This window comes from Corticimicrobacter populi (assembly GCF_003123725.1).
Lineage (GTDB): Bacteria > Pseudomonadota > Gammaproteobacteria > Burkholderiales > Burkholderiaceae_B > Corticimicrobacter > Corticimicrobacter populi.
In genome coordinates this window covers 514981-570421 of sequence record NZ_QETA01000001.1, presented here as the reverse complement: position 1 = coordinate 570421, position 55441 = coordinate 514981, and the positions used below count along the sequence as shown (strand labels likewise).

General features: G+C 58.6%; 64 protein-coding genes (2 of these 64 running past the window's edge). 23 read left to right on the top strand and 41 right to left on the bottom strand.

Annotation, left to right across the window (positions count from 1 at the left end):
* From DD235_RS02780 to DD235_RS02760, 5 genes are all read right to left on the bottom strand, one after another.
* Positions 1–493 carry the start of a glycosyltransferase family 4 protein gene (locus tag DD235_RS02780; protein WP_109060507.1) on the bottom strand. It extends 671 nt beyond the left edge of the window, so 493 of the gene's 1164 nt are visible here — the first part of the coding sequence; the start codon lies at positions 491–493; the stop codon falls past the left edge of the window.
* Positions 477–1829: a murein biosynthesis integral membrane protein MurJ gene (murJ, locus tag DD235_RS02775; RefSeq protein WP_162300397.1), complete on the bottom strand. Its 1353-nt coding sequence runs from the start codon at positions 1827–1829 to the stop codon at positions 477–479. Before murJ ends, DD235_RS02780 begins: the two co-directional genes overlap by 17 nt.
* 2 nt (positions 1830–1831) lie before the next feature.
* The gene (locus DD235_RS02770; RefSeq protein ID WP_109060985.1) at positions 1832–2854 is read right to left on the bottom strand and encodes an SDR family oxidoreductase; all 1023 of its coding nucleotides are present in this window, start codon (positions 2852–2854) and stop codon (positions 1832–1834) included.
* A gap of 22 nt (positions 2855–2876) precedes the next feature.
* The gene (gene tviB / locus DD235_RS02765; RefSeq protein ID WP_162300396.1) at positions 2877–4151 is read right to left on the bottom strand and encodes a Vi polysaccharide biosynthesis UDP-N-acetylglucosamine C-6 dehydrogenase TviB; all 1275 of its coding nucleotides are present in this window, start codon (positions 4149–4151) and stop codon (positions 2877–2879) included.
* A 72-nt stretch (positions 4152–4223) separates the two neighbouring features.
* Entirely contained in the window at positions 4224–5327 is a 1104-nt protein-coding gene (locus tag DD235_RS02760; RefSeq protein WP_109060984.1) for an MraY family glycosyltransferase, read from the bottom strand.
* A 575-nt stretch (positions 5328–5902) separates the two neighbouring features.
* On the opposite strand from DD235_RS02760, the gene DD235_RS02755 reads away from it, so the two are divergent.
* The 3 genes from DD235_RS02755 to DD235_RS02745 are packed head-to-tail and all read left to right on the top strand — an operon-like array spanning position 5903 to position 7666.
* Complete coding sequence (locus DD235_RS02755) at positions 5903–6340, top strand: OsmC family protein (RefSeq protein WP_109060505.1); 438 nt, start codon at positions 5903–5905, stop codon at positions 6338–6340.
* Between the two features lie 23 nt (positions 6341–6363).
* Positions 6364–7158, top strand: coding sequence for a thymidylate synthase (locus DD235_RS02750; protein ID WP_109060504.1), 795 nt, complete (start codon positions 6364–6366; stop codon positions 7156–7158).
* Between the two features lie 19 nt (positions 7159–7177).
* The gene (locus DD235_RS02745) at positions 7178–7666 is read left to right on the top strand and encodes a dihydrofolate reductase (RefSeq protein ID WP_109060503.1); all 489 of its coding nucleotides are present in this window, start codon (positions 7178–7180) and stop codon (positions 7664–7666) included.
* Here DD235_RS02745 and DD235_RS02740 read toward each other — a convergent pair.
* The 4 genes from DD235_RS02740 to DD235_RS02725 are packed head-to-tail and all read right to left on the bottom strand — an operon-like array spanning position 7651 to position 13371.
* Positions 7651–8766 carry a 3-deoxy-7-phosphoheptulonate synthase gene (locus tag DD235_RS02740; RefSeq protein WP_109060502.1) on the bottom strand — a complete coding sequence of 372 codons (1116 nt, stop codon included), beginning with the start codon at positions 8764–8766 and terminating at the stop codon, positions 7651–7653. The two genes, DD235_RS02745 and DD235_RS02740, sit on opposite strands and share 16 nt — an antisense overlap.
* A complete protein-coding gene (gene rsmA / locus DD235_RS02735) occupies positions 8750–9571 on the bottom strand; it encodes a 16S rRNA (adenine(1518)-N(6)/adenine(1519)-N(6))-dimethyltransferase RsmA (RefSeq protein ID WP_109060501.1) in 822 nt (273 codons plus the stop codon). The genes DD235_RS02740 and rsmA overlap by 17 nt, the downstream gene beginning before the upstream one ends.
* The gene (locus tag DD235_RS02730) at positions 9568–11037 is read right to left on the bottom strand and encodes a peptidylprolyl isomerase (RefSeq protein WP_109060500.1); all 1470 of its coding nucleotides are present in this window, start codon (positions 11035–11037) and stop codon (positions 9568–9570) included. The genes rsmA and DD235_RS02730 overlap by 4 nt, the downstream gene beginning before the upstream one ends.
* Positions 11038–13371 carry an LPS-assembly protein LptD gene (locus DD235_RS02725; RefSeq protein WP_109060499.1) on the bottom strand — a complete coding sequence of 778 codons (2334 nt, stop codon included), beginning with the start codon at positions 13369–13371 and terminating at the stop codon, positions 11038–11040.
* Positions 13372–13488: 117 nt separating this feature from the next.
* Here DD235_RS02725 and DD235_RS02720 point away from each other — a divergent pair, with 117 nt between their 5' ends.
* From DD235_RS02720 to DD235_RS02700, 5 genes are all read left to right on the top strand, one after another.
* Entirely contained in the window at positions 13489–14544 is a 1056-nt protein-coding gene (locus DD235_RS02720) for an aminoglycoside phosphotransferase family protein (RefSeq protein ID WP_109060498.1), read from the top strand.
* Positions 14544–15290 carry an N-acetylmuramate alpha-1-phosphate uridylyltransferase MurU gene (gene murU / locus DD235_RS02715; RefSeq protein ID WP_109060497.1) on the top strand — a complete coding sequence of 249 codons (747 nt, stop codon included), beginning with the start codon at positions 14544–14546 and terminating at the stop codon, positions 15288–15290. The genes DD235_RS02720 and murU overlap by 1 nt, the downstream gene beginning before the upstream one ends.
* 6 nt (positions 15291–15296) lie before the next feature.
* Positions 15297–16763, top strand: a complete 1467-nt coding sequence (locus DD235_RS02710) for a phospholipase D-like domain-containing protein (RefSeq protein ID WP_109060496.1) — start codon at positions 15297–15299, stop codon at positions 16761–16763.
* A gap of 163 nt (positions 16764–16926) precedes the next feature.
* The gene (locus DD235_RS02705) at positions 16927–17628 is read left to right on the top strand and encodes a DUF6776 family protein (RefSeq protein ID WP_109060495.1); all 702 of its coding nucleotides are present in this window, start codon (positions 16927–16929) and stop codon (positions 17626–17628) included.
* Positions 17629–17647: 19 nt separating this feature from the next.
* Positions 17648–18571 carry a DMT family transporter gene (locus DD235_RS02700; RefSeq protein ID WP_109060494.1) on the top strand — a complete coding sequence of 308 codons (924 nt, stop codon included), beginning with the start codon at positions 17648–17650 and terminating at the stop codon, positions 18569–18571.
* 136 nt (positions 18572–18707) lie between these two features.
* Here the strand turns inward: DD235_RS02700 and DD235_RS02695 are convergent, their stop codons facing one another.
* Both DD235_RS02695 and ykgO read right to left on the bottom strand, forming a co-directional pair.
* Positions 18708–19118, bottom strand: a complete 411-nt coding sequence (locus DD235_RS02695; protein ID WP_109060493.1) for a ferric uptake regulation protein — start codon at positions 19116–19118, stop codon at positions 18708–18710.
* Between the two features lie 134 nt (positions 19119–19252).
* On the bottom strand, positions 19253–19378 hold the full coding sequence (gene ykgO / locus DD235_RS02690) for a type B 50S ribosomal protein L36 (protein ID WP_109060492.1): 126 nt from the start codon (positions 19376–19378) through the stop codon (positions 19253–19255).
* A 166-nt stretch (positions 19379–19544) separates the two neighbouring features.
* Between ykgO and DD235_RS02685 the strand changes: the two genes are divergently transcribed.
* Both DD235_RS02685 and DD235_RS02680 read left to right on the top strand, forming a co-directional pair.
* Positions 19545–20561 (top strand): amino acid ABC transporter substrate-binding protein, encoded by a 1017-nt coding sequence (locus tag DD235_RS02685; RefSeq protein WP_109060491.1) that lies wholly within the window; start codon positions 19545–19547, stop codon positions 20559–20561.
* A 14-nt stretch (positions 20562–20575) separates the two neighbouring features.
* Positions 20576–21007 (top strand): DUF1841 family protein, encoded by a 432-nt coding sequence (locus DD235_RS02680; RefSeq protein ID WP_109060983.1) that lies wholly within the window; start codon positions 20576–20578, stop codon positions 21005–21007.
* A 15-nt stretch (positions 21008–21022) separates the two neighbouring features.
* Here the strand turns inward: DD235_RS02680 and recQ are convergent, their stop codons facing one another.
* Genes recQ through DD235_RS02665 form a run of 3 tightly spaced genes read right to left on the bottom strand, consistent with a single transcriptional unit; the run spans position 21023 to position 25447 of the window.
* A complete protein-coding gene (recQ, locus tag DD235_RS02675; protein ID WP_109060490.1) occupies positions 21023–22852 on the bottom strand; it encodes a DNA helicase RecQ in 1830 nt (609 codons plus the stop codon).
* A gap of 49 nt (positions 22853–22901) precedes the next feature.
* Complete coding sequence (locus DD235_RS02670) at positions 22902–23960, bottom strand: cytochrome d ubiquinol oxidase subunit II (RefSeq protein WP_109060489.1); 1059 nt, start codon at positions 23958–23960, stop codon at positions 22902–22904.
* Positions 23957–25447, bottom strand: a complete 1491-nt coding sequence (locus DD235_RS02665) for a cytochrome ubiquinol oxidase subunit I (protein ID WP_162300395.1) — start codon at positions 25445–25447, stop codon at positions 23957–23959. Before DD235_RS02665 ends, DD235_RS02670 begins: the two co-directional genes overlap by 4 nt.
* Before the next feature lie 76 nt (positions 25448–25523).
* Here DD235_RS02665 and DD235_RS02660 point away from each other — a divergent pair, with 76 nt between their 5' ends.
* The 5 genes from DD235_RS02660 (at position 25524) to DD235_RS02640 (ending at position 32210) form a co-directional block, all read left to right on the top strand.
* On the top strand, positions 25524–27302 hold the full coding sequence (locus DD235_RS02660; RefSeq protein ID WP_109060981.1) for a glutamine--tRNA ligase/YqeY domain fusion protein: 1779 nt from the start codon (positions 25524–25526) through the stop codon (positions 27300–27302).
* Positions 27299–28138, top strand: coding sequence for a septum site-determining protein MinC (minC, locus tag DD235_RS02655; RefSeq protein WP_109060488.1), 840 nt, complete (start codon positions 27299–27301; stop codon positions 28136–28138). Before DD235_RS02660 ends, minC begins: the two co-directional genes overlap by 4 nt.
* Before the next feature lie 113 nt (positions 28139–28251).
* A complete protein-coding gene (gene minD, locus DD235_RS02650) occupies positions 28252–29067 on the top strand; it encodes a septum site-determining protein MinD (protein ID WP_109060487.1) in 816 nt (271 codons plus the stop codon).
* Positions 29068–29071: 4 nt separating this feature from the next.
* Positions 29072–29347: a cell division topological specificity factor MinE gene (minE, locus tag DD235_RS02645; protein ID WP_109060486.1), complete on the top strand. Its 276-nt coding sequence runs from the start codon at positions 29072–29074 to the stop codon at positions 29345–29347.
* Positions 29348–29384: 37 nt separating this feature from the next.
* Entirely contained in the window at positions 29385–32210 is a 2826-nt protein-coding gene (locus DD235_RS02640; RefSeq protein ID WP_109060485.1) for a M16 family metallopeptidase, read from the top strand.
* A gap of 183 nt (positions 32211–32393) precedes the next feature.
* Here DD235_RS02640 and DD235_RS02635 read toward each other — a convergent pair whose 3' ends face one another.
* Genes DD235_RS02635 through DD235_RS02625 form a run of 3 tightly spaced genes read right to left on the bottom strand, consistent with a single transcriptional unit; the run spans position 32394 to position 35811 of the window.
* A complete protein-coding gene (locus DD235_RS02635; protein WP_162300394.1) occupies positions 32394–32630 on the bottom strand; it encodes a sulfurtransferase TusA family protein in 237 nt (78 codons plus the stop codon).
* Positions 32627–35251, bottom strand: coding sequence for an alanine--tRNA ligase (gene alaS / locus DD235_RS02630; RefSeq protein ID WP_109060484.1), 2625 nt, complete (start codon positions 35249–35251; stop codon positions 32627–32629). The genes DD235_RS02635 and alaS overlap by 4 nt, the downstream gene beginning before the upstream one ends.
* Positions 35252–35304: 53 nt before the next feature.
* On the bottom strand, positions 35305–35811 hold the full coding sequence (locus DD235_RS02625; protein WP_162300393.1) for a TrbG/VirB9 family P-type conjugative transfer protein: 507 nt from the start codon (positions 35809–35811) through the stop codon (positions 35305–35307).
* A 188-nt stretch (positions 35812–35999) separates the two neighbouring features.
* Here DD235_RS02625 and yczE point away from each other — a divergent pair, with 188 nt between their 5' ends.
* On the top strand, positions 36000–36608 hold the full coding sequence (yczE, locus tag DD235_RS02620) for a membrane protein YczE (RefSeq protein ID WP_109060483.1): 609 nt from the start codon (positions 36000–36002) through the stop codon (positions 36606–36608).
* Here yczE and DD235_RS02615 read toward each other — a convergent pair.
* A complete protein-coding gene (locus DD235_RS02615; protein WP_109060482.1) occupies positions 36605–36946 on the bottom strand; it encodes a DMT family protein in 342 nt (113 codons plus the stop codon). The genes yczE and DD235_RS02615 overlap by 4 nt on opposite strands.
* 374 nt (positions 36947–37320) lie before the next feature.
* On the opposite strand from DD235_RS02615, the gene DD235_RS02610 reads away from it, so the two are divergent.
* The 6 genes from DD235_RS02610 (at position 37321) to DD235_RS02590 (ending at position 39171) form a co-directional block, all read left to right on the top strand.
* Positions 37321–37536, top strand: coding sequence for a type II toxin-antitoxin system HicA family toxin (locus DD235_RS02610; RefSeq protein WP_420810436.1), 216 nt, complete (start codon positions 37321–37323; stop codon positions 37534–37536).
* A gap of 102 nt (positions 37537–37638) precedes the next feature.
* Entirely contained in the window at positions 37639–38052 is a 414-nt protein-coding gene (locus DD235_RS02605) for a type II toxin-antitoxin system HicB family antitoxin (protein ID WP_109060480.1), read from the top strand.
* Positions 38053–38103: 51 nt separating this feature from the next.
* On the top strand, positions 38104–38367 hold the full coding sequence (locus tag DD235_RS16690) for a hypothetical protein (protein WP_146193399.1): 264 nt from the start codon (positions 38104–38106) through the stop codon (positions 38365–38367).
* Between the two features lie 18 nt (positions 38368–38385).
* Positions 38386–38598, top strand: coding sequence for a helix-turn-helix domain-containing protein (locus DD235_RS17235; protein WP_109060479.1), 213 nt, complete (start codon positions 38386–38388; stop codon positions 38596–38598).
* A gap of 41 nt (positions 38599–38639) precedes the next feature.
* A complete protein-coding gene (locus tag DD235_RS02595; protein WP_109060478.1) occupies positions 38640–38828 on the top strand; it encodes a hypothetical protein in 189 nt (62 codons plus the stop codon).
* A 154-nt stretch (positions 38829–38982) separates the two neighbouring features.
* Complete coding sequence (locus DD235_RS02590; protein WP_109060477.1) at positions 38983–39171, top strand: hypothetical protein; 189 nt, start codon at positions 38983–38985, stop codon at positions 39169–39171.
* 10 nt (positions 39172–39181) lie between these two features.
* Here DD235_RS02590 and DD235_RS02585 read toward each other — a convergent pair whose 3' ends face one another.
* The 4 genes from DD235_RS02585 to DD235_RS16945 all read right to left on the bottom strand — a co-directional run bounded on the left by DD235_RS02585 (position 39182) and on the right by DD235_RS16945 (position 41017).
* Positions 39182–39682 (bottom strand): lysis system i-spanin subunit Rz, encoded by a 501-nt coding sequence (locus DD235_RS02585; RefSeq protein WP_162300391.1) that lies wholly within the window; start codon positions 39680–39682, stop codon positions 39182–39184.
* Positions 39661–40119, bottom strand: a complete 459-nt coding sequence (locus DD235_RS02580; protein ID WP_109060475.1) for a lysozyme — start codon at positions 40117–40119, stop codon at positions 39661–39663. Before DD235_RS02580 ends, DD235_RS02585 begins: the two co-directional genes overlap by 22 nt.
* Positions 40103–40324, bottom strand: a complete 222-nt coding sequence (locus DD235_RS16685) for a hypothetical protein (RefSeq protein WP_146193397.1) — start codon at positions 40322–40324, stop codon at positions 40103–40105. The genes DD235_RS02580 and DD235_RS16685 overlap by 17 nt, the downstream gene beginning before the upstream one ends.
* Before the next feature lie 510 nt (positions 40325–40834).
* The gene (locus tag DD235_RS16945; RefSeq protein WP_239990046.1) at positions 40835–41017 is read right to left on the bottom strand and encodes a hypothetical protein; all 183 of its coding nucleotides are present in this window, start codon (positions 41015–41017) and stop codon (positions 40835–40837) included.
* Between DD235_RS16945 and DD235_RS16940 the strand changes: the two genes are divergently transcribed.
* Positions 40940–41542, top strand: a complete 603-nt coding sequence (locus DD235_RS16940) for a site-specific integrase (RefSeq protein WP_239990039.1) — start codon at positions 40940–40942, stop codon at positions 41540–41542. The genes DD235_RS16945 and DD235_RS16940 overlap by 78 nt on opposite strands.
* Here DD235_RS16940 and DD235_RS16895 read toward each other — a convergent pair.
* The 19 genes from DD235_RS16895 to DD235_RS02480 all read right to left on the bottom strand — a co-directional run.
* Positions 41446–42243: a phage tail assembly chaperone gene (locus DD235_RS16895; RefSeq protein ID WP_204524176.1), complete on the bottom strand. Its 798-nt coding sequence runs from the start codon at positions 42241–42243 to the stop codon at positions 41446–41448. The genes DD235_RS16940 and DD235_RS16895 overlap by 97 nt on opposite strands.
* Before the next feature lie 710 nt (positions 42244–42953).
* A complete protein-coding gene (locus tag DD235_RS02565) occupies positions 42954–43901 on the bottom strand; it encodes a hypothetical protein (RefSeq protein ID WP_109060473.1) in 948 nt (315 codons plus the stop codon).
* The gene (locus DD235_RS02560) at positions 43902–44552 is read right to left on the bottom strand and encodes a DUF2612 domain-containing protein (RefSeq protein ID WP_109060472.1); all 651 of its coding nucleotides are present in this window, start codon (positions 44550–44552) and stop codon (positions 43902–43904) included.
* Complete coding sequence (locus DD235_RS02555; RefSeq protein ID WP_109060471.1) at positions 44549–45739, bottom strand: baseplate J/gp47 family protein; 1191 nt, start codon at positions 45737–45739, stop codon at positions 44549–44551. Before DD235_RS02555 ends, DD235_RS02560 begins: the two co-directional genes overlap by 4 nt.
* Entirely contained in the window at positions 45732–46064 is a 333-nt protein-coding gene (locus tag DD235_RS02550; RefSeq protein WP_239990006.1) for a contractile injection system sheath initiator, read from the bottom strand. Before DD235_RS02550 ends, DD235_RS02555 begins: the two co-directional genes overlap by 8 nt.
* An 8-nt stretch (positions 46065–46072) precedes the next feature.
* A complete protein-coding gene (locus DD235_RS02545; protein ID WP_239990005.1) occupies positions 46073–46720 on the bottom strand; it encodes a Gp138 family membrane-puncturing spike protein in 648 nt (215 codons plus the stop codon).
* A gap of 44 nt (positions 46721–46764) precedes the next feature.
* The gene (locus DD235_RS02540) at positions 46765–47541 is read right to left on the bottom strand and encodes a baseplate hub protein (RefSeq protein ID WP_239990004.1); all 777 of its coding nucleotides are present in this window, start codon (positions 47539–47541) and stop codon (positions 46765–46767) included.
* Positions 47542–47581: 40 nt separating this feature from the next.
* Positions 47582–47872, bottom strand: coding sequence for a phage baseplate plug family protein (locus tag DD235_RS02535; protein WP_420810435.1), 291 nt, complete (start codon positions 47870–47872; stop codon positions 47582–47584).
* Positions 47873–47886: 14 nt separating this feature from the next.
* Positions 47887–48432 carry a phage baseplate protein gene (locus DD235_RS02530; RefSeq protein ID WP_239990002.1) on the bottom strand — a complete coding sequence of 182 codons (546 nt, stop codon included), beginning with the start codon at positions 48430–48432 and terminating at the stop codon, positions 47887–47889.
* Positions 48429–50105 (bottom strand): phage tail tape measure protein, encoded by a 1677-nt coding sequence (locus DD235_RS02525; protein WP_109060466.1) that lies wholly within the window; start codon positions 50103–50105, stop codon positions 48429–48431. The genes DD235_RS02530 and DD235_RS02525 overlap by 4 nt, the downstream gene beginning before the upstream one ends.
* Positions 50106–50195: 90 nt before the next feature.
* A complete protein-coding gene (locus tag DD235_RS02520; RefSeq protein ID WP_109060465.1) occupies positions 50196–50651 on the bottom strand; it encodes a hypothetical protein in 456 nt (151 codons plus the stop codon).
* 9 nt (positions 50652–50660) lie between these two features.
* Positions 50661–51107, bottom strand: a complete 447-nt coding sequence (locus DD235_RS02515; RefSeq protein ID WP_109060464.1) for a phage tail fiber protein — start codon at positions 51105–51107, stop codon at positions 50661–50663.
* A 63-nt stretch (positions 51108–51170) separates the two neighbouring features.
* Positions 51171–52679, bottom strand: coding sequence for a DUF3383 domain-containing protein (locus DD235_RS02510; protein ID WP_109060463.1), 1509 nt, complete (start codon positions 52677–52679; stop codon positions 51171–51173).
* Between the two features lie 9 nt (positions 52680–52688).
* Positions 52689–53216: a phage gateway protein gene (locus DD235_RS02505; RefSeq protein ID WP_109060462.1), complete on the bottom strand. Its 528-nt coding sequence runs from the start codon at positions 53214–53216 to the stop codon at positions 52689–52691.
* Positions 53213–53581 carry a phage collar protein gene (locus tag DD235_RS02500; protein ID WP_109060461.1) on the bottom strand — a complete coding sequence of 123 codons (369 nt, stop codon included), beginning with the start codon at positions 53579–53581 and terminating at the stop codon, positions 53213–53215. The genes DD235_RS02505 and DD235_RS02500 overlap by 4 nt, the downstream gene beginning before the upstream one ends.
* Positions 53578–54054, bottom strand: coding sequence for a hypothetical protein (locus tag DD235_RS02495; protein WP_109060460.1), 477 nt, complete (start codon positions 54052–54054; stop codon positions 53578–53580). Before DD235_RS02495 ends, DD235_RS02500 begins: the two co-directional genes overlap by 4 nt.
* Entirely contained in the window at positions 54051–54482 is a 432-nt protein-coding gene (locus tag DD235_RS02490) for a DUF4054 domain-containing protein (protein ID WP_109060459.1), read from the bottom strand. Before DD235_RS02490 ends, DD235_RS02495 begins: the two co-directional genes overlap by 4 nt.
* A gap of 1 nt (position 54483) precedes the next feature.
* Complete coding sequence (locus DD235_RS02485) at positions 54484–54828, bottom strand: hypothetical protein (protein ID WP_109060458.1); 345 nt, start codon at positions 54826–54828, stop codon at positions 54484–54486.
* A 65-nt stretch (positions 54829–54893) separates the two neighbouring features.
* Positions 54894–55441 carry the 3' portion of a major capsid family protein gene (locus DD235_RS02480; RefSeq protein ID WP_109060457.1) on the bottom strand. 535 nt of this gene lie beyond the right edge of the window, so 548 of the gene's 1083 nt are visible here — the last part of the coding sequence; its start codon lies off the right edge, out of view — the gene reads right to left on this strand; the stop codon is at positions 54894–54896.

The window sequence follows — 55441 nt, the reverse complement described above, 5'->3', positions numbered from 1 at the left end:
AGCTTGCCGTATCCCGCGTCAAGGCCACCACTGCAGCCGCATGGGGATAGGTCTTGCGCCGCAGCCAGCGCCACAGCCGTCCCATGCGCTGGGCTGGAGGATGGGTATGCTCGGTCGCGATCACCTTGCAGGGCAGTCCACGCGCAGCGAGGATAGCCAGCATGGAAGATGTGCTCATCATGCCCAGCACGATATCCGGACATTCCTGCCGGATGATCGCCCGCAGGCGGGCAATCCGCCTGACCAGGGCCACCAGCCCATGCCATGCACCGGTTGCACGGCTTGCCGCGTCATGATCCAGGATGATGCGCTTCACGCCCGGAGCCAGTGCGTAGGCATCATGGCTGTCATCCATGCGGCTGACCAGCGTCACGCGATGTCCTGCCTGCAGCCATTCACGGCTGAGATCGACGGCCACCCGTTCGGCCCCGCCACCACGCAGCGAGTAGATGACGATCAGGATATGCAGGGAAGAATCAGGCAGTCTGGTCATGCGCACGATAAGGCCGGGAAGCCACGAAGAAATAACACAGGTAGGAGGACAGGTACATCAGACTGGTGGCCAGCATGATGCCTGCCACGCCCATCACGGGTGCCAGCAGATAGTTCATGAGCGCCTTGACGGCAAAGTTCATGACGGCAATGGTTGCCATGATGCGATAGCGCTTCTGACTGGCCAGCAATTGCACCAGCACCAGCACGCCAAAATAGAAAGGCAATTGCAGCATGCCCCAGCGCAGAACCTGCGCAACGGCCTGGGTATCCTCCGGCCCGAAGGCACCACGTTCGAAAATCAGGGCAACCCCCCACGGTGCAAGCCACCAACCCACGGCGACTGCGACAACCCCGATGCCCGCCATGGCCATCGACCATTTGAGTGCCATCTGCCGGGCCCGTGCCGGCTCACCGCGGCTCTGGACCTCGGACAGCACCGGCAACGCGGCCCGCCCCACCGACATGGCACCGATACCCAGCAGCAGCGACAGCAGACGGGCGGCATAACCCAATGTGGCGTTGGCATTGCCGGACAGTCGTGCGGCTGTGTACTGGTCAATCGGCCCTACCAGGCTCATCACCAGTTGGCCGATCATCATGATACCCAGTGCCTGCGCCATGCCATGCCAATATGGCGAACCCAGGCCCCAGGTGGGCGCTCCCCAGATGCCATTATCGGCACGCGCGGCCAGCCACTGCAGCCAGATGCACTGCACGGCAAATCCCGACACAGTGCCCCACAGCAACGGTGTGATTCCTGCATCCGGACCGGCCAGCATCACCCAGACCAGAATGACCAGAGCCGGCACGCTGTCGAGCAGCGTATTCACATGTCGCTCGCGGGCCCGCAGGCGTGCCGCACTGACTCCTGCCAATACCGTGAACAGCGCCACCGGGGCAAAACCCCAGGCCAGCTCCCGGGCATAGGCCATCGTCTCGGCATCGAGCGCCGCACCGGGCCCCTGCAGCACCCAGGGCCAAGCCAGGATGATCAAGGCCGCCAGGGCCAACCCCAACCACCAGGCGAGTGTCTGCAATTCGCCCAGAAACCGGACATTCTGGCGGTGCTCGTCCTTGCGCAGCCGAACCAGCACAGGAATCAGCACCACCGACAGCACCCCCACCAGCGTCACGGGCACCCAGGTCGCGAATGTCATGGTGAACTGGTAGGCATCCACCACATCGCTGATGCCGTAGCGATACGCCACGGCCATTTCCTTGAAGGCCCCAGCCAGCTTGCCGATGATCAGAAAAAAGGCGACCCGGGCGGCTCCCAGGGCGATCCTGCGATGATCGCCGTCAAGCCGCCCAAGCCGGTTGAGGAGACGCTTCAAGTTCAGCGCAGGAAGTCGAGATACCAGGGCATGGCCACTTCCAGCCCCTGACGCAGGGTATGGGTTGGCGCAAAGCCCAATGCTGCCGCCGCCTTGCCGATATCGGCCTGGGAGTGGCGTACATCGCCCGCCCGAAAATCACCGTGCTCGGGACGTGCTGTGACCTGCACCCCATTGAGCGCAAGGACTTCCACCAACTGCTCGTACAGGGTATTGAGCGTAGTGCGCGCATTGACCGCCACGTTATAGACCTGGTGTTCACCCTGGGCCTGCTTGACGGATGCCAGCAGATTGGCCTGCACCGCATTCTCGACGAAGCAGAAATCGCGGCTGGTTTCGCCATCGCCATTGATACGCACGACCTGACCCTGAATCATGGCCGAGATCCACTTGGGAATCACTGCAGCATAGGCACCGTCCGGATCCTGACGCTTGCCGAAGACGTTGAAATAGCGCAAGCCCGTGCTGGAAAAGCCGTAGGCACGTGCATACACGTCACCATACAGTTCGTTGACGAACTTGGTCACGGCATAAGGAGACAGCGGCCGGCCTATCGTATCCTCGACCTTGGGCAATCCGGGATGATCGCCATAGGTCGAACTCGAGGCAGCGTACACAAACGAAGCCACCTTCTCATCGCGTGCGGCCGTCAACATGTTGAGAAAGCCGGACACATTGACGTCATTGCTGGTAATCGGATCATTCAGCGAACGGGGCACCGAGCCCAGCGCAGCCTGATGCAGCACATGACGAACGCCTTTCAGGGCGTGACGGCAGGTTTCGAGATCACGGATATCACCTTCGATGAAACGAAAGCGCGCCCAACGCTCGGGCCCTACCTGCGCCTGCACCTCATCGAGGTTGTGCTGGTGCCCGGTCGCGAAGTTGTCAAGGCCAACGACCTGCTGGTCAAGACGCAGCAGGGTTTCGATCAGGTTGGAGCCGATGAAACCGGCGCAGCCGGTCACCAGCCAGGTGGCAGGCGTACGGCGCAGGGTTTCCTGGACAGTCTGGTATTCGGACATGTTCATGAGTCTCCGTAGCAAATCAAAGACGCAGATCCGACTGGTCAGTCGTCAGCAGATACTTGAGGTCGTACAGTACATGCGCCTTCTTGCCCAGTGCCCGGATGGCCGGTGCGCCCATATCCGCGAACTGGTGGTGCGCGACCGCCAGAATGACCCCATCGTAGGCACCTTGCGGCAGCTCGGAGATCGGACGGATACCGTACTCATGCACAGCCTCCTCGGGATCGACCCAGGGATCATAGACATCGATTTCCACGTTGTATTCGCGCAGTTCGTGCAGGATGTCGACAATCTTGGTATTGCGCAGATCGGGGCAGTTTTCCTTGAAGGTCAACCCCATGATCAACACGCGCGCGCCATCGACCTGGATGCGCTTGCCCAGCATGGCCTTGACCAGTTGCGACGCGACATATTGGCCCATTGAATCGTTCAGGCGACGGCCCGCCAGAATGATTTCAGGATGGTAGCCGATGGCCTGTGCCTTGTGCGTGAGGTAATAAGGATCGACGCCGATGCAGTGCCCACCGACCAGCCCGGGACGGAACGGCAGGAAATTCCATTTGGTACCCGCAGCCTTGAGAACGGCCTCGGTGTCGATGCCCATCTTGTTGAAGATCAGCGCCAGTTCGTTGATCAGGGCGATATTGACGTCGCGCTGGGTGTTCTCGATCACCTTGGCGGCCTCGGCCACCCGGATGCTGGACGCCTTGTGCGTCCCGGCTGTGATAATGCTGGCATACAGTGCATCAACCAAGTCTGCTACTTCGGGGGTCGAGCCCGAGGTCACCTTGAGAATGGTGGAAACCCGGTGCGTCTTGTCACCCGGGTTGATGCGTTCAGGGCTGTAGCCCGCGTAGAAATCCTGATTGAAGGTCAGGCCGGAGACCTGCTCCAGCACCGGCACGCAGCGTTCTTCGGTCGCTCCCGGATAGACCGTGGATTCGTAGATAACGATATCGCCCTTCTTCAGAATACCGCCTATGGTTTCGCTGGCCTTGACCAGTGGCGTCAGGTCAGGCTGCTTGTATTCGTCGATCGGCGTCGGCACGGTGACGATGAAGACATTGCACTGGGCCAGATCGCTGACTTCGTGGCTGAACGACAATTGACCAGCTTCAGCCAGTTCTTCGCTCGAAACTTCGAGGGTATGGTCACGCCCCGACTTCAGTTCGGCAATGCGCGCCTTGTTGATATCGAAACCGACGACCGAACGCTTGCGACCGAATTCGACGGCAAGCGGCAGCCCGACATAACCCAATCCGATAATAGCCAGTTTGACATCATTGATATGCAAGATTTTCTCCTGTTGCGGCGCCATGCGCCATAGGGTAATCGACAATCAGAACAAGCCCGCAGCGGCAAAGCCTCAGTCGGCGCGCCAGTTGCGAGGCAGAAGTAGCCAGTCCGGGCGACGCCACGACACAAGACGTGCATACAACCAGACGTAGCTGATGGAAAAGACCAGGATGCTGGCGCACAGCGCCCAGGCGTTGTCCCACCAGATGGTGGCCGGCACCAGACCAATCAGCGCCAGCCCCCAGAGATAGGGAGACGCCAGCGCATTACAGAGTGCCGGAATGGCATGACGCTGCCGACGGCTGAACGTCACGCGGACCAGCCGGCGAAACACCAATTGGTGCAGATGCAGGGCATCCGGCTGATCGACCGGCACACCACGCTTGAACTTGCGGCGCCAGATCGAGAAGAGCGTCTCGAATACCGGATAGAACAGCACAGCCAATGCATAGAATGGCGAAACGGAAGGGTTGCGCACCACCAGCAGCACAGCCAGTTCGGCCAGCATGAAACCGATGAAATAGGCACCACCATCCCCGAGGAATACACGGCCGAAAGGAAAATTCCAGACCAGGAAGCCCAGCGTGGCTGACGCCAGGGAAGCGGAAATCAGGAAAATAGGCGTATCACCGACCTGCCAGGCCACCAGGCTGATCGAAGCAGCCATCAACGTAGCCACCATGCCAGCCAGCCCATTCATGCCATCGACGATATTGAGCGCATGGGTGCACCCTCCCACGGCAATGACGGTAAACAACAACGATACCGGCCAGAATGCCAGCAACCAGTCTATCCATTCGAATCCCACCCGACTGACCCCGCCCAGCAGCCACCATGCAATCGCTGCCGAGGCAAAGGCAGCCAGTAAACGCTTGCCGGCACCGATGTCCTTGGTGATATCTTCCAGCAGGCCGGCAACGAATACGGGCAGCGCAGCCAGAAACAATGCCGGCCAGAGCCAAGCCAGCGTCATGTTGCTGGGCCCCAGTACCAGCAACCCGGCCATCGTGCCAGCCAGTACGGCCAGGCCGCCCACGCGAGGGGTCGCCCGGCTGTGAAAAGCCTGCGGCTTGTTCATGTCGCTGTCGCCCGTCAGTGCGCCATGCCACCGCTCGGATGCCACGATCAGGCCACCTACCATGAACGCCACTACACAGATCGTCAACCAGGTCACTCTCGCCTCACTTGCCGGAATCCCCATGCCGGGGCTGCATGCCATACATATATAGAGTGGCATGCTGTTTTTGCTAGCTCTCTATTATCTGCCCAAATTGTAACTTTGGTATATGACGCGCGTGGGCAATTGCAACAAAGCCAAAAAAAACCCCGAAACCAAACGGTTTCGGGGTAAATCCACCAAAGGAGGAGGGTGGAGGAGACAACCTTGGCATGCCGGGGGTTAACCCTTGCAGATTGGGGTGTGCTCACCGCACCAACCTGCTTCGACATCCGATGACTCAATTATATACAAGGAAAATGGTGCAACGCAAGATTTTTGGAAGAACCACAGCAGATCTGCTGTTCTGTTGTTTTTGTGCAGCGCAATATGCACATATTGATGTTCCAGCCCACACACAAGAGCTGAAGGGTTAACCCCAAGCCACAAGATGCCAGCCATCACGCCAGCCCCTACGGATCACTGTCTGTCGGTATCTGGCTCCGGGTGCCAAGCCCTGGCCCATGCTTTATGATTACGGATCATACGGTACGTTCGCGCAGGTACGTACGCACAGCCCAAGGAATACACACATGGAATGCAAAGTTGAATGGGCCGGGCCATCCGGCATGCTGTTCGTCGCCAGTACCGGCAGTGGTCATGTCACGGCAATGGATGGCGCGCCAGAGGGCGGCGGCAACAACCTGGCCCCCCGCCCGATGGAAATGCTGCTGGCCGGTGCCGGCGGCTGCGCAGCATACGATGTAGTCCTGATTCTCAAACGTGGTCGCCACAAGGTTGAAGGCTGCCGTGTCGAACTACAGGCCGAGCGGGCCGACACCGATCCCAAGGTTTTCACCCGCATCCGCTTTGCATTTACCGTCTCGGGCCGCAAGCTGCCGCTGGCGGCAGTCGAGCGTGCCGTACAGCTTTCGCACGAGAAATACTGCTCCGCCTCGGCCATGCTCGGCAAGACCGCAACGCTGGACTGGAGCGTGACACTCATCGATACCAGCGACACAGCAGACTGATCCCCCGGCAGGAACCCTCGCCCATGCGTCAATACGAAGATTTCATGCGCCATGTCTATGAGCATGGCACGACCAAGACAGACCGCACCGGTACCGGCACGCGCTCCGTGTTCGGATATCAGATGCGCTTCAACCTGTCGGAAGGCTTTCCTCTTGTCACCACCAAGAAGCTGCACACCCGCAGCATCTTCACAGAATTGCTCTGGTTCCTGCGGGGCGACGCGAATGTACGTTGGCTGCAGGAACGTGGCGTCAGCATATGGGACGAGTGGGCCGATGCGGCAGGCAATCTCGGCCCCGTCTACGGGGTTCAGTGGCGCAGCTGGCCGGCACCGGATGGTCGTCATATCGACCAAATCAGCCAGGTACTGCGACAGATCCGGGAAACACCCGACTCACGCCGCATGATCGTTTCGGCCTGGAATGTCGGACTGATTGACCAGATGGCCCTGCCGCCTTGTCATGCCATGTTTCAGTTCTACGTGGCCGACGGCAAACTGTCCTGCCAGCTCTACCAGCGCAGTGCCGATATTTTCCTGGGCGTGCCGTTTAACATCGCCAGCTATGCCTTGCTGACACACATGGTGGCACAGCAATGCGATCTGGATGTCGGTGACTTTATCTGGACGGGCGGCGACTGCCATCTCTACAGCAATCACTTCGAGCAGGTCGAACTGCAACTGTCTCGCACGCCCTACCCCTATCCGCGCCTGAACATCAAGCGTCGTCCCGATTCTCTTTTCGAATATGCCTACGAGGATTTCGAGATCGAGGGCTACCAGTGCCACCCCCACATCAAGGCCCCTGTCGCCGTCTAAAGCACATAGCGCTACTTACATGACCCAACCTGCCATCAGCCTGATCGTCGCACATGCCCTCAATCGCACCATCGGCAAGGACAACACCCTGCCCTGGCGACTGCCGGGCGATCTGGCACACTTCAAGCAGACCACTCTGGGACATCCCATTATCATGGGCCGCAAAACCTGGGAATCACTCGGACGCCCTCTGCCGGGACGCCTCAACATCGTTATCAGCCGCGATCCGGCATATTCTGCGGAAGGTGCAAGGGTAGCATCGACACTGCCGGATGCACTGGCACTGGCAATGCCCGCCGACCGGGTTTTTGTCATTGGAGGTGCTCAGGTCTATGCGCTGGCCCTGGACCTGGCCGATACCGTCTGCACAACGGAAATCAACCAGGATGTCGACGGTGATGCTTACTTTCCGGTACTGCCTCCTGCCCGCTGGGCAGAAGTGGAACGCCGGCCGCAGCCGCCCGAAAACGGCTACGCCTACGATTTCGTCACTTACAAGCGCCGCTGACGCACCGCATCTGCCAATGTTTCAAGCAAAGGTTCGGTCTGTGACCATCCCAGGCAGCCGTCGGTAATCGATACGCCATAGGCCAGCGGCACGCCCTCTTTGAGGTCCTGTCGTCCGGCTTCCAGGTGGCTTTCAATCATGACGCCGGTAATACGCTGTTCACCTGCTGCGATCTGCCCTGCGACATCCTGACCAACCGGCACCTGCCGGGCATAATCCTTGCTTGAATTGGCGTGCGAACAATCGATCATGACCTGTTCGCGCAGGCCTGCCTTGCGCAGCGCCTGACAGCAGGCCTCTACACTCGCCGCATCGTAATTCGGACCATGCTTGCCACCACGCAGGATGACATGCGTATCCGGATTGCCGCGCGTTTCAAAGATCGCCGCCGTCCCCAGCTTAGTCATGCCCATGAAGGCATGCGAGGAACTGGCCGCCACGATGGCATCCACCGCAACCTGAACGCCACCATCGGTACCATTCTTGAACCCCAGGGGGCAACTCAGGCCCGAAGACAGTTGCCTGTGACTCTGGCTTTCGGTGGTCCGTGCACCAATCGCCCCCCAGGTCACGAGATCAGAGAGATACTGCGGACTGAGCAGATCGAGAAATTCCGTGGCAATGGGCAGGCCCATGTCGGAAATCTCGAGCATCAACTCGCGCGCCTTGCGCAAACCCAGATTGATGCGGAAACTGCCATCGAGCAACGGGTCGTTGATGTAGCCTTTCCAGCCAACAGTGGTACGCGGCTTCTCGAAATACACCCGCATGACAATCAACAGTTCCTTTTCCAGGGACCGTGCAATGCCCTGCAGCTTGCGGGCATATTCGATGGCCTGCCCATGATCGTGGATGGAACAAGGCCCCACCACGACCAGCAACCTGTCGTCGCGTCCATGCAGAATATCTGCAATCGCCGACCGGCTGCGCTCGACAAGACTGTGCGCCGTCGGACTCACGGGCAACTCATCAAGCAGCAAGGCTGGCGAAATCAACGGCCTCACAGCACTGATGCGCACATCGTCGATGCGGGTAGCATCCTGGATGGCGGGGTTCACACCCTCGATATCACTGACAGTATTTTCACGTTGCGGACACATCTCCGCCTCCTGATTCGACAATATCCTTCAAGGCATCCGCAAGACCGATGAACTGCGCCACCGACAGCGTTTCGGCACGCGCCGTCCCTTCAATCCCAAGCGACTCCCAGGGCACGGCAGCCGCCCATGCTCCCAGTACACGACGCAACATCTTGCGACGCTGCGAAAAGGCACGGGTCACGACCTGTTCGAACACCGCCATGCTGGCCGGCTTCGGTCGGCTTTCCGGAAGCGGACGCATCCTGACCACGGCTGACATGACACGAGGCGGTGGGTCGAACGCATCAGGCGGCACATCGAACAGGCTGTCCATGCGATAGCGCAATTGCAGCATGACGGACAGCCGCCCATAATCTGACGAACCCGGTGCCGCGACCATACGATCCACGACCTCTTTCTGCAGCATGAAATGCTGATCCTTGACAACATCGGCCGCCTGGATCAGATGAAACAGCAATGGCGTCGAGATGTTGTAGGGCAAATTGCCGACGATCCGCAGCGGTGCACCGAACTCCCTGAAATCGACTTGCAGCGCATCTGCATTGGTCAGCTTCAGCCGCTCGCCATGCTGCTGGCGCAGACGTCCGGCCAGATCCCGATCAATCTCCACAGCATGCAGGCAATCAAGCTGCTGCAACAGTGGCGCAGTCAGTGCCGACTGGCCGGGACCGATCTCGACCATCAGATCGGCACGCTCGGGACGAATGGCACGCACGATCTGCTCAATGACGACTTCATCGACCAGGAAATGCTGCCCAAAACGCTTGCGGGCCTGATGCCCGCCGCCGTGGCCTCGCGTACTCACAGTTCCTGTTCCAGTCGGGCGCGCTTCTCCAGGCGATTCTCTATGTAAGCCTGATCGCGCAACTGTCCCAGCCACTCCTCGAATGCCGGTCCGGCACGTCGCTCGAACAGGATCTGCCGTGCCTGCATGCGCTGATACTCTTCGGCCATATCCTGGGTACGGCGCTCCTCGACCTTGATAAGGTGCCAGCCAAACGGACTCTGAACAGGCTGGCTGACCTGGCCAGCATCCAGCGCATCCATGGCCTGCTCAAATGGCGGCACTGTTTCACCCGGGGTCAACCAACCCAGATCGCCGCCTTGCGGTGCCGAGGTGTCATTGGAGTGCTGGCGAGCCAGATCCTCGAATTTTTCCTTCCCTTCCAGAATCCGCTGGCGCAGTTGCTCCAGACGCGTGCGCGCCTGCTCGTCGCTCATCACCGCCGAGGTCTTGATCAGAATATGGCGGGCATGGGTCTGGGTCACCGGCATGGGACCTTCCGCCAGAGCCTGCTGACTCCGCTCGAATTGCAGTTGTTGCTGTGCCTCGTCAGGATTGCCCCCTGCACTGGCGACAACCTTGATGATATGGAAGCCATTGCCACTCTGGACCAACTCGGTGACCTGCCCCGGCTGCAGCCCGCGAATGGCACTGATGAACAGATCAGGCCAGGCCTGTAAGGGACGCTCGCCCATGTCTCCGCCCTGGAAAGCCTCCGGGCCATCCGATGCCGCAGCCGCCAGGGAAGCGAAATCCTCTCCGGCACGGGCCCGTGCCAACACACCCTCGGCACGCTGGCGCAAGGCAGCCACATCGCTGGAGGCCGCGCCTTCGGGCACGCGCACCAGGATCTGTGCGAGGTGCACCGACACCGGTGCCGCAAGGTTCGGGCGTGCAGTGCCCACGGCATTGGCCCGTGATTCCTGCTCGGCGAGAAAAGCATCAATCTCGGCATTGGAAATCGTGATGGTGGGATCCACGGCACGCTGGCGAATGGCATCAAGACGGATGCTGTCGGTGATTTCGGTGCGATAGGCCGCCCACGTCAGGCCCGATTCCTCGATCTTGTGCTGAAGTTCCTGCTGAGACATGCCATTGCGCTGTGCGATCACGGCAATTGCCTGGTCGACCTGGGCATCATTGACAGCGATATGCAACCGCTCCGCCTCATGCTGCTCCAGGCGCTCGGTAATCATTCGCTGCAATACCTGCTGCTCAAGATCGGCATCAGGCGGCAACTGTATGCCACGACGCGCCAGATCTGCATGCACTTCGGCCACGCGTCGCGACAGTTCGCGCAGCGTGATGACATCCTTGTCGACAATCGCCGCAATGCCATCGCTCAGGCGCTCTGTCGCTGCGGGCTGTGCCTGTAGCACCTCGGCAGCCATGAGGGGAGCCTGAGGTGCCAGCGCAAACGTCGCCAGCACCATGACCAGTCGCGGCAGCCGACGCTGCCCGATGTACGCTTGTCGCGCGTTTCGCATTTATTCGTACCTTTCAAAAATCGAGCGATCCGGCGCAGGCGGATTGATCACCTGATAGCCCGTAATGCTCTTTGACAACAAGCTCATCGGATCCGTTCCCAGCGATCCCAGCCCGCTCAGTTCAAGTTGGAAGAAGAAAGCCGTATTGGCATCGTTGGCGGAAACAGCATACCGCTGGACCACAAAGCGACCCACCCAGCAACAATCACCCTTGTACTCAACACCGCCAATCGCCTGCGTGAAACGATTTTCACGCAATGAGTAGTCCATGCGCCCCAGCGTGTACCAGCGATTGCTGAGTGGCCATTGGAAAGTCGTGCTGACCTGTTCTTGAGGGGTACGCGAACGCGACAGATCTACAATACCAGGAGTGGGTTCACGCTGATATCGATAGGCTGTTGTGATCGAAGTGGCACGTTGAGGCAACCATTTGACACCTGCCGTCGCTCGCTCCCATTGACTCTCGTAAGGGTTGTACTGTAACGACATCTGCGTCGTCAGCGTATTGGTCAATGCTGCACTGGCACCAATCAAATAATCTGATCGTGCACCTGTGCGAGGCGTTTCACCAGGCAGCGTTACCCTCTGATCTTCAAAATAGATACGCTGAGCTCCCTCAAGCTTGAGGCGCTCGAATCCCGTATCCTCATCAAGCCATCGCGATGTCAATCCCAGTGTCACTTGGTTGGCGTTGGCAATACGATCCCAACCACCGCTGTAAATATTTTCACTAAACGCCTGGGCAAAACTGAATGTTGCAACAGATGTGTCATACAACGGCAAGTCGGACTGATTGCGATAAGGCACCCATAGGTAGTAAATACGCGGTTCAAGCGTTTGGGTCGCAGCTTTACCGAACAGAGAAGCCTGACGCTCAAAGGTCATTCCGGAATCAAGAGAAAATATTGGTACGGAACGTGATCGAGTCACCCTTGGGTCTTCGGCTCTCCGCCCCCCCTGAGCATCAAAATAGTCTGTCTGATATTGGCTCAGATGCAGGCCAAGCTTAGGTTTGACATACCATCCAGCACTGACGACAGGATAGGAAATCGTGCTGTATGAACTCAGGCGCCGCCCCTCAAAACGGGCGCTCTGCAAGCGCTGACCGTTGTAGTCATACCAAGACTTTCGAAACTGTGTCGCCGTCAGATTCGTATCCAAATCAAACCCATTCCAGTCAAAACGAGTACCGGTCAGTCCGATTTCAGGCAATTTTTCAAAAGGTGGTGTGACACGTGAATCTTCATCCTGAAGAGTCTGATATTTTTGTACCAGCACATATGATCGCCAATACTTACTCCCCCAGCCCACCTGCCCTCTCTGGTTGAGATTCGTTGTAGATGCCTCATTCAGGCCAAAAGTCGAAAAATCCCGAAAGTAGTCATCGTCGGAAACAGCATTGATATCCCACCCCATGCTGAAACCGCCACCCAATCGCTGCGCATGCTGGGTCGAATACATCCAGCGATCGCGCTTGGCCTCGCGGTCATGGTCCAGCCAGGTACCATGCATCTGCCCTTCGTAGGTACTGCCCATGTAACGGAACTCACCGCCAAGCTGTACTCCGCGCTTGCTCAGCAGGCGTGGGGTCAGGGTCATGTCGTAGTTGGGTGCCAGATTGAAATAGTAGGGCAACGAAAAATCGAAGCCGCCCTTGCTGGTCGTGCCATATGTTGGCATCAGCAAGCCGCTCTTGCGCTCCTTCTTGATCGGAAAGGTCAGATAGGGCGAAGCAAGAATGGGTACATCCTTGAAATACAATACCCCCCAGTGCGCTACCCCCTCGTTTTCCTCGAAATCGAGATCGACATCACTGGCGCGGATTTCCCAGGCAGGATCAGGGCAGGGACAACCGGAGTACACCACGTCGGTCATGCTCATACGCTGCCGATCGTGAATGGTGGCCGTCGCTGCATGGCCAGCGGCCCCGGAAGCGCCGATATGGAATCGGGGCTGATCAACCTCGCCCTGCTCGGTATTGACGTTGTAGCGCAGGCCAGGACCGCTGATCAGCCCACCATCGCGCATCAGCCGGACATTGCCGGCAGCATCGACCCAGCCGCTGCGCTGGTCATAATCGATGCGATCGCCCTTGAGCGAAGTGCCAGTGCGACGAATGCTCCCATTGCCGGTCAGGGTAACCGTATCCTGCCCGGTACCATCGACCTGGTCACCATCGAGAAATACCGGTTGGTCATCTTCGATGATGCCGGCCGGCAGCCTCAGCCCTGGAGAAATCAGTAGCTGGACCGTATCGGCGCTTTCGGGCGTGACGGACTGGGCCTGACTGACGCCTGTTGCCAGCATTGCCAGGAAAGCGAACCTTTTGACCATGAACACGGGAAGCAGCGAGCCTTGAAGATGGAGGTAAACGACTATTATAGAGAATGGCGCAAAGCCGATGGCGGAAATACAATGGCGATTTGCAATTCGCCTCACGGAACCGCGTCAATGCACGAATCCCGAGATCTACGGCTGACCCAGCTGGAAAGCTGGCTGAACGGCCTGCCCGCCACACTGGCGCTGCGCCTCGACACCCTGCAACCCGCCTCCAGCGATGCCAGTTTTCGTCGCTACTTCCGGCTGCAGACCCACTCTGGCAACAGCCTGATCGTCATGGATGCCCCTCCCGAACGGGAAGACAGCCATCCTTTCGTGCATGTTGCCGGCCTGTTGCAAGAGGCTGGCGTGACGGTTCCCGAGATACTGATCCAGGACCTCGCCCAAGGTTTTCTCCTGCTGAGTGATCTGGGCAGCACGACATACTACAGTGCTGTCCAGCAAGGACTCGAAGACGGCACGCTGCAGGTACTGTATCGCGATGCGCTTGCGGCGCTGGTACGCCTGCAGGGCAGCGCCACAGCAGGCCTGCCTGTATACGACGAAGCCCGGTTGCTGGATGAAATGTCGCTCTTTCCAGAATGGTACGTCGAGCGCCATCATGGCAGCACACTGACAGAACAAGAGCAGACAGATCTGGAAACGGTTTTCCGGTTGCTGGCACGTTCGGCTGCCAGCCAGCCCTGCGTGCTGGTGCACCGCGACTTCCACAGTCCCAATTTGATGGTGACCTATCCTGCCGCCGGGCAAGGCGACCCGGCACGCAACCCGGGCATCCTGGATTTCCAGGATGCCCTGCTCGGCCCTATCACATACGACATCGCTTCGCTCGTTACCGATGCGCGCACCACCTGGGATGAAGCCCAGCAGCTAGACTGGGCCATCCGCTACTGGGAACTCGGCCGCGCTGCCGGCCTGCCACTGCCTTCCGAGTTCTCCGCCTTCCATCAGGAGTACGAATGGATGAGCCTGCAGCGTAACCTTCGCATCATGGGCGTCTTCTGCCGGCTCAACTACCGTGATGGCAAGCCCTGGTATCTGGACCACCTCCCGCGTGTCACGCAATACGTCCGTCAGGTGGCACAACGATACCAGCCGCTGCGTCCGCTGCTGAAACTGCTCGACCGACTCGAAAATATCCGCACCTACAACGGGATTGCGTTCTGATGCGCGCCATGATCCTGGCAGCCGGCCGGGGCGAGCGGATGCGCCCACTGACCGACCACACTCCAAAGCCGTTGCTGACCGTTGGAGGCCGCCCCCTGATCGAGTGGCAGATCACACGTCTGGCTCAGGCCGGCATCCGGGATATTGTCATCAACCTGTCCTGGCTGGGCGAACGGATAGAAGCAACCCTGGGCGATGGCCAGCGCCTGGGCGTCCACCTGCATTACTCATATGAAACCGAAGCGCTCGAGACTGCCGGCGGCATTCGCCAGGCACTGCCATTGCTGGGTACCGACCCGTTCCTGGTCGTCAATGGCGATGTCTGGTGTGACTGGGATTACGCGCAGGCATCCCCTCTGGCTGCCGGATTGACTCACGACCCACAGTCTGCCGCCAACACGCCGGATGCATGGCTGCTGCTGACCGCCAACCCGGAACATCATCGGCAAGGCGATTTCAGTCTCACAAATGCAGGCAAGGTCACCGACATCAACGACACCCGGCCCGATCAATCCCTGACATTCACAGGCATCGGCATCTATCACCCCCGCTTTTTCGACAGCGTGCCGTCCGGCCAACGCCAGGCACTGGGGCCATTGCTGCGCACCACACTGGCCCAAGGCAAGGTCATCGGCCAGCGACACGAAGGGCAATGGCTGGATATCGGCACACCTGAACGACTCGCGGCCCTCAACCATCAATTGACTCTGCCGCAACAGCAGTCGCCCGATGCATCCATGCTATAAGAAACCATGGACACTCTGCGCGACTTCCTGGCCGAATATTGGCCACATCTGGCCTTCCTGACAACCTTCGGCATCAGCGCCATCGCGGCCGTACATGCCGCCATGAGCAAACGTGATGTCCGCGCAGCCATCGGCTGGGTCGCGGTCATCCTGTTCTCACCGTTGTTCGGCACATTTTTCTATCTCATCGCCGGAATCAACCGCATCCGACAGGACAAGGTCCACCAGGAGCACAACGCCGCAATCACCTGTCCGATCCAGCATGGCGGACGTCATGCCGTCACCAATCTGGGGCCTTTTGCTCCTCGTCATCTCTGGTCGCAAAAGATACTGGGCGACCACATCAGTGGCTTTCCACTACTGACCAACAGCAGCATCCAGGCCCTGGATGGCGGCCCGGAAACCTATCCGGCCATGCTGGCGGCCATCCGCAATGCCCGCCATTCGGTCGCCATGACCAGCTACATTTTCGATTGTGATGCAATCGGCAAGGAAATTGCCGAGGCACTGATCGATGCGCGCAAGCGAGGGCTGGAGGTGCGCGTCCTGATCGACGCCATCGGCGCACGCTACTCTCACCCGCCGATCACCAGCATGTTGCTGCGCGGTGGCGTGCAAACCGCATTGTTCATGAATACCGCCTTCGGCCTGCGACTGGCCTATGCAAATCTGCGCAGCCACCGCAAGATCATGATCATAGACGGTACGCTGGCGCTGACGGGCGGCATGAATATCCGCGAAGAGTTCATCACACCGGCCAAGGGTGGTACGCCCGCACGGGATGCCCACTTCCGCCTCGAGGGGCCGATCGTCTCGCAATTGATGCACATCTTTGCGCAAGACTGGAAATTCAGCACCCACGAAACGCTGGAAGGCCCCCCCTGGTTCCCGGAAGATCTACCGCCCGCACCAGACAATATGCACCCCACGGCCATCCGGGTCGTCGCATCCGGCCCTGACCAGAATATCGGCAGCACGCACAACATGATCCTGGGTGCCCTCGCCGTAGCCGAGCGCAGCGTTCGCATCCATACGCCCTACTTCCTTCCGGACCAGCCGCTGATCGCCGCGCTCAACACCGCCGCCCGGCGCGGCATTGCCGTGGACATCGTCATCCCCAGCAACAACAACCTGCGCATGGTCGACTATGCGATGACAGCCCAGCTTGACCAGATTCTCGGTTCGGGCTGCCGGGTCTGGCGCGCGCACGGCATTTTCGACCATGCCAAACTGCTGACCGTAGACGGTGCCTGGTCCTATGTCGGCACATCCAATCTGGATCCACGCAGCTTACGCCTGAATTTCGAAGTCGACATGGAAGTCTACGATCCGGCGCTGGCTGCCTGGATTACCCGTCGCATCGACAGCGCCATTACCCAGTCGAGCCCTGAAACACTGGAAACGCTGCGCGCCCGCCCCAGGCTCAAGCAACTGCGCAACCGACTGATCTGGTTGGCATCTCCTTACCTGTAGGCACATGCGCAATTCCGGCACGACCAGATGCATCAGAATATTTAAGAGGCAATCCTTGTTTTCGATGTAACAACGCCTCCACAATACCCTTTATCCTTCCGCTGTCACCTCGCGCACCCATCGCTGGTGTCGCCATTCATATCAAGAGAGGAACCACGGCCAGATGGCACTGTTCAAGAAATCCCAACCCGTCCTTTTCCAGTCGTCCTACGACTCGCGTCGCCGGGGCTTCCGTCTGCCGCGCTGGTTGATCCTGCTGCTGCTGGGCATCATCATGGGTGCCAGCGGCCTCCTTTTCCTGCAGAAAAACTACGGTGCACAACGGCTGACAGTGGCGGAATCCCAGGCGCTGACCAATGAGCTGCAAGTCACCAAGCAGTCGCAACAACAACTGCAAGGCAATCTTGAGCAGACCTCGCAGGCACTGGACGACAGCCAGCGCAGTGTCCAACAGTTGGAACAATCCCTGGCTCAGGAGCGCCAGGCACTTGAACCTCTGCGTGAAGATATCCGCCTGTTCCTGGAAGCCATGCCAGCCGATCCGCGCAGCAGCCCCGTCGGCGTCAGGGCTGGCCGATTCCTGCGCCAGGACCAAGGCCTGTACTACCATGTACTGCTGACCAATGACAGCAATCTGGATACGCCATTCTCGGGCAAGCTCACCCTGTCCGTCGCTGGCGTATACCCCTCGGGTCGCAGCGAAACACTCATGCTCGAACCTGTCGATGTATCATTCGGTCAATACGAGCATGTCCACGGGCTCTCCCCCTTGCCCGAAGGGTTCCGCCCCGGCCGCGTCACCATCCAGGTCAGCGACACCGAAGGCAAGGCCCAGGGCATGAGGATCATCAACGTTCGCGGATAACGCCTTCCCCCTACCTGTCATGCCTACCGCCTCCGACTCATCCCCCCTTTCGTCCCGAGGCGGTCTGGCAAACCTGCTGATCCTGATCCTGCCGCCCATGTTCTGGGCAGGCAATTTTGTCGTGGGGCGTGCCGTCAACGGCGTCATCCCCCCACTCACACTGTCGTTCGGGCGCTGGCTCATCGCCTTGCTCTGCATTCTGCCTTTTGCCTGGCAAACCATGCGCCGCGACCGACTGCGCTATCTGAACATCCGCTGGCAACTGCTACTGATCTCGGCCATCGGTGTCGGTGCCTTCAACACACTGATCTATACCGGGCTGACCACAACCACGGCCACCAATGCGCTGCTGCTCAACTCATTCATCCCGATCCTGATCGTGCTGTTCGGTGCCCTGTTCTATCACCAGCACCTGAGCCTGCGCCAGGGGATCGCACTGCTGACATCATTCTCGGGCGTCCTGATCATTGTTTCCCAGGGACAATGGCAACGCCTGTCCAGCCTGAGTTTCAGCCAGGGGGATTTGATCATTTTCAGCGCCATGGTGTGCTGGGCGCTCTACACGCTCTGGCTCAGGCGCATCCCGGCTGATATCGATCGCATCGGCCTGATGGGCATGCAGATCCTGATCGGCGTCATTCTGCTGCTTCCGCTATTCGCATGGGAATACCTGTCCGGGCAGACCATACGGCATTTCGATGGCGAGGTCGCCGCTGCATTCGCCTATGTCGGCATTTTTCCTTCAGTGCTTGCCTACCTGCTGTACAACCTGGGGGTAGATCGTGCCGGCGCTGCCCGTGCCGGGCTGTTCATTCATCTGATGCCGGCCTTTGGTGCCATGCTTTCCGTGCTGTTCCTGGGTGAACACCTGCATCTTTACCAGGTCTTTGGCATCGGTGCGATCTTTGCCGGCATCATCCTGGCAAGCCGACGGCCGCGCTGAAGCGCATTTCAGGACTGCGCCCTGCAACTGTCTGACTCACCGTTCCCAATCTGAAAAAGAAAGCCACGGCCCCTCGAGAGGAAACCGTGGCTGTCTGCAGCATATCGGATGGCATGCCTCACGGCACGCCCGGACATCAGGCCTTGGGAGTGGCAAAGACCGTGATGGTGTGTTCCGACAACGTGAAACCACGCTCTTCGCAGATCTTCTGCAGGCGCTTTTCGATCTGGGGATCGTAGAACTCGGTCACATCGCCGCTTTGCGTGCAGACAATATGACCGTGATTGCGCTCGCCATCGTTGAGCTCGTACACGGCCTTGCTGCTGCCCAGTTGGCTACGCTTGAGCAGATCAACCTGCTCGAACTGTGTCAGCACGCGATAGACCGTGGCCAGACCGATCTCGACGCCATCATTCATCAGCAGGCGATAGACATCTTCTGCACTCAGGTGGCGCTGTTCGCTGTTGCGAAACACGTCGAGGATCTTCAGGCGCGGGAAGGTGACCTTCAGGCCGATATCTTTCAATTCTATTCTGTCCGTACTCATCTTCACTCCTGAACGCATCAGACATTAAACACGTTGAACTGCAAGCAATTTACCATTATCTCATGCAGCGCAGGTTGAAGCCACCCTGTTTTTAACGAAAGAAGCCTCCAAGAGATGCAACGGACTGTGAGTGATTACCCCTGGCGCGCCTTAAAACGCGGCTGGCTCTTGCAGATGACATAGATCTTGCCACGCCGGCGCACGACCTGGCAGTCGCGGTGACGGGTCTTCGCATTCTTGAGAGATGCCAGTACTTTCATGATCGCTCCAGTAAAAAATAGAATGATATATCATAACTAATAATACGAAGAAATAAATTTATTCCAAGACTGATGCTGTTCATCCAGTCGCGGCCCGTGGTCACTAACATGGCCGGTTAAGTTCCATGTTAAGTTTCACCTATTAAATGACCACTGGAGATCCAGGATGCGTATTCCCGCCCTTATTGCCGCCACACTGCTGACACTCGGCCCGCTGGCCGCCGCCCAGGCCTCGACGCTGGATACGGTCAAGGCACGTGGTGTCGTGCAATGCGGCACGACAACCGGTTTCGCCGGTTTTTCCGCGCCCGACGACAAAGGCGAATGGCGCGGCCTGGACATCGACCTGTGCAAGGCCATCGCCGCTGCCGTCTTCGGCGACTCGACCCGTTTCAAGGCTGTACCGCTCAATGCCCAGCAGCGCTTCACCGCACTGCAGTCCGGAGAGGTCGACGTGCTGACCCGCAACACCACCGTGACCCAGCAACGCGATACCGCGCTCGGCATTATCGGTGCCGGCATCAACTTCTATGACGGACAGGGCTTTCTGGTGCCCCGCAGCCTGGATGTCGACAGTGCTCTCGACTTGAACGGTGCCACCATCTGCCTGCAGACCGGCACCTCCAACGAGAATACCCTGGCCGACTGGGCCCGTGGCCACAATATCCAGTACACCCCGGTCGTCTTCGACCAGTTCAATGAAGTGGTCAACGCCTTCGCGGCAGGCCGCTGCGATGTTTTCAGCACCGATGCATCCGGGCTGGCCTCGATCCGCATTTCCCGGCTGTCCAATCCTGATGACTATCTGGTCCTTCCCGAAATCATTTCCAAGGAGCCGCTGGGCCCATTCGTAAGGCAAGGTGACGATGCCTGGCTGAATATCGTCAAATGGACTTTCTACGCCATGCTTGAGGCCGAGGAATACGGTATTTCCCAGGCCAACGTCGATGAACAGATCAAGAGCGAGAATCCGAACGTACAGCGTATTCTGGGCGTCACGCCGGGGGCCGGCAAGAACCTCGGCCTCGACGAAAAATGGGCCTACAACATCGTCAAGCAGGTCGGCAACTATGGGGAGAGCTATGCCCGCAATGTCGGCGAGAACAGTCCTCTGCAGATTCCCCGGGGCCTGAATCGCCAGTGGTATGATGGCGGCCTGATGTACGCCCTACCTATACGTTGATCCCTTCTGCCACCATGTTCAATCCATCCCGCGAACAAGTCCGCCAGTTTTTCATCGAAACCTGGCGCAAGCACAAGGCACGCGAACTGCTGACACCGCTTGAAGACATGGCTCTGGGATGGATACTGCAGCACCCCGAGTACCATGCAGACTTGGAGCGTCCCGATGCCGTCGAGGCCGAATATCCGGTCGAGGCTGGGCGCACCAATCCGTACCTGCACCTCTCGATGCACCTCGCCATCTCCGAACAGGTCCAGGTAGACCATCCTCCTGGCATCCGGGCCGCGCACGATGCGCTGGCAGCCCGCTACGACCAGCACCAGGCCGCACATGAAATCATGGAATGCCTGGGGCAGGTTGTCTGGGAAGCCCAGCGCCTGGGCACGCCACTGGACAATGACAGCTATCTTGAACTGCTGTGGCAACGCGCCGGGCAAACTGCCTGATTTGCACCTGCCAGTTCAGGCTTCCGAAGCCGCCTCTTCGAGCACTGTCAGGATATCGTCTCCATAGGCCTCGAGCTTGCGCGCCCCGACGCCACTGACCAAACCGAGATCATCGATACTTTCCGGTCGCTGCAGGGCAATTTCCCGCAACGTGGCATCATGGAAAATGACATAGGCAGGCACGCCGTTATTGCGGGCCACTTCGCCGCGCCAGCGCCGCAACTGTTCGAACAGTCCCTGCGCTTCGGGTGGCAATTGCACCGCAGCAGGCTTGCTCTCGCGCGCGGCAGACTTACGGGCAGCACGCTCCGACTCGCGGCGCAGCATCAACGTGCGCTCGCCCTTTAGTACGGCGCGACTGGCCTCGGTCAGCGCCAGCGTGCCGTAGCCCTCATGATCGACTGTCAGCAACCCCTGGGCCAGCAACTGCCGTAATACCCCACGCCAGGCCTGTTCCGACAGATCGCTTCCAACACCAAACACGCTGAGCGTGTCATGCCCATACTGGCTGACACGCTCGGTCTGCTTGCCACGCAGGATATCGACGATATGCCCTGCTCCAAAACGCTGGCCACGCTCGCGCCACAACCGGTACACGGCGGACAACACTTTCTGTGCAGCCACGGTACCGTCCCACGACTGAGGAGGCTCCAGGCACGTATCGCAATTGCCGCAGGCACCTGCCGACTGGCCAAAATACGCCAACAGCCGGGTACGTCGGCACTCGACGGTTTCGCACAGCCCCAGCATCGCTTCCAATTGCGCAGCCTGCCGCCGCCGAAACACCTCATCGCCAGGAGACTCATCGATCATGCGGCGCTGCTGGACCACGTCCTGCAGCCCATAGGCCAGCCAGGCCGTCGCCGGCAGGCCATCACGCCCCGCCCGCCCGGTTTCCTGGTAATAGCCTTCGACAGACTTGGGCATGTCGATATGGGCTACGAAGCGTACATCCGGCTTGTCGATCCCCATCCCGAAGGCAATCGTCGCCACCATGACCACGCCATCTTCACGCAGGAAACGGGACTGATGATCCGACCGCACCGCTGCACTCAGGCCGGCATGATAGGGAAGCGCACGAATACCCTGCGTGCAGAGAAAAGCTGCCGTATCCTCGACGCGGGCACGCGAGAGACAATACACGATGCCCGCATCGCCGGAATGCTCTTCCTGAATCAGCTTGAGCAACTGGCGCCGGACATCGTTTTTCTCGACGATGCGATAGCGGATATTGGGCCGATCGAAACTCGACACGAAGTGCTGGGCTTCATCGAGCGCCAGTCGCTGCACGATCTCGCCACGGGTTTCAGCGGTTGCCGTGGCCGTCAGCGCAATGCGCGGCACCTCCGGCCAGCGCTCATGCAGACAGGACAGACCAAGGTACTCCGGCCGGAAATCATGCCCCCATTGGGATACGCAATGCGCCTCATCAATCGCAAACAGGGCGATGCGCCCCCGCTCCAGCAGCTGCATGCAACGGTCGGTCAACAGACGTTCCGGTGCCACATAGAGCAGGTCGAGCTCACCCGCCAGGAATGCGCGCTCGACCTCTCTGGCTTGCTGCCAATCCTGGGTGGAATTGAGGAAAGCCGCCCGCACACCCAATTCCAGCAAGGCATCCACCTGATCCTGCATCAGCGCGATCAGCGGGGAAACCACCACGCCAGTGCCCTCGCGCACCAGCGCCGGAATCTGGTAGCAAAGAGACTTGCCGCCGCCCGTCGGCATCAGCACCAGTGCATCGCCACCGCCGACGACCTGGTCGACAATGGCCTGCTGGTTGCCTCGGAAGGATTCGTACCCGAAAACCCGCTGCAGGATTTTCTGGGCTTGCTGACTAGGCATGACGCATACGGCCTGGCTGAGAAGGCTCACTCATGGGAAAGCTGGCATTTTAAGCCTGATCCCGATCGGCTGCCCGGGTCGCTGCGCCGTTTCGACGCAACTGGTCCAGCCAGCGCACAACATAAACGATACCCGCAAGGATAATACCGACCATACCAATACCGGCAATGCTGCGCAAAGCATCAACATCGGCTGCGGCATCCCAAAGTGTGATTTCATCCAGTACGAGATAGGGAAACACACTGTAGAAAAGCCCGCCCAGCACTGCCACGATCCATGCAGTTTCCAGCAAGAAAGGCAGACGTTTCCAGCGTGCCGGCAGCCGGCTGACGCGTCGCAGCAGCATCTCCAGCAGGATGACCGCCAGCAGCAGACAGCCCCAGAAGACCAGCGCGGTGAGCAACGCCCCTCCCTCCCCCCAGCGAAACAATACGCCGGGATTGTCAATCGCCAGCGCCATCGACACCGCCACGACCCCTGCCACGCTCCAGCGCAGCAGTATCCTTGCCCAGCGTGCGATCCGTCGCTGCAACAGCCCCTGTACACCCTGGGTAAGCCAGGTCATGGCCAGTGCACAGTAAGTGGCCACCAGCCCGGCGCTCATGAACGCCACCACCCACCATGCCGCCCAGGACTGCTCGAACTGCACGGCGAACAGTCCAACGGCCATGCCCTGCCCCAGAATCGCCAGCAGGGCACCTGCTCCCACCACGCGACTCCAGAACAACTGGCGTCCCGTATCGACGCGCAGCCAGCGTTCCAGTGCCAGTTGGCGCAAAGTCATGCCACCCAGCACCAGCAACAGGGGCATTTTGAGTGGCACCAGCAAAGCCCCCCACGCAGTGGGGAATGCAAGGGCGGCCAGCAGCATGCCAATGGCTAGCCAGGCCAGAAAGGCATAGCGCCACTGTTTGAGCACATCAAGAATCTGGAACTGAGCCCGTACGGAAGAAGCCAGCAGCAGAACACCCATACCAAGCTCCAGCCCCCCCTGAATGACGCCTGCCAGGAAAATCACCGCCCAGACAGCGAACAGCAGCAACGGCATCCAGAATGCCGGATCCGAGACATCCATGCCTAGCGAAGCTGCCAGTACAGCAAAATTCATGCTTGACTCCTGTCGGCCCCAACATCTGTGCCAGACTGCCCGCCTGCGGTCTCGTCAGCAACGGTCGTGGCAACACTTGCATCAGGTTCGAACACCTCAGTCTCATCTGGTTCGGAAAGGGCCGTGTCGGTCACTGGCTGCGGCACAACCAGCATGGGGGCAGGTTCGAACACGTCGATATGCTGCACGGCTGCCCGACGCAGCCAGATATAGAAAAACCACCAGGCACTGATCGCCAGCACGACAAAGCACAACAACATGCCCAGATCGCCGGACTCGTACAGCCCTCCCTCCAGCAACTCAAAGTAGGTGACAGTGCCTTGCACGGCATAGGGCAGCTTGCCCGCTTCCATCACGAGCAGGCCAGCTGCGAGCGCGGCCAGCCCCAGCCAGCCTGCATGACGCAACATTTTCAGGCGTGCCGGCGTCAGCCGGGCCACATCAAAGCGACGCCAGCCCCCTACCGCCCATACCCGCCAGGCGATCAATGGCATGACGATCAGCAATACCAACAGCACACGGGCACTCCAGAACACCAGTGCAACCGGAGGTAGCATGCCGCCATACTTGTCCAGCCCTTCGACCGTACCGTCCGGCTGTTTCTTGAGCCAGTATCCACCGCCTCCATTGGCGACCCAGGCAAAATCATTCTGCAATGCCTCCTGGTTGGGCCAGGCCAACAGGGCGACACGAGGTTCGGTACCCGTCTTCCAGTAGCCAGCCACGGCTGCAGCCTTGGCCGGTTGCCATTGTTGCAATTGCGTGCCGGCAAACAGACTGACAGGCAGCAAGAGCGTGGTCGAGACCAGGGTCAACACCACGGCACTGCGAAACACCAGATGCAGACCGTCATCCTGCGGCTTGCGCTGCATCTTGAGCGACAGGACAGCCATGACCAGGAAAGACAGTGCCGCCAGCGCAGCCAGCACAAGCCAGGGCAGATACACCGCAAGCAGGGGATTTAACAGAATCTGCCGCCAGTCGTCGACCCGATAACGGCCATCAACCAGCGTGACACCCACCGGGGCATGCGTCCAGGCCTGATAGACCACCAGGCAAAACAGCAACAGGGTCAGGCACAAGGCCACCCAGATCACCGACAGCAGATGCAGGCGCGGCGACACCAGCTCGCGCCGGTGCAGCATAACGCGCAAGCCACAGAACTTGAGAAGCAGCAATCCTACCAGGCCAGCCGCCAACAGGGGGCTGGCAATACTGCCAACACGCGGCATCAGCCCTGGCCAGGTCACGCCAAACTGAAGCAACAGCGGCAGCGCCGTCAGCACGGCCAGCACCAGCACGATGGAGAAAACCCGAGCCCAGAACAGGTAGACAGACATCCAGCCCTGGTTCCCCCCTCTGTACTCCTGCCAGCGCAGAAACGCCAGAAACCAGGCCAGGGCAACAGCCAGGACCGGAAACAGGAAAAAGGCCAGCGCACTCACACCGAATTGCGCATGCGCCACAGATAGGGAGGAAATGTCCATAATGAGGTAGTGTAGAGCCATACATGGCAAAATTGATACTTTGCGCATTCCTGTTTTCACAAACCCGATTCCGAGCATGACCACCGAGCATCCTGATTCAGCGGCCCCCGTCGCCACCAATTTCCTGCGCCAGATCATCGAAGCCGATCTGGCCGCACAGCGCTTCAGCGGCAAACGCTGGTCCGGCCGTCCCGGCCCTGCATCCGAACAGGCCGGTGCGCCGCTGGATAACGCGCGCATCCGCACACGCTTTCCGCCCGAACCCAACGGTTACCTGCACCTGGGACACGCCAAGAGCATCTGCCTGAATTTCGGGCTGGCGCGTGACTACGGCGGCACCTGCCACCTGCGCTTTGACGACACCAATCCCGAAAAGGAAGACCAGGAATACGTCGATTCGATCATCGATGCCGTGCGCTGGCTCGGTTTCGACTGGCACGACGACCAAAATCGCTCCTGCCTGTTCTACGCCAGTGATTATTTCGAATACATGTATCAGTTCGCCGAGGCACTGATCGAGGCAGGCCACGCCTATATCGACCAGCAAAGCCCCGATGAGATGCGGGCCATGCGCGGCACCCTGACCGAACCTGGCACGGACTCTCCGTGGCGCAACAGGCCGGAGGCCGAATCACTGGCCCTGTTCAGGGAAATGCGCGCCGGCAAACATCCCGACGGCAGCATGGCGCTGCGTGCCCGGATCGACATGGCCTCGCCCAACATCAACCTGCGCGATCCGGTCATCTACCGTATTCGCCATGCCCATCACCATCGCAGCGGCGATGCCTGGCCGATCTACCCGATGTATACCTATGCCCATCCCATCGAGGATGCGCTTGAAGGCATCACGCACAGCATCTGCACACTGGAATTCGAAGACCAGCGCCCCTTCTACGACTGGCTGATGGCCCGTCTGGCCGAACTGGGCTGCCTGTCCGAGCCTCTGCCTCACCAGTACGAATTCGCCCGCATGAACCTGAGCTATGTCGTCACCAGCAAGCGCAAGCTGCGTCAACTGGTCACGGAAAGCCATGTCAGCGGCTGGGATGATCCACGCATGCCGACGCTGGCCGGACTGCGCCGTCGCGGCTATACACCAACCGCCATCCGGCTGTTCTGCGATCGCCTGGGCGTCAGCAAGTCCGACTCCCGCATCGACTACAGCGTGCTGGAGCAGGCGCTGCGCGACGACCTCGACCCGGTCGCTGCCCGCGCCGTCGCCATTCTCGATCCGATCCGCCTGGTCATCACCAACTACCCCGAAGGGCAGCACGAAACCTGCCACGCACCGCGCAACCCGCATGATCATGATGCCGGTACGCGCGAGTTTCCTTTCGGGCGTATGCTCTGGATCGAACGCGACGATTTCCGTGAAGAAGCGCCGAAAAAATTCTTCCGCCTCTTCCCCGGCAACATGGTGCGCCTGAAATATGCCTACGTCATCCGCTGCACCGGCTTCACCAAGGACGCGCACGGCAACGTCGTCGAAGTCCAGGCCGAATACCTGCCCGACACCCGCAGCGGCACCCCAGGTGCCGACAGCGTGAAGGTCAAGGGTGCCATCACCTGGATCAGCCAGGCGCATGCCCAGCCAGCCGAAATCCGGCTGTACGACCGCTTGTTCACGCACCCGCATCCCGACAGCGGCGATCTGGACTTCCTGGCCCACATCAATCCTGATTCGATCCGCACTGTCCAGGGCTGGGTCGAGCCTTCGCTGGACGCGCAGCAAGACAGCCACTGGCAATTCGAACGGCTGGGCTATTTTGCTGCAGACAGCCGCGACAGCACGCCCGAAAAACTGGTGCTGAACCGCACGACCACACTCAAGGATTCGTGGGGCAAGCAGGCATGAGCGCACCTTCCCGCCCGACACCGGCACTCGACTTCAAGAGCGCCACGCTCTACGCCCTCAGGCTGGTACTGCACACCCACGAGCCGGCCGAAATTGAAGCCGAGCTGACGCAGCGCATGGACCATGCCGGCAGTCTGTTCCGCCAGGAGCCGATCGTGATCGACGCCCGACAACTGCAACAGTCTCCGGACTGGCCCTGGTTGCTTGAGCTGCTGCGCCGGCAACAATTGCCGGTCATTGGTGTGCTGGCAGAGGGTGCCTTGCTCGACGACGCCCAGGCAGCCGGCCTGACCGCCGTCGATACGGCGGCAGAGCGCCCTGCCCGCGCCCCGGTGGCCAAGGAAAAGGCCGACCGGGTCCAGGCTGTGCCTGCCCATGCCGAATCGGCACAGACCAAGCAGGCGATGCAAAAAAAACAGGCTGCAGCCAACACCATACCCACGCCCGATGTGGCCGCAGCCACGACTGGTGAACAACCGGCAACAGACGCGCCGCTTTCCGCCGACACACTGGTGATCAACCGACCATTGCGTTCGGGCCAGCGTATCTATGCACGCAATGGCGACCTGATCGTCGTCGGCATGGTCAGCCAGGGTGCCGAGGTGATTGCCGACGGCAATATCCATGTCTATGGTCCCTTGCGTGGCAAGGCCATGGCCGGGGCGCGCGGCAATCCCGGCGCACGAATTTTCACGACCTGCCTGGAGCCGGAGCTGGTGGCGATCGCCGGCGTCTATCGGGTCGTCGAAAACGCACTCGAACCGGATGTACACCAACGGGCTGCGTTGATCCAGCTCGATGGCGAACACTTGCAGATCACGGCACTAAACACATAATCTTTCAATAAATCAAGGCAAGCAATCCTATATCCTGGCAATCCCGCATAGAATCATGGGTTGCGCACTGTGATGCGGCATTGCGCCAAAACATCAAAAAGGATTTCTCCGTCATGACACGTATCATTGTGGTGACCTCCGGCAAGGGTGGCGTAGGCAAAACCACCACCAGCGCCAGTTTCTCGGCCGGTCTGGCCATGCGCGGGCACAAGACTGCCGTGATCGACTTCGACGTCGGGCTGCGCAACCTTGATCTCATCATGGGCTGCGAGCGCCGGGTGGTATATGACTTCGTCAATGTCATCCAGGGCGAAGCCACGCTCAACCAGGCCCTGATCCGCGACAAGCAACTCGAGAACCTCTATATCCTGCCTGCCTCGCAGACGCGGGACAAGGATGCCTTGACCCGTGAAGGCGTCGCCAAGGTGCTTGAAGATCTCAAAGGCATGGGCTTTGACTACATTGTCTGCGATTCGCCCGCCGGCATCGAGACCGGTGCCCTGATGGCTGCCTATTTTGCCGATGACGCCTTGGTCGTGACCAACCCCGAAGTATCTTCGGTACGGGATTCCGACCGCATCCTGGGGATTCTCTCCTCCAAGTCGCGCCGCGCCGAAAAAGGCGAGGATCCTGTCAAGGAATTCCTGCTACTCACACGCTACAACCCCAAGCGCGTGTCAGAGGGCGAAATGCTCTCGATCCAGGATGTCGAGGACATCCTGCGCATCAAGCTGATCGGCGTCACCCCGGAATCCGAGGATGTCCTGCAGGCATCCAACCAGGGGATTCCCGCCATTCATCTCAAGGAGAGCGACGTGGCCCAGGCCTACGACGATATCGTTGCCCGCTATCTGGGTGAAGACCGTCCCCTGCGGTTCACCTCCTACGAAAAACCCGGGCTGATCAAGCGTCTTTTCGGAGGCAAGTAAACCCATGTCTTTCTTTTCCTTCCTGATGGGCCAGAAAAAGCCGACTGCCAGCGTTGCCAAGGAACGCCTGCAGATCATTCTGGCCCACGAACGCTCGGGTCGGGGCGCTTCGCCCGACTACCTGCCGCAACTCCAGCGTGAGCTGGTCGAAGTCATTTCCAAGTACGTCAAGATCGATCCCAAGGACATCACCGTACAGCTCGACCGTCAGGACACTCTTGAGGTTCTGGAAGTCAAGATCGAAATGCCCCAACCCGATAACGACACCAAAGCGCCCTGACACGATGAGCCGCCCACGCACCAGCCCCCTTACCCGGATGCATTCCCTCCACTCTTTCCGGTCTCTGGCACTGGTGCTGGCGCTGACCGCTTCGCTGGGTGTCGTGCAACCCGCAGCCTGGGCTTCCGGTGCCGCACCCGATGCCCAGGGCAGCGATGCTCAGCAGCAACAGGCCACTCAGGCGGCATCAACCACCCCGTTGCCACCTGGGGTACAGCAGGGCCCCTCTATTGAAGGCATCACTGAGTACCGACTCGATAACGGCCTGACCGTGCTGCTGGCACCCGATGCCTCCAAGCCCACCACCACCGTCAACATGACCTATCTGGTGGGTTCCCGCCACGAAGGACGTGGTGAGACCGGCATGGCCCACCTGCTAGAACACATGCTGTTCAAGGGCACGGAAACCACCCGCAACGCGCTGGGTGAGTTCTCCCGCCGCGGCCTGCAGGCCAATGGCTCGACCAGTGTCGACCGCACCAATTATTTCGCCAGTTTTTCCGCCAATCCCGATACGCTGGAGTGGTACCTGGGCTGGCAGGCCGATGCCATGGTGAACTCGCTGATCCTGCGCGAAGACCTCGACTCTGAAATGACGGTCGTGCGCAACGAAATGGAAAGCGGTGAGAACAATCCCTTCCGAGTCCTGATGCAGAAGATGCAGGCCGTCTCGTACCAGTGGCACAACTATGGCAAGAGCACCATCGGCTCCCGCTCCGATGTCGAGAATGTCGACATCGACCAGTTGCGTGCCTTCTACCACCAATACTACCAACCCGACAATGCGGTCCTGACAGTCAGTGGCAAATTTGATCCAGTCACCACACTGGCTGACATCGCCCGCATCTTCGGTAAGCTGGCCCGTCCGGCGCGCACGCTGCCTGCAGAATACACTGTCGAGCCCGTTCAGGACGGCGAACGCATGGTCACGCTGCGCCGCCAGGGCGGCATTCCGCTGGTCGCTGCGCTCTATCATGCACCTGCCGCCGCACATCCGGACATGTCCTATCTGGACCTTGCAACCCTGATTCTGGCCGACACGCCCTCGGGTCGCCTTTATCAGGCATTGATTCCCACAGGACAGGCTGCCTCGGTCTTCGGTTTTGCCATGGATCGCAACCAGCCCGGCCAACTCATGTTCGGTGCCCAACTCGAACAGGGCCAGGATGTCGAGCTAGCCCTGGATACGGTCGTGTCCACACTGGAAGATACGCTGACCAGGCATCCCTTCACACAAGAAGAACTCGACCGTGCCCGCAACCAGTGGATGTCGCAGTGGCAACAGCTCTACAGCGATGCAGAGTCGGTTGGCGTCGCCCTTTCCGAAGCGATTGCCGCCGGTGACTGGCGCCTGCTGTTCCTGCAGCGCGACCGCATACGCGATGCCACGCTGGAACAGGTACAGCGTGCAGCCACTGAGTTTCTGGTACCTAGTAACCGCACTGCCGGACGCTATATCCCGACGGAAAAGCCGCTGCGGGCTCCCGCTCCCACACCCGTCGATCTCGCCGCAACGCTCAAAGACTACCGCGGCGACCCGGACTTCCGTCAGGTCGGCGCATTCGATCCCTCGCCTGCCAACATCGAGGCCCTGACCCAGCGCAGCACACTGGAATTGCCCAGTGGAGCCGTCGAACTCGCGCTGCTGCCCAAGGAGGCACGTGGTGAACGAGTCGAAGCGCGCCTGCGCATGCGCTTTGCAGATGCCACCCAGCTCGACGGACAGCGCCTGGCGTCGAGCGCAACAGCAGAACTCCTGGCAAACGGAACCCGCAGCCTGAGCCGCCAGCAGATCCATGACAAGGTCAACGCCTTGCAAGGCGAGCTGTATTTCTCGGGTGGAGGCAATACACTCACCATCTCGATGTCGACGACAGGTGCCAACCTGCCCGCACTGATGGACATTGCCTTCGAAGTGCTCAAAAACCCGACCTTCCCGGCGGACCAGATCGAGGAGTACAAGCGCCAGGCCATTGCCTCGATCCAGAACGCCATGACCGAGCCATCAGCGCTGGCCCAGCAGGCATTGGCACGCTATGACAACCCATGGCAACCGGACGATATCCGCTACACGCCGAGCTTCGAACAGATGCTGGCTGCCTACCAGGCGCTGGACCGCAAGCAACTCGAAGCCTTTCACGAACGCTTCTATGGTGCCGGCAACATCAGCTTCAGCGCAGTGGGGGAATTTGATCCGGACAGCGTCAAGCAGGCACTGAGCCAGGGCCTGTCCACCTGGAGGAAAGCCCCGACCTATGTTCGCCTGGACTCACCCTATCGCGACATTCCAGCCAAGACTTTCGACATCGATACGCCGGACAAGGCCAACGCATTCTATCTGGCCATCCAGCCCTTGAAGCTGCAGGATACGGACCCCGACTATCCGGCGCTGTACCTGGCCAATTTCCTGCTCGGCACATCGGAAACCTCACGTCTCTGGAATCGGGTACGCGAACAGGACGGATTATCGTACAACGTGCGCAGTCAGTTGACCGTATCGGCGTTCGAACCCTCATCCAGCTGGAGCGTCTACGCCATCTTCGCGCCCGAAAACCGTGCCAAGCTGGAACAGGCCATCAATGAAGAACTGGCACGCGTGCTCAAGGATGGATTCGGCGACCAGGAAGTAGCGGATGGCATCACCGCCCTGCTCAACTACCGCGCCCTCTCCTACGCCCAGGATGCTGCCCTCGCAGGCCTCTGGCTGGGTTATCTTGACCGTGGCCGTGATTTCAACTGGGCCGTCAGACTCGATGAACGCCTGCGTGCACTCAAGGCCTCCGAGGTCAATTCGGCGTTGCGCAAATACCTGCAGCCGGCTGACTTCAGCAAGGCCATCGCGGGTGACTTCAAACCCAAGTAAGCACCACGCTGCACAAGCTGCGCCAGACACACCGCAGCTTGCAAACAAGAAAGCCCCCGAAACTGGATCTATCCAGATCTCGGGGGCTTTTTCATTGATGAATTCACGCAGCACAATCATGCTGCGGAAAAACGGATCACTCAAGGGCTAATAACGGCGGGGCTTGCCACGCACTGGACGACCTCAACGACGCTGCACGTAATGCACACAATGGCCTTCGGCCTGTTCCTGCCCAAGCAGGGCATTGCCGGTCTGGCGACAGAATGCCTCGAAATCGCGTATGGCACCCGGATCATCGGTGCTGACCCGCAGCACCTGCCCGCTTTCCATCTGCGCCAATGCCTTCTTGGCACGCAGGATGGGCAGCGGGCATTTCAGCCCGACTGCCTCGACTTCGGCATGGAAGACCTGCTTGGTCATTTGGAGAGACGCTCTGCAGCCCAGGCCTGCACGCCCGCCACAGCGGCAGGCAATGCAGCGATATCGGTGCCACCGCCCATGGCCATGTCAGGACGTCCGCCCCCCTTGCCGCCAAGCTGGCCGGACACATGCGCCACCAGTTCGCCAGCCTTGACGCCACGCGCCACCAGATCCTGGGTCACACCTGCTGCAATGCTGATCTTGCCATCGCTTTCGGCAGCCAGCAGCACCACAGCAGATTGCAGCTTGTCCTTGAGCTGATCGATCATGCCGCGCAGCACCTTGGCATCGGCCTGCCCCAGGCTGGCTGCCAGCACCTTGGCCCTCTGAACATCGACAGCCTGTGCAGCCAGCTCATTGCCGGCATTGGCCGCCAGCTTGCTGCGCAGTTGCTCGACTTCCTTCTCAAGCGCGCGCAGATGTTCCTGCGTCTGCTGAATGCGTGCCGGCAGCTCGGCAACCGGCCCTTTGAGTGCCGATGCGGCACGTTCCAGCAGGCTTTCCTGCTGCTGTACCCAGGCCAGCGCGCTTTCGCCGGCGATAGCCTCGATACGGCGCACACCTGCAGCCACGCCCCCCTCGGCCACCACCTTGAAGAGACCGATATCGCCCGTGCGACTGACATGAGTCCCGCCGCACAATTCGCGCGAGAAGCCGATATCCACGACACGCACCACATCGCCATATTTTTCGCCGAACAAGGCCATGGCACCGCTGGCAACCGCATCGTCATAGGCCAGCAGACGGGACTCGACAGGCTGGTTCAGCAAGACCTCGCGATTGACGATCGCCTCGATGGCGGCGATGTCGGCATCGCTGACAGGCGCATCGTGCGCAAAGTCGAAGCGGGTCTTGTCGGGATCGACCAGAGAACCACGCTGCTGCACATGGCTGCCCAGTGTTTCGCGCAACGCCTTGTGCAGCAGATGGGTTGCCGAATGGTGCCGCATGATGCGCCAGCGACGGGCCACATCAACATTGCCCTGAAGCGTATCTCCCACGCGGATCGTGCCACGCGCCACATGCCCGTGGTGACCGAACACCTGGGGCTGGATCTTGTGGGTATCGGCCACATCGAACTGGACAGTGCCTGACTGGAACACACCGGCATCCCCGACCTGGCCACCAGACTCCGCGTAGAACGGCGTGTTGTCGAGCACGATCACGGCATCCTGCCCGGCCTGCACCTCATCGACCTGCGTTCCGCCAACATACAGCGCCGTGACCTTGCCTTCGGCCTGCAGCGTATCGTAGCCGTGAAACACGGTATCAACACCGGCATACGACAGACCTTCGGCCAGCTTGAACTTACCTGCGGCACGCGCCTGCTGGCGCTGTTTTTCCATGTTGCGATCAAAGCCATCGAGATCGACCTCGACCTGGCGTTCGCGACAAATGTCGGCCGTGAGATCGACCGGGAAACCATAAGTATCGTACAGCGTGAACAGCGTACTGCCATCCAGAGGCTCGCCCTTTGGCAACGCCTCAAGGGCTGCATCAAGGATGCGCATGCCGTTCTCGAGTGTTTCGCCAAAGCGTTCTTCTTCCTGGCGCAGGACCTGGGTGACACGCTCTGCCATCGCGGCCAGCTCGGGATAGGCTTCGCCCATTTCTCCAACCAGGTCTGCGACCAGACGGTGGAAGAACGGCCTGGTCTGACCCAGCTTGTAGCCATGACGCAGTGCGCGGCGGATGATCCGGCGCAGCACATAACCCCGGCCTTCGTTGCCGGGAATGACGCCATCAACGATCAGAAACGAGCAGGCGCGGATATGGTCGGCAATGACCTTGAGCGAATTGTTGCCAAGGTCCTGGACACCGGTCTCGCGGGCAGCTGCCGCAATCAGATGCTGGAACAGGTCGATCTCGTAGTTGGAATGCACGCCCTGCAGCACGGCCGACACCCGCTCGAGCCCCATCCCGGTATCCACGCAGGGACGCGGCAGTGGCGTGAGATTGCCATCGGCATCACGATCGAACTGCATGAACACGAGATTCCAGATCTCGATATAGCGGTCTCCATCCTCATCGGGCGATCCCGGAGGCCCACCGGCGACATCCGGGCCGTGATCGTAGAAAATCTCGGAGCACGGGCCGCAGGGACCGGTATCGGCCATCTGCCAGAAGTTGTCGGAAGCATAGCGCGCCCCCTTGTTGTCACCGATGCGAATGATGCGCTCGGCAGGTACGCCCACTTCGTTGGCCCAGATGCCCCAAGCCTCGTCATCCTCGTGATAGACGGTAATCCACAGCTTTTCATGAGGCAACCCGTACACCTTGGTCAGCAATTCCCAGGCAAAGTGGATCGCATCGCGCTTGAAATAATCGCCGAAGCTGAAATTACCCAGCATCTCGAAAAAGGTATGGTGCCGTGCGGTATAGCCAACATTTTCGAGATCATTGTGCTTGCCGCCCGCACGCACGCAGCGCTGTGCCGAGGTCGCGCGCTTGTAGGGGCGGGTCTCGCGTCCGGTGAAGACGTCTTTGAACTGCACCATGCCGCTGTTGGTGAACAGCAGCGTTGGATCATTGCCGGGCACCAGCGATGCCGACGGCACCAACGTATGCCCCTTGGACTGGAAGAACTGCAGATATTTCTGACGTATTTCGGACGATTTCATGAAGGATACCAAGCTAACGCGCCTGGGATCGGCGCACATCGGACGATTATAGTTCAGCGCGGCGCAGCCTGTGCCTCGGCCCTGAGCGTGCCGCCTCGCAGTACCAGCCGTCGATGATCACCGGCAATCACGACATAAGGTGATTGCACAACATGCGGCACCGGACGCTCCCCGGCCTCGTCTGCGACAAAGATCGCCGGCACGGCCATGCCCTCGGGGAACTGCAGCCACACGCTGTCCTGACCACTGAATACCTGCAGTGGTGCAACCTCCCGGTCACCGGACAACGACCAGTCGAAGGCATAGCCCTGCGCCTCGCTCCGGGCTTGCCAGGCAAGTGGCACGACATCATCATCCAGTCCGGTCTCCAGCCAGCCTCCCGCGCAGGCCGACAGCATCATGCATCCTGCCACCACCGACCCGACACGCCCGGCAAGGCGCATCTTGTCCATGCCATGACGAGGACGCCGACTGGCGCACCGGCGCATGAGCGACTGCCTTTCATCCCGCGCCATCCTGACCCAGCGCGCCCGGGCGATATGAAACTGCCTACTTTTCATGCACTGCATCCGGCCTCCCGATTTCGATACTGAACGAGGCTCAATCTTGGCGGCATGACAGGATTGCGGCAATCGGCAGTTTTGACAGCACCCGCCACTTGCCTGGCTGTCTGCGCTATGGCACAGTAGCTCATAGCCTCGCTGGCGGTCATCGCTGCCAAGCCTTACAACATTCTCGACCGCTCGCCATGCAACCCGTCGCACATACCCTGCGCAGGGCATTTTCCCTGCTGCTGGGGCTTTTTCTTTTCGGTATCGGCATCAGTCTGATGGTCAAGGCTGCCCTGGGCATCCCCCCCTGGGAGGTTCTGGCACAAGGGATCGCACTGCGCACCGGCATCCCCTTCGGTCTGGCCAACAATATCCTTGGGCTGGCCGTGCTGCTGCTCTGGATACCGCTACGTCAGAAACCCGGAATCGGCACCATTGCCAATGCCCTGCTGGTAGGCCCCAGTGCCCAGCTCGGTCTTTTCCTGCTGCCCGTCCCCGGCACACTGCCTTTGCAGATTCTGGTCTTTGCCACCGGCATGATCATCCTGGCCATCGGCACGGCGCTCTATATCGGCGCGCAATATGGTCCCGGCCCGCGCGACGGCCTGATGACCGGCCTGCATGCCCGCACCAGCCGTCCCATCTGGCAGGTTCGGGGCAGTATCGAGCTGGTCGTGATGGGATTCGGCTGGAGCCTGGGCGGCGATGTCGGCTGGGGCACCCTGCTATTCGCAGCCGGTATCGGTCCCCTGTGCGGCGTCACCCTGCCACTGCTGGCACCACACATGTATCGCAGGAAATCCTAGAACGGCCCCTTGAATACGAAAAACGCACCCGCGCAGATCAGCGCAAAGCCGACCAGGTGATTGAGCGTCAGCGCCTCTTTCAAGTACAGCACCGAAAAACCGGCAAACACGACCAGGGTGATCACCTCCTGGATCGTTTTCAGTTCGGCTGCCGAGTAGACTGCATGTCCGATACGGTTTGCCGGCACAGCCAGGCAATATTCGACCAGCGCCACGGCCCAACTGATCAGGATAACCTTGACCAGGGGGCTATGCGGAAATTTCAGATGCCCGTACCAGGCGATCGTCATGAACAGGTTGGAAAGGCAGAGCAGAAAAATCGGAAAGAATTTTTGCATGACACACCTACGCTGCAATCGACAGGCCACCCCACACACTGGTGTGGCATCAGAAACGGAATTGAAAAAGCCCGCACATTCTTGAAATGTGCGGGCTTTTTGCTTGCATCGACAGGCCGATGCAGAAATTCTGGTAGGCGATACTTGAACCGAAATCAAGTCTCAACCATATGATTATCAAGCCAATTTAAAAGCCATAAAACCAGCCTGCCCCCATCCATGCCCCCAAACCCATTGACGCTCAAGTGGCACGATTGAGTTGCCAGAATTCTAACCTGACAAGCTGAAATTCACATCTCGATGCCCGCCTATTACGAGCTGGCTTTTTTATTGCCCGACAATAATCTTTTTTGTTGACTTAACAATCATTTTTGATGATAATTATTTCATGTTCAACAGACAAAGGAGGTGCGGTGAAGCAAAGCGAGTTCAAACGGTGGCTCGCAGCCCAGGGAGCGACTTTCAAGGAAGGTGCAAACCACACGAAAGTTGAACTGAACGGCAAGAAGTCCACCCTGCCAAGGCACGGCAGCCAAGAGATAGGCGAAGGGCTGAGGCGGAACATTCTCAAGCAATTGGGATTGAAGTAAAAAGGGGAGGCCTCGAAAGGGGCTTCCCACTCGCGCAGAACCGCTCCTCAAACGGCAGTAAAAATTACCCGGTAATTTATGGGCTGCCCATATGGAGGATGTATGTACTACCCTGCAAGGATCGAGCCGGACACAACTGGCTATATGGTTTCCTTCCGTGATATCCCGGAGGCGCTGAGCGCTGGGGAGACGCTGGAGGAAGCCCGTTTCATGGCTGCTGATGCGCTGCTGACTGCCATGGATTTTTATTTCGAGGATAAGCGTCCCGTGCCAATGCCGTCCGGCTTGGCGCAAGGCGAGGAACTGGTGGCGTTGCCTGCATCAGCCTGGGCCAAGGTGCTGCTGCTCAATGCATTTTTAGATCGCCGGATCTCCAAAGCAGACCTGGCCAGGGCCATGGATGTGCGCCCTCAAGAAGTGACTCGCATCCTTGACCTGCAGCACCCTACCAAGATCGATACGATCTCAGATGCACTGGCCGCGCTTGGGAAAACGCTTGTGATATCGGCAAAATGATTGATTGCACTCCAGGCGAAAGCGTGCTCGGATGCAATCTTTGGACGCATCATGGATCGCATCACAGAGCAGGACCGAACCCTAGATAGCCCAGCGCATGCAGCCTGGCTTGCCGCAGCGATGAAATCAGATATGCCGACAACTGATCTGCATGCTGTCTGCGCCGCCAGGCTGCGCTTGCTTGGCGCTGCTGCAATTGCGAATGAGGTATCGGGTGGCCAATTCTCTCCTGAGCTGGTCACAGAAGTGCTGCGCCAGATACGATCAGTTGCCGACCGCCCTTCTCACGTCAACCTATACTGGCCCGCCGAATAATTAGATCAGGAGGCGTCCGTGAGGTTCGGAGAGTGGTTGAAACAAGAGCGTCAACGCCAACACCTCACGGGTGCCGCCCTGGCGCGAAGGACCGGCGTCTCTCAGTCATACATATCAGCACTTGAAACCGGAGCCAGGAGCAGCCCTACGTTGTACGCAGCCACCCGGCTTGCTGATGGCATTGGCATCAAGTTATGGGTCGCGCTACGCGACACCGAAATCATTGAGTAAGATGTAAATCCCCAACTCTGTCGCAACGGAACACCATCAAAATGACCGAAGCTGAAATCCGCAACATCCCTATCGGAGAGGATCTGATTATCGATAATCCAGGGAGCAAAATACACGGTTGGATTGTTCAGTACGCCGGCCTCGCGGACACAATTGGCCGGCAAAAATACAGGGTTTCAAACGACGGCGACATCTATGTGCTTTTCGCTGAAAACCTGCATTTGGCTTAGTGTTCAATCTGGTCGCTTATCCCGCTGTTCTGCCACGGTCATCTCACGCACCGACGCCCGGCACAGATCGAGATCGGCCCTGTCTTAATGTATTGGTATGTATAAATTCGTTTTTAATTTAGAATGGATAGAATCTAATCACACTGGAATAGACATGGGTATTTTTGATTTACTAAAAAACCTTTCAGATGCCATCGGCAGCAACAACCGCAGGGACAACTCCACAGGATTAATTGATTACGGAAAGCAAAAAACTAATGGTGGGCACGATCATAGATATAACACGGGCGACGATAGAACCCCTGCTCAAAAGCAAGGGGATCAAAACAAGAAAAAAAGCTAATTTATTTATCTTATCGCAGCCGTGCCTGGCAGGCCGCCAGTTGCTGCGTCACTCGCCCGATCCCTGCCCTGAGGGCGAAATAATCTGATCGAGCAGCTTGATCAAGTTCGGCGGTGGCTCCATGATCCAGGCTGGCGGTGGTGCCGGCCTCGGACATTCCAGTTGCTCCACTGGCTGGGCAGGTTGCACGGACGCGCAGCCGCTGCCGGCCAGCATCAATATCAGCGCGCAGGCGCTCAATCTCCACTTCTGCATTTCTCAGTTCCTTGTATTGTTCGGCCTCGGCCAGGGCCCATCGCTCCTGCTGTGCGTCCAGCTTGCCCTGTAATTCGTGTTGACGCTGCAGGGCTTCGGCGCTGGCCGCTGACATGGCTTGATCAAATCCAGACTGTTGCTTTGCCAGCGCAGCATCCATGCGCCAGCCCTGGGCTGTCCAGGCGGCACCAGCGGCAAGCAGAGCGACAGCCCCATATCGCAGCCATGCGGGTATCACGACAGATCCGATAGACATATCTGCATCTCCGCGTTGCGCCTGCGCTCCAGGCCTCGCAGCTTTTTGCCGCCCGCATATGACCAGCGCGGCAACTCCCGGCATGCACCCTCGATGTCGCCTGCACGCAGCTTGCGCAGCAGCGTGGACCGCTGGTAAGCCCCTGCTCCCACGTTGTAGACGAAGCTGGCCAAGGCCACCCTGGTGCCGCCCGGCAGCATATCCGCGACGGACGCATCCACGACTGCCAGCGCCTGGCTGACCTCCTGTCGCGTCAACTCGTCGCACTGCGCCGGCGTGGCCACGTCACCTATCTGCACCCCATGCGTATATCCTTCGCAGATTGTCGGAATGCCCACAGGATCGACGTACGCAACCAGCGACCGCCCTTCCCACGTCGCCACCAGCGCGACTGCTGCAGCCATGACGCCGCCCGCCACCTTAGTTTTCAGGTCCATCTTTCCACCTTTTCAATTTTTCCCACTGACGCACCAGGCACGCACGGATACGCGCCACCGCTGCAGCAAAGTCCGGCACCTTGATCGTGATCAGCACGATCACGTAAATCGCCCACAAGATCAGCACGACCTCCTGCAGCGTCCACCCGTAGATGAGCGCTGCAGAACCCGTTGCCAGCGGTGCGTGGATCGCATCGTCCTGCATGATTGATGTCCTTCGGGGCATGGCTGCCTCCAAAAACAAAAAAGCCCCCGAAGGGGCGTAAAAAAACCGGCTCTGGGCCGCATAACCGAGCATTTCAAAAATGCAACAATCGCGAATCCTCCATTGCTGTCGAATTACAAAATGAATTTCTTCGCACGCCGTCAAAACCAGCCCCGTCGCAAGCCTTGCCCAACTCTTGCTGATGCCCTGGACAGATACATGCAGGATGTGTCCAGGCTGAAAAAAGGTGGCGTGCAGGAGGCGTCAATTGCCCGCTGTTGGAAATCAACATTCCTCTCCTGCCGCACTCTTGCCAACATCCGCCACACGGACCTGAAACGCTTGCGAGACGAATGGCTGGAAACACGCAAGCCGGCCACTGTCGTGCGCCGTCTCGCGTTACTCTCCCATCTGTACACTGTCGCCCGCAAAGAATGGGGCTACACAACGCTGGCGAATCCTGCCCAGCTCGTCAGCAGGCCATCTGTCGATGATGCCCGCGACCGCCGATTATTCGAGCGGATCAAGCTCCGTGGCATCCCTGCCGAGCAATGCCCACGCCACGAAATCGAGTGGATCATGCGAGCCACCAGATCTGCAGAATTGCCCACGATCTTGACCTTGGCTGTCGAGACTTGCATGCGAAGATCCGAGATCGTTGGCATCCTGCGCCAGGACGTTGACTTGTTGCATGGCGTCGTACGCCTACGGGACACGAAGAACGGCATGCCAAGAGATGTGCCGCTCACTCCTCTGGCGCGTGAAGCGTTGCGCCAATGGCTCTCAGGCCGCCCCATGCGTGGCCCGATATTCACCATGCGGCCAGGCTCAGTCACGCGGGCTTTCATCCGCGCCCGAGATCGAGCAAGACGACAGTACGAAGTGTTGTGCAAGACCCTCGGGCGCAGGCCGCAGCCCCACTACTTCGCAGATCTTCGGTTTCACGACCTGCGACATGAAGGAACCTCCAGACTGGCAACGGTGTTTGGCTCGCACGAATTGGCAAAAATCACGGGCCATCACGATACCCGCATGCTGCTGCGTTACTACCACCCTCGCGGCTGGGAGCTTGCCCGTAAACTTGCCCGCAGCCCACTTGGCAGGCGGCAATCGGCAGCTATTCAGGCCGGAGCAGCGATGCCAACCGGAATTTCCGGGCGTCCAGCCGCATCGGGGAAATCAGATGAAGCAGGCCAGTCCCGCAGAGCCTGGATGTAGATCAGCAAAGCTGCATATTCTGCGGCGCTCAGCGTCGGCTCGATGCCCTGCTCGACCTCATCCCGATGCCGATCGCGCAGCGGCGTTACGCGTTGGATTTCAGCGTCACGCCACACTCGCTCGGCCGCAGCATCTGCATCTTGTTGCGCCTGCTCATCTAGCACCCATGCCCCGCCGCTCCAATAGTGCAGCACGCTCGGGCGCGGCTGCGTCGTCAGCCAAGCCGGCACATCGCCCAGACCATCATACGTATTCCCATCTGTATCACTGCCGATCACATATTGCTGGCCATCATTGACCAGGTGCAGAGTGTCCCGGCGATGGTCCTCGACAATCTCCCACAGATTGATTTTGTCGCTGCCAAAATCTGGTGACGTGCGAGCGATAGATCCGTGCCGATCCCAGACAGCAACAAATCCAGCATCGCAGCGCGGCGGGGGAGACAACACCGCCCCATAGGGCAGCACGGCAGCATCTTGGGCGTACAGAAACACGCCGCTCTCATCAGTTTGATAAACCTTCATTTTGGTCTCCTGCCCGAAGGGCAATAGGTTAAAGATAATTTGCACTGCAAATGCGCGGGCGCTCGGCAGCAAGCAATTGGACGCACTGCAACAGATGTCCGGCAGATTGAACAGTCGCCCTTCGCAAACAACAGAACACGCAGGTATAGCCGCAGGTGGATCGGGAGTATTCAGCATCACAACGAACACCGAGGGAGCACAAGTCATCAACGGTCTGTCTGTTGCGGCGCCGGCGCAGAAACTTGGCGACTCGTTCACCTTTGACAGTTCCCGAGTAGCCAGAACATCATCTGAAACTCGCGGCACCAACCTCGCTCTTGCCCCACGCTTGCACATCTGATCTGACCGCGCCACTGCAAATGCGCGGGCACTTGGATCTCGTCAGCAAGACGCGCTGCAGAACATCACCGGCCACCTGTATCGATATGCGGCATCATCGATTGCAGGTCCGGAATATGGTGGTGCATTCGTCAGCGCCGGCACACAGTTTTCATCGATCATGATTGGTGCGGAATACCAGAACACACATGGTTTTACGTTCGACGCGTCTCGGGTGGTGCGCACATCAACTGAAACCAGAGGGGCCAACACGTCTATGTGCCCGCGTCTACATATCTGACTGTCCCACTGCAAATGCGAGAACCTTGGCTAGTCGGCAAAATGGTGCAATTGCATCGCATACCCACCTTGACCGGTCTGCATATGCAGACAACCCCAGCATCTTGCCGCCAGGGCAACCGGCATCGTCTACTCGCTACGCAAAGACATACCGCAACGTCAGCCAGAACTTGGTCGATATCGACGGCATCGGGTCGATTTCCGGCCTGCAATCTCTGTCAACTGGTGGTGCAGAGACAAGGCCAAATAACGTGTCACTGGCTCCCCGTCTACACGTGTAGGCGTGGAGCCAGCGCGATATTAATCGGACGTGTCTCTGATCCTCCCTCCGGCGATGTATTGCCAAACAGAGGGGCAGAGGAACCCCAGGTTGCCGAGGCGTGAGTGCTGCCAACGGTCAACTGGTAAGTACCACCCTTAAGCCGATGGCTATGCTCTCTGTACGCATCAGCCTGCTTGCCGCCAATGACTCTCGCATTTGCAGTGTCAGCGTCAGTTCCGGTCATGCGCAAAAATTGATTGCGCAAATCGGGCACACGGAACTGAGTCCCACTCACGTCGCAGGCCTTGTATTCGCCGGCCACCCAAGATGCAGCCGGCACCAAAAGTCCAGACGCTTGGAATCGAGCATAGAGAGCCGGGTATGCAGCTTTGCTGTACACACCTCCCTCGGCAGCAATCTGCCATGGCAACACTCCAGGAGTCCATCCAAATTCGATCTCCCCGACGCGGGGTGACGCATATCCCGTCCATCCGCCGATGGTCATCCACTGCAACAAATCTTGCCTGTCTAACACGTAGACAGCCGACCCAATACGGCTTGTTGGGGCAGATTGAGATACGGGCAAAAACGAATCAGAGAGAGACATCCACATTGATCCAGCAGCGCCCGGTTCAGTCTCATTTGCGTCTACCGACGATACAAAAACACCACCGTTATAAAAAACACGCGCATTCTTGGCCCATCCGCCAACAATCTGTCGCCAAACCGCATAGCCGTATTGTTGGACCTCCCCGAGAGATTCTGTGATTTCTGACAAAATCCCGTTCATTTCCATCCTGCCTACAGGTCGGTAAGCCGGGTTGTCATTGGGCAATTCGTAATCGGGCGTCCAGCCAGCCTGCAGACTGACCTTACCGTCCGGTTGATCAGCAGTCGCCAAAGATTCTTTGTCGCCCGTCGCAGCAAAAGGGGTCTTATAGATTCTGGTAGCCATTTATGCTCCAAAGTTTCCGTTTTCAAAGTTGAGGTGATTGGGCCCAAATCCCCAAGACGGCCTGACCTGAACCTGCCATTTGGCACCGACTGTTGATGGTCTTGGCAGTATGTCTGTGTTCTCAAGCAAGCGTCTGAGCTTGTAATCTGGGGCACTGAGGAAGAAGAACGTGACCCAAGTCATGTCATATGGGTCGACGATGAAAGCAGCCCCAGGTCCGAACACCATTTCGAGTGCAGCGTTGATGTTTGGCACCGTTGGGCGCATAGTCAGTTGAAACCAGCGTAGCTTCAGCAGCTTGCGGGCGGACTCCATGTCAAGCTGAACCTGAGTATCACTGGCTCTGCCGAAATTTCCGTTTTCAAAATTTCGACTGTAGGCCCCAAATCCGAAAACTCCATCAACGCGCCGAGCCTCACCTATTTCCAAAGACACGCCAAGGATTCTCGCCCAAATCGAAAGCCCGAACTCGTTGGCCGTGTCTAGATCAAAGACGTCCCGGTGCCAGCTGCACCAGAAGTCCGAGTGGTGGCCGTCAATCCACGCTTGGTCATGCCGCGCCAGAGCGACGGCACGCGGGGCACCTTCGTACTGCCAGAGAATCGACCGCATAAGGTCGACAGAGAAGTCAAATTGCTGGGTCCCGCTCATGCAATCACCACCTGGATTGAGCTGCGCTGCGTGCGCGCGATCTGATTGGGTGCAATCTCCATCGTGTCTGCCGACCAGGTGCCAGAGCCGAACACCGACAGTTCCACCTTTTTGACGAAGATGGTCGGCTCCTGCTGATTGATGGCGCTGGCGAGTTCGAAAGTCGAAACGTCGCTGCCCACAACGAAACTGACGTCTCCCTCGATGTCGCCGTTGACATAGTTCATGATCAAGTCTGGCACGAGTTGCTGGACGTCTAGTGGGCTGGCACGCACAGTGACCCGAATGAGCAGCACAATATTTTCTGGCCGATCAAATTTGACCTCGTACAGCCGGCCATTTACTGGATCAGGGATTTGGACGCTCACCGCGCCGTTGTAACCGCCACCAACAGTCTTGGTCTCGAAAAGTGCCTGGGCGACTTCCTGATCCGTGCCGCCATCGACACACGCCCAGATGCTGTGCTTGCGCAGAGGTATGCCATCGATCACCTGGTCGACATCGGCATAGTTTTCCAGGTAGTAGCAGGAGCTCACGGCCTCAATGCTGTAGAGCCGTGACACGATCGCTTCGTTGATCGATGTTGTCTGTAATGCAAGAGTCTGCGCACGCCGCCGGCGTAAGAGAACGTCGTTCTCCTCCACTCGGCCTGGAATAGCCGCGTCCGGGTTGGAGATTGTTTCCCATCCCAAGACACTGGACGCGACCGTGTTCAAACCGCCCGGGGGCACGACTATTTCGCCATCCTGAAGCGCGCGCAAATTGCCGGTGGCGACGCCGGCAGAACTCAGAACAACCGTGGAAACCAACTCGAACTGTTCGCCCTGCTCCGTCTCGGCGATTGAACCGGCCGGCACGTTGGTGCCCGGCACCCCTCCCAAGACCGCCCCAACAATCAACGACCTCACGCTGCTGCGGCGCTGGCCGCCGGTCAACGCCACCAGAGAGTCAAGAAATACGCCTCCAGAGAGGCTGGGGTTGATCTGATTGGCCAGCTCGGCATTGTTGCGGGCAATGGCATCCCTCTCTTCTGTGATGCGGGTAATCAAGGCCCCTTGCGGCGTAGCTGGATCAACCGGCATGTTGTCACCGAAAACCGCTCGGAACTCCGCAATAACCTGATCTCGAGTTGATGCCGTATCGGGGATGACCACCCCACGACTGGTGATAAATTCGTAGCTAGCCATTGATGATCACCGTGCCGTATGTGGTTTTCAGGGTCGCGGTATATCGCAAGGTTTCACCCTCCATAGCCGTATCCATGCTTAGGATGGCCGTCACATCCGGGGTTTCTAAGATGCGCCGACGCAACGCAGCTTCGATCTGTGCCAGATTGGGCTGCTTGCTGAACGCCTCTCGCAAAAACGGAATGCCCTGGTTATATGCATGGATCATCTCGTTTCGGGCCGACGCAGCAAAATGCTTAGCCTCTTGGGCCACTGCGTCGATGTCACGAGCCATAGCAAGGTTGCCGTTAGGCAAAGTGACAAAATCATTGTTCTCGTCGGTCATGAACGTAATCAATTTGGGCCTCCAGAGTTGCCGCTACCTGGCTGCACACCGCTATGGTTATGGGTGCTGCCAATGTTCTTGCCGTCGTGGGTGATCGTGCCGCCGGAGAAGGAGACGTTCCCGCCAGCGGTCGTCATATTTCCGCGCAACGCGATATTTCCGACCCACTCGGTTTCTGGAATCTCGATCTTGGCGCGCGGTGCCTTGATCCGAATCTCTCCGGCATGGAGGGATACGCACACACTACCGTCCAAAGACTGAAGCACCAGGGCGTCGGCGTTCTCGCCGTCCACAGACCAATCCTTCATGGTGTCGGGGAAAAACATGGCATCCGAGAAGGAATGGAGACGCTCGGTATTGGGCCAATCCTCCTGCCCCCCACGCTGAAACATCAGGCTCACGTCGCGGTCGTTGGCCTTCAGCCAGCCGAAATCTCCCGGCTTGATCGGGAAACGGATGAAGAACCCGCCGCCGCCGAACCGGAAGACCGGGATGTTCGGAATAGTCCCTCTGGATATCTTTGCCCCCTCTGTTGTGCCAATCATGATCAGAGGCTTGATGACGGCGCGGTTCGTAGCGTCGTCATAGGACACAACCTGCGACGGCAGCATGTCATCAAGATGCTCACGCACAAAAGAGCGGATCCAGGCGCGCAAGACTCCTGACAAGCTCCCGTCATCTGCTGGGTCGATGTTTGGGCTCACACTCGGCTGCATGTCGCTTGGTAGAAAAAAGGATCTTCGTGGCTGGCCACGTCGAACTTGAGTTGATCGATTTTGTAGTCGCCGTTGAGCGACCGATTAAACTTGCTCTCCAGCCTAAGCATGCCGCCCAGCATCGACTCTCCGTCGATCAGGTACAGCACTTCGACTCCTTTTTCTGTGGCCTTGGGGATACCCACCATTCCGCTGTTCATGTTCAGGACCTTGACTCGCCCACGCGTAGCCTTGTCGAAGTCCTGCACAATCAGCCGGGTGTCATCAACGAACGCCCGAACCCCTCCAGCCTGTGCAAGACGAGCCACCTGTCCCAGCGCCCCGCCTGTGTAGGTGTAGTTGGAGATCAGCTTGTCCAGCGCCTGGAAATCCAGCGTCATGCCGATGTCTTTTGCCACCGTCGCCGAGATGGCCGACAGTTTCGAGAGTGCCTGTGCGCTTTTGGATACAACCACACCGTTGGCCGCGTTACCCGTCTTGGACTTCAGTACAATGTCTACGTCAGGCGGGCTGCTGGGCTCAGCGCTAATAATGTCGCCCTGGTAGATGGTGAATAAGCCAGTCGTCACCCGACCAACCTCCACAATCAAACGCTTGGGCGTCCGGTTCTTATTGAACGGGCTCGTTTCAGTCAGGAGAAAATCCCGCGTCTCGCGTCGCAGGCCAGAAATAGTCACGCTGCACTCGTTCTGTGTAGCATTGGCATACTTCGTGCCGCTCGCCCGCAATCGCATTCCGTCGGCAGCGTTGTAATAGTTCATGCGGCCAGAAACCTCTACCCCTATCCTGATGGCTCGAAGATCAATCATTGATTCCGACCTCTTCAGGGGTGAGATACACCAGCGTCTGAGAACTGCCAAACTCCTCCCACCATGGCAGCTCGTCATCCCTGGTAAGGATTGCGAAGTTGCCTTGATGGCTCAGGTATCGATAAGGCAAGATAGGATGGCCGGCAACAATACGCTGCCCCTGCGCTAGCACCACCCCATCACGCGAAACATCGGCCGCCATAGTGCCTCGCGCAGCCTTGATTGATAACGCCCACAAAACGCCGTCTATGGTTACCGTAAACGACTGATTTGGGACCGCCATAAGCGATATAACTTTCACCTGAACACCCCGCTTAAAACGCTACCCTTGCGTTGCGTCCCAGAGTCCGCATCAGATGAGGTCTGCTGACCACGCGCGACCGTACTGGACTGCCCCTTGTTTTCCACCTTGGCTGGAGGCAACGTTCCATACTCCGGCCTGACCTCCAGCCACTCCTGAAAGCGCACTGGCACGCTAACCGCAGCTCCTAGTTCAGCCGTTTCGTCATGAGGCAAATCAAGGATCAGCAGGTTTTCGTAGGAAGCGACTTTTGTCTGCACCGTCACCAGCGTGTTCTGCTGATAAGCCTGCCTCAACGCGTCAAACTGATTTCGGGTGTCGTCATTGAGGAGCAGATCAACCTGCACTTCTGTCAGTTCTCGAACAACATGATCCGACCGTTCGGATCCATCTTCGACTGCAAACTTGGTGGCACGCTTCGACTCTCTCACCGACAACCGCATGGGGTGCGCAGATTGAAAAATAGGCTGCAGCGTATCGGCATCAAGAATCGCAACACTCTGTTGGGTCGACGTTGACAGGCTGTCCTTCAGAGCTATCATCTCGCTACCCCGCTTGCCGATTCGCTTTGTAGATTCTTCAATTGATCGTTCAGTCCGCTGCCGATATCCCTGGAGATTCCTTGCGCATCTGTTGCCTGGGTCTGCACTGTTACCTGCCCCACCTGGACGTTTGTTTCGTTTGTCGTATTACTGGCGTTCGTGATCGAGTTGGATGTAACGTTGTTGAGAGGGTTTGCCGAAGCCTCTCCGACGGACGCCTGGGCTACTCTCATGTTGTCGGCTACGTTAGCCTCCGCACCTGACACGACACTGCGCGTATCGCCATTTGCCTCATTTTCTGCAGCTCGAGCCTCTGCATTGGTGATACCGTTGTTCACATTGGCAGTCGTGAGCCGCACGTCCGCATCGCCACCAAAACCAAGCCACTTTCCAATGCGTCCAATGACGCCAGACACTTTTTCAAAGATGCTGCTGACGTAATCCCATGCGCCAGACACAGTACCCACCACTGACTTAAAGATCGCCACAATTGCAGCGCCCATCTTTGAAAAGACATCGACAATCCCCTGCCCAGCAGCCTTAGAAACTGCCCATCCGACAGACAATGCCGCAATGATGAGATCAAAAGCCGCTTTGACACTAGCAGCCAGGGCCTTGACCACCTCTCCGACGATTGGATATTTTTCTGAAATCTGACCGATCAGAGAATCATTCCCGTCAAGGAAATTCATGATGTCGTCATAAAGCAAGGCAAAGAGCGCAACGACGGCAATGATTGGTGCAGCGACAGCTAAGAACGGTGCAATCAGCGCCCACACCGCTGCAGTGGCCGAGACCACGGCAGGAAGGAACATCGCCGTCAGGATGGTAGTCAAGCCAATGAAAAAACCCTTCACAAATGTGTCGTGCCTATTCATCCACCCAACCACGGCATCAAGCTTTTCAATGAACCAGGTGACCGCCGGTAGAATCCAGTCAACGATTCCGCTGGCTGCAGCGCCTGTGCTTTGACGAAACCTAGCCAGCGTTTCCGAGTAAGCTCGAACGCGCTCCGCAGATTCCTTGGTAACAACACCCTGCTCTTTCTGCACGCGCAGCATGCGCTCAAGTTCTTGCCGCCCCTTCAAGATTAGCTCCACCGAGCGGTTGTCAGTGATGCCAAGCTCTTTGATGCGAAAAACCGCCTCTTGCCGGCTCATGCCTTCAACCGCGCCGGCAAGGTCGTGCATCACATCGATGGCACCCTTGGCCTGCCCCTGGGCGTCCTTAAGGCTGATGCCCAGCCCCTTGAACGTCTTGGCACGGCCAGACTCCATATCCTGTAGAGCCTCACCAATAGACTCGGCCATATCAGTAAGCGTGTCACGGGCCCCTTGGGCGTCGCCGCCCATCCGTTCGATGGCCTTGCCGAACGCATCCACGTCCTCAATCGCCACGCCCAACGCATCGCTGGTGTTGCGAATCTGCTCCACCGTCTGGACGTGGTTGTTGAAAGTTTCCAAGGCTTTGGAGGCGGCGACAGTGGCCAGGATGGCAGCGCCAACCCTGGTGAAGGCCCCTTTGATCTTGTCCTCCATCAGTTTGGCGCGCCCTTCGGCCGTCATCATCGACTTGCCAAATGCGTCCGTTTTCTTCTCGGACTTGTCGATCTCCTTATTCAGCTTGGAATTGTCCGCGTCGATGATGTACGTCAGGGCGTCAAGCAGGGACATGTCACTTCCTTTTTCCGGCTTCCATCGCGCGGATCTCGTTGACCTTGTTGGTCGTGGCGACCTCCCAGAGGTCCATCGCCTCTTCCAGGTCTATTTCTGTTTTGAGCTCGACGAATCGGGCGAGGCCGGAGCTGACAATTGATCCAATAAAGGGGTCAGCATTGGCATAATCGAGTGGAGGCACTTTTCCAGCAGGCAATCGAGGAAACCGCGCTGCCCGCCGAGTCCGAAAAAACCGGTGTTCTCCTCGATCATCTCGACCTCAAGCTTGAGCAACTGGATTCCATCATCGACATGGTTGTCGATCAGGGCTTGGGTTGTAAGCCGCTGCTCCCGGCCATCGATGTCCACCGCCACATAGCTCATGAGTTTCTTCATGACCTCTTCCGAGGTCGCATAATCCCCCAGCTTCGGGATATTCGAGAGCGGGTACTTCGCGATCACTTCTCGCGCAACTGTTGCTGGCAGCCTGGAAATGGTGAAAGCTTTTTCAACACCATCACGATTCTTGATCATGACGATGCGAGGTTTGATCAGGTCGGCCATTTGGCATCCTTATCGAGTACGAGACAGATTCTGGAATGCGAAGGAATAAGACTTCGACTTGATGCGACCAGCAGACGCCGGCGAGTTACCCGGCATGCCGTTGGTCATCTTCCCTTCACTCAGCGTCAAGCTGGCCCCGTCCGGATAGGTTCCAACCAGAGTGATAACGTCACGCGCATGACGCTTATTCTTGGCAGCACGGTTGGCTTCGAAAATCACCCCCAGGTTGTTGTCGTCCTCGCTCCCGGGAATAACATTGATCGTGATGGTGATTGGCGTAGGAGCGCTGAATACCACCAGCTCACCGTTCACGTTCATTGCTGGCGTTGCGATATCGATGGCTGGGATGTCGAACGGGTCTGCATCATCGGCGAACGCGGTGATCGTGAAACCGGACGGAAAAGACTCGCTGGCGACACAGCGAATGGCAACGCCGATGGCGGAAATGTCATGCATGGCTGATCCTCAAATGGAAAGGGCGACCACATGGCCGCCCACCTTTGCTTTGTTGTTGCCTGGTCAAACCAGGTTGTGTGACCCGTCGACTTTCCGGATCATGTCGCCCTTCGAGTAGACAAGTGTGTACTTCGCTGTGTACTCAGTGACTCCAGATTCCCCGGTCTCTTGCTCGACGCTGACGTCATACCAGTAACCGTTGTCCTGCACATCGTGCCAGGCCAGCGGATCGTTGGTCAGCTGAGTGACGGCAACCTTCTGCAGCTCGGTCAGCGTCTTGCCGATCAGAATCGTTCCGTTGTTCAGCGCCTTGTTGACACCACCTTGGATGATCGCCATGACCATGCCCCGGCCATCGTTATTGGCCGGGATCTTGTTCGTGGTCAGCAACAGGCTCATCAGTTGGGCTGTCATGTACGCCTTCAGCCACTGCTCATTGGCGTGTACCGACATATCTAGCGGCGCAGTGGCTCCGCCCATCAAATAGCCGCGCTGGAAGAACGATATCTTCTGGCCAGCGCTGGCGGTCTGTCCGTAGTAGTTCACCCGACGCGCGTCATAGAAGTCCGCCATCTGGTCGTCTGTCACGTCGGACGTGAGCGTCACTCCGGATTGCCGGAACATGTAATTGATGGTGGCGTTGGTCCGGTCGTAGTCCGTGGCCGCCATCACCGCCATCGGCAAGGCTTCCTTGTACTCGCCGTCCGTGCCGTTTAGGATCAGCCCGTTGGAGGCGGTGCCAATCATGGCCGCGTTCCAGCTGTCTGCTGTCACCTGGTCCACCGACCAGTACATTTGGTATTTCACGTTCTCGCCAGAGACGTACTCTGCCAAAGGGATTGCGTCCTCTAGGTCAACCGAAACACCAAACGATGCCGAGCCAAACGAATCGGTCACATTCTCGGCCGCGCGGAAAGCTTCCAGAGGCGTCATGGCGATCGATCCCGGGGAACTGATCGCTTGGGCCCCCTGTAGCGCCAGCATCGCGCCGATATCGCTGCCGGCAGCCGGAGATATCACGATGGTGCCCGGACCCATCTCTGCAGACTCGACCGTGAAGGAACCAGCGATGGCGTCATAAGTGACGGTCGCAGCGGTACCGGTTTGATCCGTTGCAGCCGTGGCAATTGCCGCCGTGATCAACTGTGCGACGTTCGTCAGGCTCGTGGCACCAGACAGATCCACGCCCGACAGTGCATAGGGGAACTCGCCGACCTGGATGTTCATGACGCCGGAGGAAACCGCCTGGAAGTCCGCCAAGCTGGCCGAAATCCGGTAGCCGTAAACGCGAGCGGGCCGGGCCACGTCTGGATATGCTGCAAACTGAAGCTCGGGTGCCTGCGAGGCGGGAGCCGGGCTGACGTAGGAAAAATACTGGCGGGCAAACGCCGCTTCTGGTGATCCAGATCCAAAGTAGTCGTCGGCACCGCCGGGACGAACCGAAACAATACGCCCGACGGGAACTCGAGGATCAGTGGTGAAACGACGACCGGTGAGTTGCTGCTGGGCAACAGCATTGGCACCAATCACAGCACTGATAATCCGGACGTAGCGTGTCATCTTGATAGACATGTCATTTCCTCAAATACGATGAATGCCCGGCACAACCTGCTCGATATGCGCCGTGGCTTGAGTGATACTGCGGTGATGGGTAAAGATGACCGTGAAGTTCGGATTAAACTCAAACTGATCACGGTCATTCACGAACGATGGGGTCACAATTTCGGTGGCCCGCTGAACACCGATACCCAGTTCTGTCATGAACTGCACAAATTTCGTCGACTGGATGACGCCGCGCACAATCGCAAGGACATCACTTGCCAGGAGCTGATCATCATCTTCGGGGTCATCCTCTACGAATGCCTGGATCTGGTACATCGACTCATTGATCTGCGATTCTGTTGCAGTCAGAGCGTCACCGGCATCGTGGTACCGGCGCGTTTGCCACCCTCTCTTGCCTCGATTGATGGGAAAAAAATAGATTCCATCATCAACTCGTCCTTGTTTTGTTGGCTGAAATGCCCCGATAACCGGCAGTGACACACCTTGCTCTATCAAGAGCGGCATCAGGACGCTTCTGATGGCAGCCTCAAGCAGTTTCTGTTTCATTCTGGCCCCACATCGACGCACAAGATGCCGCGCCAGCCATCCTGGACATACCAATCCGCGCCGCCCACAACATCATGCCGCCGACCGCCATAGATCAGTTGATCAGGTGCGGCTCCGCGCTGCACGTTCTCAACCGGGTTAGATGTATAGAGATTGAAATAGCGTTTCGATGTATCAAGACCAAGGTTCTGGATCGTCGACTCTCCGACCGGTTGCCAAGATCCTTGGATAGGCTGCGGTACTTCGTACTCGTTAATCCATTGCCCGCGTGCGTTTTGGGTACGGGACTTGAATTTCAACCAAATGGGAGACTGCTGCGCGATCACGCCGGCGGCCAAACCCAGCAAATTGATGCCAGGGATCATGATTTATCCTCTACAACATGGCTCACTGACTGAATCAGTAGCCCGGTGTCTACCAAGGGTTTTTTTGACACCCCGGGTGTCTTTTTACGGGTCTGTCTGGCTCGCAGAGTCGAGTCTTTAAGCGGTGGGGTTGTCACTCTAGAAATCGTTCTGCCTATGTCGCCGGCCGCCATCGCGCCGATCGCATCAAAAGCCTGGGCGACATCAACCTTTCCATCAATGGCACCGCGAACTGCTCCGGCGATCTGTCGTCCCCATTCAGACTTTTTTTTCTCGGCTGTAGGGCGCATAAACGGTCGAGCAGGAATGCTACGTTGCGGCGCACCAAACTCATGTATGGCAGCCACATACGCGACTGGCGTCCCGTCTGGATACTGCGCCTCGGGGAAGAACCCGACCCGGATCTGCTTGCTGCTGACGTCTTTCAACGTCGCTTGCAGCTTCTCCGTACCGCCCTTGCGCACCACCTTCATCGGAGTCTTCCCCCGCGAATGGAGAGGCCGCCCACGTTGCGAAATGCCGCGCGCTCGGGCAGGCCTCCCACGTACACCCCGCCGGCCGCGCAGCTCTTAGCCAGCGCCAGGAACTGCTGACCGTAGGGCGTCAGGTTCAGCCAGTGCGACCAGGAGTCAGCCGCTGGAGGTGCCTGGAATGACACGCTGACTTTGTCGATGGTTGCTGATGCGATGGCCCCTGGTGCTCCACCGTTCCCCGCTTCCGCGTTGAGGCGAAGTTGTAACAGGTGCGCGGTGATCAACATCCAGAGCTGCTCATTGCATTTGCAGCCACGCCCGCTGGTATAGCACTCGGCCCATTCCGCAACTGCCAGCACGATGCCATCTGTCACCGTGGCGAACATAGGAAACAGGATTCTGAACTTATCCAACGGAAACGCTTGCATGTCAGGCCTCGGCTACTTTGGCACCGCCGGCATTCCGCTTCTTGGCAGTGGCCGGGGTATCTTGAGCAGATTTGTCGGCAGGCTCCAGATTGGCTGAGGCGAAGCGCTCCGGATCCTCGCTACGATGAGCAGCCGAGACAAAACCGTTCTTCGAATGTGCCTTGAAGACGATGTTTTTCTGCAGCAGGTTGAATTCGTCCTCGCCGATTGGAGTGACTTTGCCCTTGGGCGTCACCAGGCCGCCATCCGAAACGTTGGCGCGGCCGCGAACGAATACTTCGCGACCGTCCTCAAGCTGGTAGCGTTGGTCGTTGCTGAGCGTGCTATACACAAAAATTTGGGACATTTGATCCACCCATAAAAAAAGCCCCGGAAACTCCGGGGCTATGGTTTGCTGTTGTCTGACAGGCGTCAGGCGCTGACAGTCATGCGGGCGAATGCCCAGGGGCGCAAAATGAAAATGCCAGCCGTCGCGTTGGTGGCATCTTCCAGATAGCCCTTCACACGATTCTCGCTGCCCAGAACCTGGTACCGTGTAGGAACCGCCTGGATCAGGCTCGCGTTGTTGGCGTCAGAGTCATCTTGGATGCCAGCGTTCTCGACAAACAGGTAGGCGACATCCAACCCACCATTTGCGCCCTTGAACTCGTTGGTCGAAACAATGCGCAGCTGTGGGAAGTTCTCGTTCAGCCACTGACGGAACGTCATGCCACTGCCTGCCTGGCTATACACGCTGAAAATAGAGCGATAGCCAGTGGGAAGAACCAAGCAGACGCGGGCCGAGTCTTGCAATTGCCCGCCCATCTGAGTTTCGATTTGGTTGTACAGACGATTGAACTCCGCTGTCAGTTGATCGAACGATGCCGTCAGCCAGGGAGTACCGGTCGATACATACGCAGGCAGGCTGGGCTCATTCAGCAAGCCGTAGACATTGCTGCCGGCGAAGTTCATACCGTAGA

Bases quoted from the DNA above. Each gene is read 5' to 3' on its own strand.
- recQ (WP_109060490.1), bottom strand. From the start codon at position 22,852: ATGCCTAGTCAGCAAGCCCAGAAAATCCTGCAGCGGGTTTTCGGGTAC.
- yczE (WP_109060483.1), top strand. From the start codon at position 36,000: ATGCAACCCGTCGCACATACCCTGCGCAGGGCATTTTCCCTGCTGCTG.
- DD235_RS02540 (WP_239990004.1), bottom strand. From the start codon at position 47,541: ATGAACTATTACAACGCTGCCGACGGAATGCGATTGCGGGCGAGCGGC.
- DD235_RS02495 (WP_109060460.1), bottom strand. From the start codon at position 54,054: ATGAAGGTGGTGCGCAAGGGCGGTACGGAGAAGCTGCAAGCGACGTTG.
- DD235_RS02740 (WP_109060502.1), bottom strand. From the start codon at position 8,766: ATGTGTCCGCAACGTGAAAATACTGTCAGTGATATCGAGGGTGTGAAC.
- DD235_RS02500 (WP_109060461.1), bottom strand. From the start codon at position 53,581: ATGATCCCTGGCATCAATTTGCTGGGTTTGGCCGCCGGCGTGATCGCG.
- DD235_RS02680 (WP_109060983.1), top strand. From the start codon at position 20,576: ATGTTCAATCCATCCCGCGAACAAGTCCGCCAGTTTTTCATCGAAACC.
- DD235_RS02635 (WP_162300394.1), bottom strand. From the start codon at position 32,630: ATGACCAAGCAGGTCTTCCATGCCGAAGTCGAGGCAGTCGGGCTGAAA.
- DD235_RS02625 (WP_162300393.1), bottom strand. From the start codon at position 35,811: ATGAAAAGTAGGCAGTTTCATATCGCCCGGGCGCGCTGGGTCAGGATG.
- DD235_RS02695 (WP_109060493.1), bottom strand. From the start codon at position 19,118: ATGAGTACGGACAGAATAGAATTGAAAGATATCGGCCTGAAGGTCACC.
- DD235_RS02515 (WP_109060464.1), bottom strand. From the start codon at position 51,107: ATGCATGACATTTCCGCCATCGGCGTTGCCATTCGCTGTGTCGCCAGC.
- DD235_RS02560 (WP_109060472.1), bottom strand. From the start codon at position 44,552: ATGAGCGGGACCCAGCAATTTGACTTCTCTGTCGACCTTATGCGGTCG.
- DD235_RS02770 (WP_109060985.1), bottom strand. From the start codon at position 2,854: ATGTCCGAATACCAGACTGTCCAGGAAACCCTGCGCCGTACGCCTGCC.
- DD235_RS02510 (WP_109060463.1), bottom strand. From the start codon at position 52,679: ATGTCTATCAAGATGACACGCTACGTCCGGATTATCAGTGCTGTGATT.
- DD235_RS02550 (WP_239990006.1), bottom strand. From the start codon at position 46,064: ATGACCGACGAGAACAATGATTTTGTCACTTTGCCTAACGGCAACCTT.
- murU (WP_109060497.1), top strand. From the start codon at position 14,544: ATGCGCGCCATGATCCTGGCAGCCGGCCGGGGCGAGCGGATGCGCCCA.
- DD235_RS02725 (WP_109060499.1), bottom strand. From the start codon at position 13,371: ATGGTCAAAAGGTTCGCTTTCCTGGCAATGCTGGCAACAGGCGTCAGT.
- DD235_RS02640 (WP_109060485.1), top strand. From the start codon at position 29,385: ATGCATTCCCTCCACTCTTTCCGGTCTCTGGCACTGGTGCTGGCGCTG.
- DD235_RS02520 (WP_109060465.1), bottom strand. From the start codon at position 50,651: ATGGCCGACCTGATCAAACCTCGCATCGTCATGATCAAGAATCGTGAT.
- minC (WP_109060488.1), top strand. From the start codon at position 27,299: ATGAGCGCACCTTCCCGCCCGACACCGGCACTCGACTTCAAGAGCGCC.
- DD235_RS02530 (WP_239990002.1), bottom strand. From the start codon at position 48,432: ATGATAGCTCTGAAGGACAGCCTGTCAACGTCGACCCAACAGAGTGTT.
- DD235_RS02700 (WP_109060494.1), top strand. From the start codon at position 17,648: ATGCCTACCGCCTCCGACTCATCCCCCCTTTCGTCCCGAGGCGGTCTG.
- DD235_RS02605 (WP_109060480.1), top strand. From the start codon at position 37,639: ATGTACTACCCTGCAAGGATCGAGCCGGACACAACTGGCTATATGGTT.
- DD235_RS02615 (WP_109060482.1), bottom strand. From the start codon at position 36,946: ATGCAAAAATTCTTTCCGATTTTTCTGCTCTGCCTTTCCAACCTGTTC.
- DD235_RS16895 (WP_204524176.1), bottom strand. From the start codon at position 42,243: ATGCTGAATACTCCCGATCCACCTGCGGCTATACCTGCGTGTTCTGTT.
- DD235_RS02670 (WP_109060489.1), bottom strand. From the start codon at position 23,960: ATGAATTTTGCTGTACTGGCAGCTTCGCTAGGCATGGATGTCTCGGAT.
- alaS (WP_109060484.1), bottom strand. From the start codon at position 35,251: ATGAAATCGTCCGAAATACGTCAGAAATATCTGCAGTTCTTCCAGTCC.
- DD235_RS02525 (WP_109060466.1), bottom strand. From the start codon at position 50,105: ATGTCCCTGCTTGACGCCCTGACGTACATCATCGACGCGGACAATTCC.
- DD235_RS02755 (WP_109060505.1), top strand. From the start codon at position 5,903: ATGGAATGCAAAGTTGAATGGGCCGGGCCATCCGGCATGCTGTTCGTC.
- DD235_RS02685 (WP_109060491.1), top strand. From the start codon at position 19,545: ATGCGTATTCCCGCCCTTATTGCCGCCACACTGCTGACACTCGGCCCG.
- DD235_RS16945 (WP_239990046.1), bottom strand. From the start codon at position 41,017: ATGCAACAAGTCAACGTCCTGGCGCAGGATGCCAACGATCTCGGATCT.
- DD235_RS02745 (WP_109060503.1), top strand. From the start codon at position 7,178: ATGACCCAACCTGCCATCAGCCTGATCGTCGCACATGCCCTCAATCGC.
- DD235_RS02720 (WP_109060498.1), top strand. From the start codon at position 13,489: ATGCACGAATCCCGAGATCTACGGCTGACCCAGCTGGAAAGCTGGCTG.
- DD235_RS02580 (WP_109060475.1), bottom strand. From the start codon at position 40,119: ATGGACCTGAAAACTAAGGTGGCGGGCGGCGTCATGGCTGCAGCAGTC.
- DD235_RS02485 (WP_109060458.1), bottom strand. From the start codon at position 54,828: ATGTCCCAAATTTTTGTGTATAGCACGCTCAGCAACGACCAACGCTAC.
- DD235_RS02555 (WP_109060471.1), bottom strand. From the start codon at position 45,739: ATGGCTAGCTACGAATTTATCACCAGTCGTGGGGTGGTCATCCCCGAT.
- DD235_RS02585 (WP_162300391.1), bottom strand. From the start codon at position 39,682: ATGTCTATCGGATCTGTCGTGATACCCGCATGGCTGCGATATGGGGCT.
- DD235_RS02750 (WP_109060504.1), top strand. From the start codon at position 6,364: ATGCGTCAATACGAAGATTTCATGCGCCATGTCTATGAGCATGGCACG.
- ykgO (WP_109060492.1), bottom strand. From the start codon at position 19,378: ATGAAAGTACTGGCATCTCTCAAGAATGCGAAGACCCGTCACCGCGAC.
- DD235_RS02665 (WP_162300395.1), bottom strand. From the start codon at position 25,447: ATGGACATTTCCTCCCTATCTGTGGCGCATGCGCAATTCGGTGTGAGT.
- DD235_RS02565 (WP_109060473.1), bottom strand. From the start codon at position 43,901: ATGGCTACCAGAATCTATAAGACCCCTTTTGCTGCGACGGGCGACAAA.
- DD235_RS02595 (WP_109060478.1), top strand. From the start codon at position 38,640: ATGACCGAAGCTGAAATCCGCAACATCCCTATCGGAGAGGATCTGATT.
- DD235_RS02490 (WP_109060459.1), bottom strand. From the start codon at position 54,482: ATGCAAGCGTTTCCGTTGGATAAGTTCAGAATCCTGTTTCCTATGTTC.
- minE (WP_109060486.1), top strand. From the start codon at position 29,072: ATGTCTTTCTTTTCCTTCCTGATGGGCCAGAAAAAGCCGACTGCCAGC.
- DD235_RS02535 (WP_420810435.1), bottom strand. From the start codon at position 47,872: ATGGCGGTCCCAAATCAGTCGTTTACGGTAACCATAGACGGCGTTTTG.
- DD235_RS02590 (WP_109060477.1), top strand. From the start codon at position 38,983: ATGGGTATTTTTGATTTACTAAAAAACCTTTCAGATGCCATCGGCAGC.
- DD235_RS16685 (WP_146193397.1), bottom strand. From the start codon at position 40,324: ATGCAGGACGATGCGATCCACGCACCGCTGGCAACGGGTTCTGCAGCG.
- DD235_RS02730 (WP_109060500.1), bottom strand. From the start codon at position 11,037: ATGCGAAACGCGCGACAAGCGTACATCGGGCAGCGTCGGCTGCCGCGA.
- DD235_RS02505 (WP_109060462.1), bottom strand. From the start codon at position 53,216: ATGAAACAGAAACTGCTTGAGGCTGCCATCAGAAGCGTCCTGATGCCG.
- DD235_RS02710 (WP_109060496.1), top strand. From the start codon at position 15,297: ATGGACACTCTGCGCGACTTCCTGGCCGAATATTGGCCACATCTGGCC.
- DD235_RS02610 (WP_420810436.1), top strand. From the start codon at position 37,321: ATGATAATTATTTCATGTTCAACAGACAAAGGAGGTGCGGTGAAGCAA.
- DD235_RS02660 (WP_109060981.1), top strand. From the start codon at position 25,524: ATGACCACCGAGCATCCTGATTCAGCGGCCCCCGTCGCCACCAATTTC.
- minD (WP_109060487.1), top strand. From the start codon at position 28,252: ATGACACGTATCATTGTGGTGACCTCCGGCAAGGGTGGCGTAGGCAAA.
- DD235_RS16690 (WP_146193399.1), top strand. From the start codon at position 38,104: ATGGATCGCATCACAGAGCAGGACCGAACCCTAGATAGCCCAGCGCAT.
- DD235_RS02705 (WP_109060495.1), top strand. From the start codon at position 16,927: ATGGCACTGTTCAAGAAATCCCAACCCGTCCTTTTCCAGTCGTCCTAC.